General features: G+C 62.0%; 48 protein-coding genes (2 of these 48 only partly in view). 32 read left to right on the top strand and 16 right to left on the bottom strand.

Annotation, left to right across the window (positions count from 1 at the left end):
• The 4 genes from EL255_RS10260 to rnd all read left to right on the top strand — a co-directional run.
• A protein-coding gene (locus EL255_RS10260; protein ID WP_042654810.1) for a Slp family lipoprotein crosses the window boundary here: on the top strand, window positions 1-120 show its end. Its footprint begins 396 nt before the window's first position; the window shows 120 of its 516 coding nt (coding positions 397-516); the start codon falls outside the window, past its left edge; it ends in the stop codon at window positions 118-120.
• Window positions 121-122: 2 nt separating this feature from the next.
• On the top strand, window positions 123-965 hold the full coding sequence (locus EL255_RS10265; protein ID WP_042654809.1) for an alpha/beta fold hydrolase: 843 nt from the start codon (window positions 123-125) through the stop codon (window positions 963-965).
• A gap of 198 nt (window positions 966-1,163) precedes the next feature.
• Window positions 1,164-2,840 carry a long-chain-fatty-acid--CoA ligase FadD gene (fadD, locus tag EL255_RS10270; RefSeq protein WP_126623320.1) on the top strand — a complete coding sequence of 559 codons (1,677 nt, stop codon included), beginning with the start codon at window positions 1,164-1,166 and terminating at the stop codon, window positions 2,838-2,840.
• Window positions 2,841-2,924: 84 nt separating this feature from the next.
• Window positions 2,925-4,037 (top strand): ribonuclease D, encoded by a 1,113-nt coding sequence (gene rnd, locus EL255_RS10275; RefSeq protein WP_042654807.1) that lies wholly within the window; start codon window positions 2,925-2,927, stop codon window positions 4,035-4,037.
• Between the two features lie 140 nt (window positions 4,038-4,177).
• Here the strand turns inward: rnd and EL255_RS10280 are convergent, their stop codons facing one another.
• Both EL255_RS10280 and EL255_RS10285 read right to left on the bottom strand, forming a co-directional pair.
• Window positions 4,178-7,684, bottom strand: a complete 3,507-nt coding sequence (locus EL255_RS10280; RefSeq protein WP_048823228.1) for a beta strand repeat-containing protein — start codon at window positions 7,682-7,684, stop codon at window positions 4,178-4,180.
• Between the two features lie 80 nt (window positions 7,685-7,764).
• The gene (locus EL255_RS10285) at window positions 7,765-8,004 is read right to left on the bottom strand and encodes a PilZ domain-containing protein (protein WP_042654806.1); all 240 of its coding nucleotides are present in this window, start codon (window positions 8,002-8,004) and stop codon (window positions 7,765-7,767) included.
• A 242-nt stretch (window positions 8,005-8,246) separates the two neighbouring features.
• Between EL255_RS10285 and EL255_RS10290 the strand changes: the two genes are divergently transcribed.
• Window positions 8,247-8,903 (top strand): response regulator transcription factor, encoded by a 657-nt coding sequence (locus tag EL255_RS10290; RefSeq protein ID WP_042654805.1) that lies wholly within the window; start codon window positions 8,247-8,249, stop codon window positions 8,901-8,903.
• Window positions 8,904-9,178: 275 nt separating this feature from the next.
• Here EL255_RS10290 and EL255_RS10295 read toward each other — a convergent pair whose 3' ends face one another.
• Window positions 9,179-9,547 carry a TraR/DksA family transcriptional regulator gene (locus tag EL255_RS10295; RefSeq protein ID WP_042654804.1) on the bottom strand — a complete coding sequence of 123 codons (369 nt, stop codon included), beginning with the start codon at window positions 9,545-9,547 and terminating at the stop codon, window positions 9,179-9,181.
• Between the two features lie 96 nt (window positions 9,548-9,643).
• On the bottom strand, window positions 9,644-10,588 hold the full coding sequence (gene dusC, locus EL255_RS10300) for a tRNA dihydrouridine(16) synthase DusC (RefSeq protein WP_042654803.1): 945 nt from the start codon (window positions 10,586-10,588) through the stop codon (window positions 9,644-9,646).
• Between the two features lie 233 nt (window positions 10,589-10,821).
• On the opposite strand from dusC, the gene EL255_RS10305 reads away from it, so the two are divergent.
• The 4 genes from EL255_RS10305 (at window position 10,822) to EL255_RS10320 (ending at window position 15,105) form a co-directional block, all read left to right on the top strand.
• Complete coding sequence (locus EL255_RS10305; RefSeq protein ID WP_042654802.1) at window positions 10,822-11,199, top strand: YbaN family protein; 378 nt, start codon at window positions 10,822-10,824, stop codon at window positions 11,197-11,199.
• 132 nt (window positions 11,200-11,331) lie between these two features.
• Complete coding sequence (gene apt, locus EL255_RS10310; RefSeq protein WP_042654801.1) at window positions 11,332-11,877, top strand: adenine phosphoribosyltransferase; 546 nt, start codon at window positions 11,332-11,334, stop codon at window positions 11,875-11,877.
• Between the two features lie 182 nt (window positions 11,878-12,059).
• On the top strand, window positions 12,060-14,660 hold the full coding sequence (gene dnaX, locus EL255_RS10315; protein ID WP_042654800.1) for a DNA polymerase III subunit gamma/tau: 2,601 nt from the start codon (window positions 12,060-12,062) through the stop codon (window positions 14,658-14,660).
• 115 nt (window positions 14,661-14,775) lie between these two features.
• The gene (locus tag EL255_RS10320; protein ID WP_042654799.1) at window positions 14,776-15,105 is read left to right on the top strand and encodes a YbaB/EbfC family nucleoid-associated protein; all 330 of its coding nucleotides are present in this window, start codon (window positions 14,776-14,778) and stop codon (window positions 15,103-15,105) included.
• 119 nt (window positions 15,106-15,224) lie between these two features.
• Here EL255_RS10320 and EL255_RS10325 read toward each other — a convergent pair whose 3' ends face one another.
• Both EL255_RS10325 and EL255_RS10330 read right to left on the bottom strand, forming a co-directional pair.
• A complete protein-coding gene (locus EL255_RS10325; RefSeq protein ID WP_170176005.1) occupies window positions 15,225-16,442 on the bottom strand; it encodes a S1 family peptidase in 1,218 nt (405 codons plus the stop codon).
• Between the two features lie 431 nt (window positions 16,443-16,873).
• Window positions 16,874-17,782 carry a LysR family transcriptional regulator gene (locus EL255_RS10330; RefSeq protein WP_042654797.1) on the bottom strand — a complete coding sequence of 303 codons (909 nt, stop codon included), beginning with the start codon at window positions 17,780-17,782 and terminating at the stop codon, window positions 16,874-16,876.
• 118 nt (window positions 17,783-17,900) lie between these two features.
• Here EL255_RS10330 and EL255_RS10335 point away from each other — a divergent pair, with 118 nt between their 5' ends.
• On the top strand, window positions 17,901-18,767 hold the full coding sequence (locus tag EL255_RS10335; RefSeq protein ID WP_042654796.1) for a pirin family protein: 867 nt from the start codon (window positions 17,901-17,903) through the stop codon (window positions 18,765-18,767).
• Window positions 18,768-18,855: 88 nt separating this feature from the next.
• Here the strand turns inward: EL255_RS10335 and EL255_RS10340 are convergent, their stop codons facing one another.
• Window positions 18,856-20,178 carry a YjiH family protein gene (locus EL255_RS10340; RefSeq protein ID WP_042654795.1) on the bottom strand — a complete coding sequence of 441 codons (1,323 nt, stop codon included), beginning with the start codon at window positions 20,176-20,178 and terminating at the stop codon, window positions 18,856-18,858.
• Between the two features lie 448 nt (window positions 20,179-20,626).
• Here EL255_RS10340 and EL255_RS10345 point away from each other — a divergent pair, with 448 nt between their 5' ends.
• The 5 genes from EL255_RS10345 (at window position 20,627) to rplY (ending at window position 27,644) form a co-directional block, all read left to right on the top strand.
• The gene (locus tag EL255_RS10345) at window positions 20,627-21,697 is read left to right on the top strand and encodes a helix-turn-helix transcriptional regulator (RefSeq protein WP_042654794.1); all 1,071 of its coding nucleotides are present in this window, start codon (window positions 20,627-20,629) and stop codon (window positions 21,695-21,697) included.
• A gap of 83 nt (window positions 21,698-21,780) precedes the next feature.
• Window positions 21,781-22,203: a CBS domain-containing protein gene (locus tag EL255_RS10350; protein WP_042654793.1), complete on the top strand. Its 423-nt coding sequence runs from the start codon at window positions 21,781-21,783 to the stop codon at window positions 22,201-22,203.
• 176 nt (window positions 22,204-22,379) lie between these two features.
• Window positions 22,380-26,267 carry an ATP-dependent RNA helicase HrpA gene (hrpA, locus tag EL255_RS10355; RefSeq protein WP_042654792.1) on the top strand — a complete coding sequence of 1,296 codons (3,888 nt, stop codon included), beginning with the start codon at window positions 22,380-22,382 and terminating at the stop codon, window positions 26,265-26,267.
• A gap of 73 nt (window positions 26,268-26,340) precedes the next feature.
• Window positions 26,341-27,183: a hypothetical protein gene (locus tag EL255_RS10360; protein WP_042654791.1), complete on the top strand. Its 843-nt coding sequence runs from the start codon at window positions 26,341-26,343 to the stop codon at window positions 27,181-27,183.
• Between the two features lie 173 nt (window positions 27,184-27,356).
• Window positions 27,357-27,644, top strand: a complete 288-nt coding sequence (rplY, locus tag EL255_RS10365; protein ID WP_042654790.1) for a 50S ribosomal protein L25 — start codon at window positions 27,357-27,359, stop codon at window positions 27,642-27,644.
• 117 nt (window positions 27,645-27,761) lie between these two features.
• On the opposite strand, the gene EL255_RS10370 is transcribed toward rplY, so the two are convergent.
• From EL255_RS10370 to selD, 3 genes are read right to left on the bottom strand one after another with little or no spacing between them, the layout of a single operon-like run.
• Complete coding sequence (locus tag EL255_RS10370) at window positions 27,762-28,406, bottom strand: MBL fold metallo-hydrolase (protein ID WP_042654789.1); 645 nt, start codon at window positions 28,404-28,406, stop codon at window positions 27,762-27,764.
• On the bottom strand, window positions 28,400-29,530 hold the full coding sequence (gene mnmH / locus EL255_RS10375) for a tRNA 2-selenouridine(34) synthase MnmH (protein WP_042654788.1): 1,131 nt from the start codon (window positions 29,528-29,530) through the stop codon (window positions 28,400-28,402). Before mnmH ends, EL255_RS10370 begins: the two co-directional genes overlap by 7 nt.
• Window positions 29,531-29,588: 58 nt before the next feature.
• A complete protein-coding gene (gene selD / locus EL255_RS10380) occupies window positions 29,589-30,626 on the bottom strand; it encodes a selenide, water dikinase SelD (protein WP_042654787.1) in 1,038 nt (345 codons plus the stop codon).
• 345 nt (window positions 30,627-30,971) lie between these two features.
• Between selD and EL255_RS10385 the strand changes: the two genes are divergently transcribed.
• Together EL255_RS10385 and EL255_RS10390 are read left to right on the top strand one after the other, a co-directional pair.
• Entirely contained in the window at window positions 30,972-31,400 is a 429-nt protein-coding gene (locus EL255_RS10385; RefSeq protein WP_042654786.1) for an EamA family transporter, read from the top strand.
• 104 nt (window positions 31,401-31,504) lie between these two features.
• Entirely contained in the window at window positions 31,505-32,149 is a 645-nt protein-coding gene (locus EL255_RS10390; RefSeq protein WP_042654785.1) for a glutathione S-transferase family protein, read from the top strand.
• Window positions 32,150-32,572: 423 nt separating this feature from the next.
• Here the strand turns inward: EL255_RS10390 and EL255_RS10395 are convergent, their stop codons facing one another.
• Window positions 32,573-33,766, bottom strand: coding sequence for a class I SAM-dependent methyltransferase (locus tag EL255_RS10395; protein WP_042654784.1), 1,194 nt, complete (start codon window positions 33,764-33,766; stop codon window positions 32,573-32,575).
• Between the two features lie 332 nt (window positions 33,767-34,098).
• Between EL255_RS10395 and EL255_RS10400 the strand changes: the two genes are divergently transcribed.
• Window positions 34,099-37,311 (top strand): ExeM/NucH family extracellular endonuclease, encoded by a 3,213-nt coding sequence (locus EL255_RS10400; RefSeq protein ID WP_042654783.1) that lies wholly within the window; start codon window positions 34,099-34,101, stop codon window positions 37,309-37,311.
• A gap of 122 nt (window positions 37,312-37,433) precedes the next feature.
• On the opposite strand, the gene EL255_RS10405 is transcribed toward EL255_RS10400, so the two are convergent.
• The gene (locus EL255_RS10405; RefSeq protein WP_042654782.1) at window positions 37,434-38,864 is read right to left on the bottom strand and encodes a methyl-accepting chemotaxis protein; all 1,431 of its coding nucleotides are present in this window, start codon (window positions 38,862-38,864) and stop codon (window positions 37,434-37,436) included.
• Between the two features lie 82 nt (window positions 38,865-38,946).
• Between EL255_RS10405 and EL255_RS10410 the strand changes: the two genes are divergently transcribed.
• A complete protein-coding gene (locus tag EL255_RS10410; protein WP_042654781.1) occupies window positions 38,947-39,219 on the top strand; it encodes an acylphosphatase in 273 nt (90 codons plus the stop codon).
• A gap of 18 nt (window positions 39,220-39,237) precedes the next feature.
• Entirely contained in the window at window positions 39,238-39,993 is a 756-nt protein-coding gene (locus tag EL255_RS10415) for a CHAD domain-containing protein (RefSeq protein WP_042654780.1), read from the top strand.
• Window positions 39,994-40,110: 117 nt separating this feature from the next.
• Here EL255_RS10415 and metG read toward each other — a convergent pair whose 3' ends face one another.
• Window positions 40,111-42,144 (bottom strand): methionine--tRNA ligase, encoded by a 2,034-nt coding sequence (gene metG / locus EL255_RS10420; RefSeq protein WP_042654779.1) that lies wholly within the window; start codon window positions 42,142-42,144, stop codon window positions 40,111-40,113.
• Window positions 42,145-42,329: 185 nt separating this feature from the next.
• Between metG and apbC the strand changes: the two genes are divergently transcribed.
• The 4 genes from apbC to EL255_RS10440 all read left to right on the top strand — a co-directional run bounded on the left by apbC (window position 42,330) and on the right by EL255_RS10440 (window position 46,644).
• Entirely contained in the window at window positions 42,330-43,412 is a 1,083-nt protein-coding gene (gene apbC, locus EL255_RS10425) for an iron-sulfur cluster carrier protein ApbC (protein ID WP_042654778.1), read from the top strand.
• Between the two features lie 108 nt (window positions 43,413-43,520).
• Window positions 43,521-44,165, top strand: a complete 645-nt coding sequence (udk, locus tag EL255_RS10430) for a uridine kinase (RefSeq protein WP_042654777.1) — start codon at window positions 43,521-43,523, stop codon at window positions 44,163-44,165.
• A gap of 63 nt (window positions 44,166-44,228) precedes the next feature.
• Window positions 44,229-44,810 (top strand): dCTP deaminase, encoded by a 582-nt coding sequence (gene dcd / locus EL255_RS10435; protein WP_042654776.1) that lies wholly within the window; start codon window positions 44,229-44,231, stop codon window positions 44,808-44,810.
• 361 nt (window positions 44,811-45,171) lie between these two features.
• The gene (locus tag EL255_RS10440; protein WP_042654775.1) at window positions 45,172-46,644 is read left to right on the top strand and encodes an inorganic phosphate transporter; all 1,473 of its coding nucleotides are present in this window, start codon (window positions 45,172-45,174) and stop codon (window positions 46,642-46,644) included.
• A gap of 736 nt (window positions 46,645-47,380) precedes the next feature.
• Here the strand turns inward: EL255_RS10440 and rne are convergent.
• Window positions 47,381-50,590, bottom strand: a complete 3,210-nt coding sequence (rne, locus tag EL255_RS10445; RefSeq protein ID WP_042654774.1) for a ribonuclease E — start codon at window positions 50,588-50,590, stop codon at window positions 47,381-47,383.
• Between the two features lie 413 nt (window positions 50,591-51,003).
• Here rne and rluC point away from each other — a divergent pair, with 413 nt between their 5' ends.
• The gene (gene rluC / locus EL255_RS10450; RefSeq protein WP_218329247.1) at window positions 51,004-51,948 is read left to right on the top strand and encodes a 23S rRNA pseudouridine(955/2504/2580) synthase RluC; all 945 of its coding nucleotides are present in this window, start codon (window positions 51,004-51,006) and stop codon (window positions 51,946-51,948) included.
• Entirely contained in the window at window positions 51,948-52,595 is a 648-nt protein-coding gene (locus tag EL255_RS10455) for an HAD family hydrolase (RefSeq protein WP_042654772.1), read from the top strand. The genes rluC and EL255_RS10455 overlap by 1 nt, the downstream gene beginning before the upstream one ends.
• 72 nt (window positions 52,596-52,667) lie before the next feature.
• On the opposite strand, the gene EL255_RS10460 is transcribed toward EL255_RS10455, so the two are convergent.
• Window positions 52,668-53,249: a Maf family protein gene (locus tag EL255_RS10460; RefSeq protein WP_042654771.1), complete on the bottom strand. Its 582-nt coding sequence runs from the start codon at window positions 53,247-53,249 to the stop codon at window positions 52,668-52,670.
• A 200-nt stretch (window positions 53,250-53,449) separates the two neighbouring features.
• Here EL255_RS10460 and EL255_RS10465 point away from each other — a divergent pair, with 200 nt between their 5' ends.
• Window positions 53,450-54,106: an START domain-containing protein gene (locus tag EL255_RS10465; RefSeq protein WP_042654770.1), complete on the top strand. Its 657-nt coding sequence runs from the start codon at window positions 53,450-53,452 to the stop codon at window positions 54,104-54,106.
• 25 nt (window positions 54,107-54,131) lie between these two features.
• Here the strand turns inward: EL255_RS10465 and EL255_RS10470 are convergent, their stop codons facing one another.
• Window positions 54,132-54,503: a hypothetical protein gene (locus tag EL255_RS10470; RefSeq protein WP_042654769.1), complete on the bottom strand. Its 372-nt coding sequence runs from the start codon at window positions 54,501-54,503 to the stop codon at window positions 54,132-54,134.
• 339 nt (window positions 54,504-54,842) lie between these two features.
• Here EL255_RS10470 and yceD point away from each other — a divergent pair, with 339 nt between their 5' ends.
• The 5 genes from yceD to fabD form a co-directional block, all read left to right on the top strand.
• Entirely contained in the window at window positions 54,843-55,364 is a 522-nt protein-coding gene (gene yceD / locus EL255_RS10475; protein ID WP_084228411.1) for a 23S rRNA accumulation protein YceD, read from the top strand.
• Window positions 55,365-55,385: 21 nt separating this feature from the next.
• Entirely contained in the window at window positions 55,386-55,553 is a 168-nt protein-coding gene (gene rpmF, locus EL255_RS10480; RefSeq protein WP_081966227.1) for a 50S ribosomal protein L32, read from the top strand.
• A 9-nt stretch (window positions 55,554-55,562) separates the two neighbouring features.
• Window positions 55,563-56,582, top strand: a complete 1,020-nt coding sequence (gene plsX, locus EL255_RS10485; protein ID WP_042654768.1) for a phosphate acyltransferase PlsX — start codon at window positions 55,563-55,565, stop codon at window positions 56,580-56,582.
• A 7-nt stretch (window positions 56,583-56,589) separates the two neighbouring features.
• Window positions 56,590-57,549, top strand: a complete 960-nt coding sequence (locus EL255_RS10490) for a beta-ketoacyl-ACP synthase III (RefSeq protein ID WP_042654767.1) — start codon at window positions 56,590-56,592, stop codon at window positions 57,547-57,549.
• 66 nt (window positions 57,550-57,615) lie between these two features.
• Window positions 57,616-57,671, top strand: the beginning of a protein-coding gene (gene fabD / locus EL255_RS10495) for an ACP S-malonyltransferase (protein WP_042654766.1). 880 nt of this gene lie beyond the right edge of the window; 56 of the gene's 936 nt are visible here — the first part of the coding sequence; its start codon is at window positions 57,616-57,618; its stop codon lies beyond the right edge, outside the window.

Here is a 57,671-nt window from a genome sequence, read left to right on the forward strand (position 1 = left end):
AAGGTGACCGCCAGCAAGCTGTGGCCGCCGGTGAAGGAGGTGGAGATCCGCTACATGGATCCCTATTTCTACGACCCCTTCTACGATCCCTTCTGGCCGCGTCACCGCTTCTACCGCTGATGATGATGCGCGAGCGGTCCATCACCCTCGATGACGGGCGCCACATCGCCCTGCTGGACAATGATCAGAAGGGCAAGCCGCTGCTGATCGCCCTGCACGGCTGGCTCGACAACGGCGCCAGCTTCCTGCCCCTTGCCCCTCATCTCGCCGAGTTCCACCTGATCTGCGTCGATCTGCCGGGGCACGGTCACTCGGATCACAAGTCGACCCCCTATGTCTTCGTCGACTGGCTGGACGATCTTTATCAGTTGAGTCAGGCCGCCGGCTGGTCGCGCTTCATGCTGCTCGGCCATTCCCTCGGGGCGCTCATTGCCAGTGCCTATGCGGGGGTCTTTCCCGAGCAGGTGGCGCGGCTCGTCATGCTGGAGGGGCTGGGGCCCCTCAGCCAGCCCGATGAGGCGGTGCCGGCGCAGTTACGTAAGGCGATCTTGAATCGCAGCCGCACCCGCGAGCGGGCCTCCAATGGTTTTGCCTCCCTCGACGAAGCGGTGGCCGCCCGTTGCAAGGTGGCAGACATTACCCCGAGCGCGGCGCGACTCATCTGCGAGCGGCAGCTGATGGCGCGGGACGGGCGCTGGCATTGGCGCAGCGATCCGCGGCTGCGGGATCTGTCGCCGCTGCGCATGAGCGAGGGCCAGGCCTTGGCGCTGATCCGGGCCATCGTCTGCCCGGTGCTGTTCATCCGGGGAGAGCAGGGCTTTGCGACGCTGCTCGAGCAGTGGCAGCTGCGGGCGGGGGCCTTCGGGCAGATAGAGATGGCGGTGGTGGCAGGAAATCACCATTTCCACATGGAAAATTCAGTCCAAACCGCCGTTTATATCGAAAAATTCTGCCAGAGCCGTTAGAATCAGCGGCTTTACATCATTCCAGGTTTGCTTTCTCCCTCACACTTTCGCCTTGTTAATTTGCTGTTAATCGATGTTGCCTTATGTAACTATGTGCGGCATTAGAGCATGAGCTTAAAACAGCTGATTGAATTGGATGTGAACAGGGACGGAGGCAACACAGTGAGCGCACAGGTGCTAGTTATGCAGGAGAAGTTCGTGGACAAAGTCTGGCTGAAGCGTTATCCGGAAGGGGTTCCCGCCGAGATCAATCCAGACCAATACGGCTCTCTGGTCGAGATGTTTGAAGAGTCGGTGAGCCAGTTTGCCGATCAGCCCGCCTTCGTCAACATGGGGCAGACCATCACCTATCGTCGGCTGGAGGAGCAGTCCCGCGCCTTTGCCGCCTATCTGCAAAACGAGCTCAAGCTCGGCAAGGGCGATCGGGTGGCGGTGATGATGCCGAACCTGTTGCAGTATCCCATCGCCGTGTTCGGCATACTGCGGGCCGGCATGACGGTGGTCAACGTCAACCCGCTCTACACCCCACGCGAGCTGGAGCATCAGCTCAAGGACTCCGGCGCCAAGGCCATCGTCATCGTCTCCAACTTCGCCCATACCCTGGAAAAAGTGGTGCACGACACCCCGGTCAAGCACGTGATCTTGACCCGCATGGGGGACAACCTGGGGCTGGCCAAGGGCTCCCTGGTCAACTTCGTGGTGAAGTACGTCAAGAAGCTGGTGCCCAAATACAACCTGCCGCACGCCAGCACCATGCGCCAGGCGTTGGCCAAGGGGCGCTACCTGCAATACATCAAACCCGAGATCAGCAACCTGGACATCGCCTTCCTGCAATACACCGGCGGCACCACAGGCCTCTCCAAGGGCGCCATGCTGACTCACCGCAACCTGATCGCCAACGTCGAGCAGTGCCTCGGGGTCTATGGCCCCGTGCTGGAGCGGGGCAAGGAGTTCGTGGTGACCGCGCTGCCGCTCTACCACGTGTTCGCGCTGACCGTAAACTGCCTGCTGTTCATGCGCCTGGGGGGCAACAACCTGCTTATCAGCAACCCCCGCGACATCCCGGGCTTCGTCAAAGAGATCAGAAAGTACCCCTTCACCTGCATCACCGGGGTCAACACCCTGTTCAACGCCCTGGTCAACAACGGGGAATTCCAGAGCATGGACTTCTCCGGGCTGAAGCTGACCATAGGCGGCGGCATGGCGGTGCAACGGGCGGTGGCCGAGCAGTGGAAGGGGCTGACCGATACCCCGCTGCTGGAAGGCTATGGCCTGACCGAATGCTCGCCGCTGGTGAGCGTCTGTCCCTACGATCTGGTGGACTATAACGGCTCCATCGGTCTGCCGGTCTGCTCCACCGACATCCGTCTGGTGGACGATGCCGGCCAGGTGATCACCGAGCTCGGCGCCCCTGGCGAGATGCAGGTGCGCGGCCCCCAGGTGATGACTGGCTACTGGCAGCGACCCGAGGCTACCGCCGAGGTGATGCAGGATGGCTGGCTCTGCACCGGTGACATCGCCGTGTGTGACGAGCAGGGCTTCTTCAAGATCGTCGATCGCAAGAAGGACATGATCCTGGTCTCGGGCTTCAACGTCTATCCGAACGAGATAGAAGACGTGGTGGCGCTGCATCCCAAGGTGCTGGAAGTGGCCGCCGTCGGCGTGCCCCACAAGGTTTCCGGCGAGCTGGTGAAGATCTTCGTGGTCAAGAAAGATGCAAAACTGCAGGAAGACGAGATTATTGCCCACTGCCGCAAACATCTGACTGCCTATAAGGTGCCGAAACTGGTAGAATTTCGTGACGAACTTCCCAAGACCAATGTGGGCAAGATCCTGCGCCGCGTGCTGCGCGACGAGGAGATTGCCAAGCAGTAACGGGCAGACAGCCGATGTCATGCAAAACCGTGGGTCATGCCACGGTTTTTTCTTTTTTGGGCCCCGACCAACGTGCAGGCAAAGATGCAATATCAACTCATTTCACAGCAAGCCGAACTGGAACAGTATCTCGCTTCCCTGGCCGACGTTCCCCTGGCCATCGATACCGAATTCGTTCGCACCCGTACCTATTATCCCCAGCTCGGCCTGTTCCAGATCTACGATGGCGAGCGGCTGGCCCTGCTGGATCCGCTGACCCTGGAGCTGTCCGGCCTGTGGCAACGGCTCGGCCGGGCAGGGCAGATCGCCATACTGCACGCATCCGGTGAAGATCTGGAGCTGATCCAGCATCAGGCGGGCCATCTGCCCAACCGGATGCACGACACCCAGCTGGCGACGGCCTTCCTGGGGCACGGCGTCTCGGTGGGCTTCGGCGCCCTGGTCAAGGAGTTCCTCGGGGTGGAGCTGGAGAAGGATCAGGCCCGCACCGACTGGCTGGCCCGCCCGCTCACCGAGCGTCAGCTCGAATACGCGGCGGCGGATGTGTTCTACCTGATGCCACTCTACGAGAAGGTGATGGCCAGACTGCACGAGAGCGGCAAGTTCGCCTGGTTCGAGCAGGAGTGCCAGAACCACTCCGCCCGCAAGACCCAGGGCAGCGATCCCCTGCAGGCTTATCTCGAGATCATCAACGCCTGGCAGCTGGGGCGGCGTGAACTCGCCATCCTGCGCGAGCTGGCCGCCTGGCGCCAGAAAGAGGCGGTGCGCCGGGATCTGGCCCTGAACTTCGTGGTGAAGGAGCTGCACCTGTTCAAGGTGGCCGAGCGTCGCCCGACCTCCCTGCGCGACCTCAACGAGCTGGGGCTGGCCCCCATCGAGATCAAGATCCACGGCAAGCGGATGCTGGATATTGTCGCCGCGGCCCAGCAGAGCGATCCTTCGAGCTGGCCAGAGCCCATTCGCCGGCTGGTGGATTTCCCCCAGTACAAGGCCGAGCTCAAGCGCATCAAGGCCATGGTGGAAGAGAAGGCCAAGGCCAGCAACATCCCGCCTGAGCTGGTGGCCAGCAAGAAGATCATCCACCAGTACTTCACCTGGAGCTGGCGTATGAGCGAGGAGGAGCGCGCCCGCGCCGACAAGCCCATGCTGCTGCAAGGCTGGCGCCATGAGCTGGTGGGTCACCTGCTGGCGCAATAAGCCCCGGTTGCCTGATCGGCGTTGAGTCATGAAGAGAGCCCCAAGTGTGAATGGCACTTGGGGCTCTTTTGTTATCATGCTGGCGGCATGCCATCGGCAAGGGGAAAGGGCGAAGAGCACATGTTCTTCGCCGTGACAGATCAGGCACTCAACTGATGTTCGGCACCCTCAAAGTAGGTGCGTATCAGGTCGGCCCCGCTGGTGCCATAGCCGCTCAGGGTCGCCACGTCGACGAAGTTGGCCCCACCGGCGCTGCCGTTTGTATCCACCTGTACCCTGATGTTGCTGCCGGTTTGCGCCACCTGGACGAAGTCGGAGACCTGGCTACCGCTGACGAAATTGCTGTCGAGCAGCGTCGACAGATCGAGGCTGTCACCCTGGCTGAAGCTGTAGTCGAGTACCGTGTCCAGGTTGAGCGGGTCCGCTTCGGCAAAGGCGAAGCGGTCGGCGCCTGCACCGCCGGTGAGAGAATCGCTGCCAGTGCCACCGATCAGCAGATCGTTGCCGTCGCTGCCGCTCAGAATGTCGTTGCCGCCACCGCCGATCAGCAAGTCGTCGTCGTTCTGCCCGGACAGCGTGTCGTTGCCCGCATTGCCAAACAACAGGTCCCGGCCGCTGGCCCCACCGCCGCCATCGATGGTCTGGTTGCCGGAGGTGCCGGCGACCACATCGTTGCTGCTGCCGTTGCCGGCGTCAAAGCTGCTGCCGGAGAAGATGCTGTAGGTACCGGCCAGTGCATAACCGAAATAGCTCTGTCCGGCGGCGAAGGTAATATTGTCGACCGCATTGCCTGATGCACCGTAATGGTTGAGTACTGTGATGTCCTGGCTGCCGACATCGATCAGCAAGTCGTTACCGGATCGCTCGAAATTCAGCGTGGTCAGCTTGCTGTTGTCCCCGGTGATCCGGATCGCATCGTTGTTACCGCCCGGATCGGTGATCGTATAGACCCCGCTGCCCGTGGCGCTGAAGTCATAATTGTTGTTACCCGTCGTGCCGGTGAGTGCGGTGTTGTCGTTCAGCCCCTGGATGGTCACCTGTACCGACTGCGAATCGCTGCCGTCGAGTGAGTGGGCGACGAAGCTGTCGAGCAGCGATTGCCCGGTGCCCAAGGCCTGGATCACCGCCAGACTGTTGTTCACCGAGTAGGCCCAGTTGCCCGCCGCCGTGAGCGTGAAGGTACCGTAGATTCCGGCCACCGTTGGCTGGGCCAGGAAGCCTGATTGACCGGTATCCGCATCGCTGACAGTCAGTGAACCACTGGTATTCAGCAGCCCGCCGACGACGTTGGTATCTTCCTGAACGTTGCCCGTCGCAACGCCGGCAATCACCGCCGTATCGTTGCTGCCGGTGATGGTGATGTCTATCGTGCTGGTTGAGGTCGCCCCGTGCTCGTCCTGCATTGAATAGCTGAGTGTCACCAACTCTTGCACACCTTGCGCCAGATGGTCGAAAGCTGAGCCCGGATTGAACACCACCTTGTTGTCCAGGATGCTGGCGGTGCCCTTGTCGGATGGTGCATTGACGCTGTTGATCGTGAACGCATGGCCGTCGTCGATGTCGGTATCATTGCCCAATACGTCAATGGTCAGGGTCTGATTTTCGGTACCGGTGGCGGTGTCAACCATGGCCACCGGACCATCGTTGGCGCCGGTGATGGTGATCTTCACTGTACTGGGGGTACCGTCGACGCTGGTGACCTGATAGGTCTCGGAGACGGATTCGTCGACATTCAGTTGATCGAACGCGCCGTTGGCGGTGAAGGTCCAGGCGCCAGCAGCGTCGATGGCGAAGTTGCCTATGGTGCCCAGGGTGGTGCTGGCGTTAAAGGCATTGTCCGGATTGTCGACGTCGTCGCTGGTCAGGGTGCCACTGGTGCTCAGCGCTGCATTGGTCTCGGTTAGCTCCGCTGTGCTGGAGCCGGTGATGATGGCGGCATCGTTGGTGCCGTGCATCGTCACCGTTAACACCTGGCTGGTGCCGTCGGCGGTGGCCACGATGATGGAGTCGGTGTAGTCCTGCCCGGCCGCGAACTCGTCATGGGCGCCGTTCATGGTGTAGGTCCAGGCGCCGCTGGCATCGATGCTGAAGGTGCCATAGTTGTTGCCGCCGGCCACGTTGGTCTGGATGACGAAGGCGGCGGAACTGTCCACGTCGCTGGCGTCGAGGTTGCCACCGGTGCTCTGAGCGGCATTGGCCTCGGTCAGGCTGGCGGTGCTGGAGCCGGTGATGATGGCGGCATCGTTGCTGCCGTGCATCGTCACCGTTAGTACCCGGCTGGTGCCGTCGGCGGTGGCCACGGTGATCGAGTCGGTGTAGTCGACGCCCCCCACGAACTCGTCGTGGGCGCTGCTCATGGTGTAGGTCCAGGCGCCGCTGGCATCGATGCTGAAGGATCCATAATCGTTGCTACCGGCCACGTTGGTCTGTGGCACGAAGTCCGCCGAGCTGTCCACGTCGCTGGCGTAGAGGTTGCCACCGGTACTCTGGGCGGCGTTGGTCTCGGTTAGCTCCGCGGTGATAGAGCCAGTAATAATCGCAGCGTCGTTGGTGCCGTGCATCGTCACCGTCAGTACCCGGCTGGTGCCGTCGGCGGTGGCCACGGTGATCGAGTCGGTGTAGTCGACGCCCCCCACAAACTCGTCGTGGGCACCGTTCATGGTGTAGATCCAGGCGCCGCTGGCATCGATGCTGAAGGTGCCATAACCATTGATGCCAGCCACGTTGGTCTGGACGACAAAGGTGTTGGAGCTGTCCACATCGCTGGCGTCTAGGTTACCACCGGTGCTCTGGGCGGCGTTGGTCTCGGTCAGGCTGGCGGTGCTGGAGCCGGTTATGACCGCCGCATCATTGGTGCCGTGCATCGTCACAGTCAACACCCGGCTGGTGCCGTCGGCGGTGGCCACGGTGATCGAGTCGGTGTAGTCGACGCCCCCCACGAACTCGTCGTGGGCACCGTTCATGGTGTAGCTCCAGGCACCGCTGGCATCGATGCTGAAGGTGCCATAACCATTGATGCCGGCCACGTTGGTCTGGACGACAAAGGCGTTGGAGCTGTCTACGTCGGTGGCGTCGAGGTTGCCGCCGGTGCTCTGGGCTACGTTGATCTCGGTCAGGCTGGCGGTGCTGGAGCCGGTGATGACCGCCGCATCGTTGCTGCCGGCAAAGGAGACCTGTGCGGTGGCCCAGCTCAGGGTGCCATTCCCGAGGCGGATCGAATAGGTGAAGGTGTCGCTCAGCGTCTCTCCTGCCGAGAGCGCCTGCAGGGCGTTTTTGAACGCTACCGACAGCGTGCCGGCATCGTAGCCGACCTTGCCATCCGTGGTGATCCAGATCCTGGCGCCATTCAGGCTGGTGTCATTGCTGACGTCTTCGAATCTGGCGGTGTCCTGGGTGAGGAGATCGGTGGGAGCATAGCTCTTGGTGGCGGTGGACAAACTCTCCGCGTTGTCCAGTGACCAGAGCGTCTTCGCGTTGCCGCCCAGGTCGTTGGCCATGACATCCAGATAGACGACGCCCACGAGATCTTCGGTGATGAGACTCCCGCTCAGCCCGTCGATGAGGCCTGTAGTGAAAGTGTCATCCTTGGCTTGGGGACTGTTAGAGAATGAGGTAACGGTTCCGCTGCTGGTCGTTGTGGTGGCCATGTCTGCTCTCCTTGAACCTATGATAAAAAACAACCTCGTTGGCTATCCGTCCGAACGGCGTGTTTCGACGACTCGAAAACCTAATTCACCAACAGTTGTAGTTCCCTGATCTTTACGGCGACGCCTATCAGGCCGCCGATATGTTCCGTTCGCACCACCTGGCCACGGCACTGCATCTTCATGGTCCTGTGCGCCGCCCCCAGATCGAGCTCGAAGCAGATTTCACCGTCATGAATGTCGGTGTCGTCCACTTCCAGATAGAAGCCGCCGACGCTGATGTCCCTGGTGAAGCCGCTTTGGCCTGCGAGCCGTATTGGCATCACCACCTGGACGCGTTCATATCGACGCGCGTTGCCGTTCGATGTGTTTGTCATGGGGTTTAGCCTAGGCCAGAAGAGGGGGCCGAAAAATGGAAAAATCTGGCCTATTTATCCGGGAAAAAGAGTCGTTCGATTTAGGACAAAAGCAGGACATTTCGACTAGTTTGAGAAGGGGGAAAAAGCAGCCATAACGCGAGGGGATTGCTTGCAACGCCGCCGTCGGCGGTAAGAGGAGCCAGGGTATGGATACCAGAGTCAACGTCATCTTGATCTGCGACTTGCCGATCGTGGCATGGGGCCTGCGAGAGATGATCGCCGCGCAGCCGGATCAGATGGAACTCATCGCCTCGGTGGCGCATGCCTCCGAGGTCGCCCAGTGGATCGACAGTGACAAGAGCTATGTCGCATTGCTCGATCTGGATGGCCGCAATGGCATAGAGCAGATCCCCGCCTTGCTGTCCGGTTCTAACGTACGGGTACTCACCCTCTCCACCCGTGATGAGTTCGAGTTACAGGATAGGGCTGTATTGGCCGGGGCCTGTGGTGCCATCAGCAAGCACGAGCCGATCGAGGTGTTGTGCAAGGCCATCCAGAAGGTGCATGGGGGAGAGTATTGGGTCGATCGCGCCGCGACGGAGCGCATCCTGATGGCTGTCGTCAGGGAGCAGGGCACGAGTCATGCCGAGCAGGAGAAGATCGCACGGCTGACCCGTAAGGAGAAGCAGACCATAGCCGCCATCACCCTGGGATTGGATGCGAGCACTCTGGAGATTGCGGAGCGCCTCAACATCAGCGAACACACCTTGCGCAACCACCTGACCTCCATCTACGCCAAGCTGGGGGTACGTAACCGGGTGGGCTTGTATGCCTACGCGCAGAAGCATGCCCTGACCGGATGACAGAGCCGCCCGGCCCAGGGTGGCGAGTCAGTATCCACAAGCCTCGCCATCGGGCAGCACCGATTTTACCCTTGATTAGCCAGTACCAAGGGCCTCGAGCAAGGCGTAGCCATTACCAGCCCCAGCAGCGCTGTTCGGACAGGCGGGGAGGGGCTGATCCTGGCGTGATGAAGAGGCCGCAGGCGCGGTTTCATCATGCTCGGCAGTCAGGCTGCGGTTAATGGTGGGATATGTTGGTCAATCTGGAAGAGAGGATGCACTGAGGTGCATCCTTATCAGAGTTCGTGGGCGTGGAATCCCTTGCGATAGCGGGTCTCACAACGGGGACAGCGTTGCAGGGTTGGATCCTGCTCGAGCTGGGCAATGGCCAGCGGCTCCTCACAATCGGAGCAGAGGCCATAGAGGCCCAAGTCCATCTGGCACAGCGCCGCGTCGAGCCGCTTGAGGTGCGCCACGCTCTGCTCTACCTTCGGCAAGTCGAGGCGACTGGTCAACTCCACCAGCTGATCATGCTCACAATGATCCACCTTCTCCGCCCATTCATCACGCCGACAGGCCTTGAGCTGACCTATCAGTTCTTCTCTTACATGCGCCCAGTCGGCCTGCAGGCGCTCACGCCATTCGGCCAACTGGGCTTGCGTCATTTCACACACAACAGCCCCCACAGACGAATTATAAAACTCGGTCAGTATAGGGAATCGAGTGGTTTATCAAGATGACATGAGTCAAGTAAAGGTCGGTTAGCTCACAGTTTTCGCGGCTTGCAGCAATGCTTCCCGGATAGGTCCCGTCTCCTTGTGCAGACGAATATCCCGAAACAGCAGGTCGGCCTGGGGGTATTCACGCTTGAGGTAGCTGAACCACTGCTTGATCCGGCTGGGGTAGTAGTCGGCCTTCTCGCTCGCCAGATCCTGCTCGGTATAACCCACCATCAGCTGCAGCACCTCGGCCCAGCTCATGTGGGCACAGCCGGTCTTCATCACGTTGGCCAGATTGGGCAGGGAGATGGCGCCGCGCCCCACCATCAGGGCATCACAGCCGGAGACCCTGGCGCAGGCGAGCGCGTCGGCATGGTGCCAGATCTCGCCATTGGCGGTCACCGGAATGGGCAGGGCGCGGCGGATGGCATCCACGTACTCCCAGTGCGCCGGCGCCTTGTAGCCTTCGCGCTTGGTGCGGGCATGCACCGCCAGCTCGTCGGCCCCTGCCTGATGGACCGCATGGGCATTGTCCAGGTAGAGCTCCTTGTCATCGTAACCGAGGCGGATCTTGGCGCTCACCGGCAGATGGGCAGGCACCGCCTCGCGCACCGCCTTGACGATGCGGTGGATGGTCTCGGGCTCTTTGAGCAAGACGGCGCCGCCCTTGCTCTTGTTCACCGTGGGGGCGGGGCAGCCAAAGTTGAGATCGACCCCGGGGGAGCCGAGCTCGATGGCGCGCACCGCGTTCTCGGCCAACCATTCGGGGTGCTGGCCCAGCAACTGCACCCGCACCGGGGTGCCGGCACGGGTCTTGCCATCCTGGCGCAGCTCGGGGCAGAGACGATAGAACACCTTGGCAGGCAGCAGCTGATCGACGACCCGGATAAATTCGCTGACGCAGAGGTCGTAATTATTGACGGAGGTGAGTACCTCCCGCATCAGGTGATCCAGCACCCCCTGCATGGGGGCCAAAATAACGCGCATAGCTGCTTCCGAAGACAAGGGGAGAAAAAAGAGCGCAGATTGTAGAGGGAATAGGTGAAGCTGTCAGCCTTTTGCCCACGGTGGGGGCAGGGGAGATCGGCCAAAGACAGATGGTATGGGGGCGAGGAGGTAGCGCTCCGTCCAAAACAGGGAGAAGAGAGAAGAAGGAGACGCTGTCGGCGTCTGGGGCAACTCTGCTAGGCTAGGCGAAGATGCACTGAAAAGGAGTACGAATGAAGCGTTGGTGTCTGATGGCCCTTGGCTGGGCAGCATTTGCCACGGGCATAGTCGGAATCGTCTTGCCCCTGCTGCCGACCACGCCGTTCATGTTGCTGGCGGCGGCGCTGTTTGCCCGCTCGTCCCCCCGTTTCCATCGCTGGCTGCTGGCCCATCCCTGGTTCGGGCCGCCCATCGTCGACTGGCAGCAGTATCGCGGCATTCGTCGTCATGCCCGGCGCCGGGCCATCATCTTCATTCTGCTCTCCTTCTCGGTGTCGCTGCTGGTGGTACCCATGCCCTGGGTACGCCTGCTGCTGGTTGCCATAATGGTGATCCTGCTCACCTGGTTAATGCGCCTGCCGGTGCTGGAGCCAGTTGCAATGGAGAAGTGAAATCCCTAAGCTATTGCGGCAATAATGCTATGGAGTCGGCCTGTCATTTTTTGCATGACGGGCCTTTTTATTGCCCACTGGCGGCATCGCAAGAGACGCCACATCAGGGCTCAAAAAATAAGCGGTCAAATAATGAATCCGGATACCCTGAAATTTATCGAAGCGAGCATCAAGACCATTCCCGACTATCCGAAGCCGGGCATCCTGTTTCGCGACATCACCAGCCTGATCGAGAACGCCGAGGCCTTCAAGGCCACCATCGATCTGCTGGCTGCGCATTATCGTGATCAAGGGATCACCAAAATCGTCGGCACCGAGGCCCGCGGCTTCATCTTCGGTGCGCCTGTCGCCTTCGCCATGGGCCTGGGCTTTGTGCCGGTGCGCAAGCCGGGCAAGCTGCCCCGCGCCGTGATCGAGGAGTCCTATGCCCTCGAATACGGTACCGACACCCTGCAACTGCACACCGACGCCATAGTGCCCGGTGACAAGGTGCTGGTGGTCGACGATCTGCTGGCCACCGGCGGCACCGTCGATGCGACCGTCAAGCTCATCCGCCGTGCCGGTGGTGAGGTAGCCGATGCGGCCTTCATCATCTCCCTGCCGTCCCTGGGGGGCGATGCCCGCCTGACGGCGGCCGGCATCAAGGTGGTTTCGCTGGTCGAACTGGCCGGCGAGTAAGGCTCCCGCCAGCGCGGCGTGCAGGCTTCGTCCGTCTGCCGTTCGCCCCCAAACCGGTGCCCCAGCGGCACCGGTTTGAAAATCAAGCGATCCCTCCCCAAGCGGCCGATAGCCGATACAGCCCGCCCCGCATTTGTGTTAGCATCCTGCCTCAATGCCTCGTTTTCCCAGCATCGAGATCTATGAGCTATCAGGTTCTGGCGCGTAAATGGCGCCCCCATACGTTTGAACAAGTGGTTGGCCAGCAACATGTGCTGACCGCCTTGACCAATGCCCTGGATCAGGGACGGCTGCATCACGCCTATCTGCTCAGTGGCACCCGTGGGGTCGGCAAGACCACCATTGCCCGCATTCTGGCCAAGAGCCTCAACTGCGAGCAGGGGATCAGCAGCCACCCATGTGGCGTATGCGATACCTGCCGCGAGATCGATCAGGGCAACTTCGTCGATCTGCTGGAAATCGATGCGGCGTCGCGCACCAAGGTGGAAGACACCCGCGAGCTGCTGGACAACGTGCAGTACCGCCCGGCCCGCGGCCGCTTCAAGGTCTACCTCATCGACGAGGTGCACATGCTGTCCCGGCACAGCTTCAATGCGCTGCTGAAGACCCTGGAAGAGCCGCCCCCCTATGTGAAGTTCCTGCTGGCCACCACGGATCCGCAGAAGCTGCCCATCACCATCCTCTCCCGCTGCCTGCAGTTCCATCTGAAGAGTCTGGATCAGAGCCAGATCGCCAAACAGCTGGAGTGGGTGCTGGATCAGGAGGGCCAGCCGTTCGAGCCGCGGGCCCTGCTGGCCCTGGCCAAGGCGGCCGATGGCAGCATGCGCGATGCCTTGAGCCTGACCGATCAGGCGCTGGCTCATGGCAACGGCAGCGTGCGTCTGGACAGCGTGCTGACCATGCTGGGCACGCTCGACCACCATCATCTGCACCAGCTGCTGGAGGCCATCCTGCGCCAGGATGCCCCGGCCACCATGGCCAAGATCACCGAGATCGCCACCCTGGGACCGGATTTCGACCAGCTCCACGCCGAATTGGAGGCCCTGCTCCATCGCGTCGCCATGGCGCAGCTGTTGCCTGCCAGCGTGCAGGAGCAGGGGGCGGATGCCGATGCCCTGCTGCAGCTGGCGGGCGCCATGAGCCCGGAAGAGGTGCAGCTCTGCTACCAGATAGTGCTGGGGGGACGCAAGGATCTGCCCTGGGCGCCGGATGGCCGCACCGCCCTCGAGATGACCTGTTTGCGGATGCTGGCGTTCTCGCCGCGCCGCGAGCCGCTGCACCCCGCCAACCTGACGGCCTTGCCCCCGTCCATGGCGGGACTCCCTGTGGCCATGCCAGCCGCAGGGAGGGAGGCCGCACCGGCCCCCTTGGGAAAGCCTCACGGGGCTGAGCCAGCCCCGAACCAGGCCGTCGCCACGCCGGTCCGACCGGCTGCGCCGACTAGCGCCCCGGTCGCCGTAGCGGCGCAGGCCGCGGCCATGGAAGAAACACCCGCCGTCACGGCCGCCGCGGTCGATGCCAGCGAGCAGGACAGCCTCGACGATGAGCCGAGTGCGCAACTGTTTGCCGAGCAGGACGAGCTGCTGCACGAGGCGCAGCGGATGGGGTATGAGGTGCCAGCGGCCAGGCCCGAGTCACTCGAGCAGACTCGCGCCTTGGTGGAAACCTATGAGGCGGCGCCGACTGAGCCGTCTCAGGCCGGGCCCTCGTACCATGAGCCTCTGCCGGCGATCGCCCCGGAGCCCCTGGCCGTCACTCCGGCGCTGGAGGCTGCCCCGTCGGCTGCCTCCAGCATGCAGAGCCTGCTGGGCAAGCGCAACCTGCTGCGCAGCCGGCTGCGGGCTGAGCCCGGGGCGACGGCCACAGCCTCCCCTCGGGTGGCACCGACCAAGCCGGTGGCGCCCCAGCGCCCTGAGGTGCAACCGGCGACTCCGGCCGCCGCTGCCAGGCAGCCTGCGGCTCCAGTGCCTGCCTATGCTGCGGCCCAGATGGACTATGATGAGCTGCCGCCGCTCGATGCCTATGAGGACGGCGGCAACGATTACGAAGAGTACCTGAGCCAGGGCTTTGGTGACGGCGTTGCCACTGCCCCCACGATAGCGCCGGTGGCCCCTCCACCAATGGCTCGAGCGGCCCCCAGCCAGCAGCAGACTGCCCCGCAAAGGGCGCGTCCCAACCCGGACGATCTGCCCCCCTGGGATCTGGATGGGGTGCCCGCTGCGAAAATCGACACGCCCACCTCTGTCGCGCCGATACCGGTGCCCGCCGCCGAGCAAAGCGAGTCGCAGTCAGCGGCCCCCCTGATGGAGACCATCGACTGGGATGAGCTGGAGAGCGAAGCCCAGCCGGAGGAGGGGGAGGAGGTCGCGAGGCTTATTCCGTCCTCCCTGCTGGTCAACTGCGGCGATCCCTGGGCCGAGCTCATCGCCCGCACCGGGGTCGGTGGCCGGCTGCGCCAGCTGGCGATCAACTCGGTGATGACCCGGCAGGGGGCGCTGGTGTCGCTTATCCTCAAGCCCGAGCAGCGCCATCTGGTCAGCGATCGGGCCCTTGCCGATCTGGCCGAGATCATAGGCCCAGAGCTTGGAGAGTCGGTGCGAGTCGAGGTGACGCTGGGCACGGATCCGGCGCGGGAGACCCCGCTCGAGATCGAGCACCGCCTCTATCTGGGGGTGCGTGAGCAGGTGAGCCGGGATCTGGCCGAGGATCCCAACGTACAATTTCTACAACAGCGATTCGGGGCCGTGCTCCACCCAGAGAGCATAGAGCCGCTGAGTCGCTAAATCCCATGCCGGGAGCCCGCTCCCGGTTGAAACGCAGCGTGGCTGTCCCCATATTCAGGACAGACAAACCCACAGCCCGGCGCTGGATGCCGGATTTCAAGACGAGAGACGACCTATGTTTGGTAAAGGTGGAATGGGTAACCTGATGAAACAGGCCCAACAGATGCAAGAGCGCATGCAGAAGATGCAAGAGCAGCTTGCCCAGATGGAAGTAGTCGGTGAAGCCGGTGCTGGCATGGTCAAGGTCACCATGGCCGGCAGCCACAGCGTGCGCCGCATCGAGATCGATCCGAGTCTGATGGAAGATGACAAGGAGATGATCGAGGATCTGGTCGCCGCCGCCGTGAACGATGCCGTTCGCCGGGTGGAAGAGCAGAACAAGAGCAAGATGGGCGAGCTGACCGGTGGCATGCAACTGCCCCCGGGCTTCAAGATGCCGTTCTAAGCCAGTGGGTTCACCCTTGCGACCGCGCTATCTTGCGGCTCGAGGGGAACCAGAATGAAAAAGGCCAGAGCCATGCTCTGGCCTTTTTATTGATCAGCGTTTGGTAACTGTGGGGGAACTCAGGTTCTGCGGCGCCATGCCAGCGGCAACAACAGGAGGCCGAGCAGCCCTATGCTGCCGCCACCGGAGGAGGTGGTCGCCGCGTTGTACGACTCAGTGCCGGACGAGGAACCGCCGGCGATGGCCGCATCGGTCTCGCGTCGCGGGGTGGTGACGGCGATGAGGCTTGCATCGAGACGCTGGCTGGCCCCATTGGGTTGGGTGGCGTTGAGTCTCAACCGGTAGAGCTGATAGGTGTCCGGCGTGAAGTTCGCATCGAAGCGCAGCTTGATGCGGCATTGCTCGCCTGCCGCCAGCACGGACGGGCACTCGTTTCGCATGGCCGGGGCGTCGGTGGTGGCGCCGTTCAGGGTGATCGCTTCGGCCGATCCGTTGAGCACCGTATAGCTGACCCAGCTGTGCTGGCCGGCGGGCAGGGCAACCAGTTGATGGCTGGTGAGGCTGACGGCGTTCATCTTCTCGGCCAGCCAGTCTCTGAACAGGGGTGCGAAGGTATAGCCCCCTGGCTGTCCCAGGCCGCAGCGTTGACTGCCATAGCTGGTAATGCCGATGAGGCCGCTCTGGTCGGTGAGGGGGCCGCCACTGTCGCCCCGGCAGGTATCCTGGCCGACTATATTCCCGGCGAAGATATGAGTCTGGGTATTGTCATACATCCAGCGATCCCTGAACCCCTGAAATGCCAGCTCGACTCTCAGTAATTGCGGGCTGGTGAGGCTGGTGTTGGGATTAATTCCGCCATATCCCCAGGCCGAAAAACGAGAGCCGTTATTATAATCTGCGGGCGTCTCCTTGGCGGAGATGGGCAGGGTATTATTTTTGCTGGCGGTATTCAGGTGCAGCAGCGCAATATCCGAGTCGGCCTCCATATGGCCGGTACCGATATTTCTGATGAAGCCGCTGAGATAAGTGTCATGCATGATGATCTGATCGACCCTGATGCGCGCATGAGGCTTGCTGAGATCGCTCACCCCGATGGCCACCTGCATGCCGTCGAGCTTGGCCTCTTCCAGACAGTGGGCGGCGGTGAGCACCCAGTCCTTGGCAATCAGGGTGCCGCCACAGTAATTGCGCCACTGACCGTCGCTGTCGTTGCCGATGGCCACCATCCAGCTGGGCGCCGGGGTGGTGGTCCCGCCGAGAATACGCGGCACAGCGGCTTGTTGCCCATGGGCGACGGATGCAAATAATGACAACATGGTCAGCGATAATGTCTTCATGCTGGTATCGAGCATATTACTGTCTCTTTTGTTATTAATAATGAATCTGCGAATGTATTAAATGATACAGCGGTGAGTCATTTGAATATCGTGATCGGCGCGGTGGTTTTAAATATTTATTTGTTTATTCATTTAATGATAACATCATCGATGGTGTATAAAACGACCTTAAAATGATGCTTATATATTGCATGGTAAATTCAGCCAGCAACGAATATCGGTCACCCTGGCTAGCCGCTTATTATTCTGCTTGATATCAATTCGCCATGTGGGTGGGTGCTGCCCGCGCCGGGCAAAGATCGCCATATAAGGGCGAGCGCCGGCGTGGCGGTGAGGGAGTGAGGTAAGGGTGGCCAGCCACCCAATTCCCAGTCTCTCCTGGCGAGGGCCGCGCTGGCCCAGATAGAGAAGGGTGGGCATTTATCCTGGGCTTACTCTTCCTCCAGCGGCCTGAAGCAGTCAACCAGATGGTCGATCAGGGCGCGAACTGAGGGCAGCAGTCCCCGGCGCGAGGGGAAGACGGCGTGGATGACTTCCCGGCGAGGGGCCCAGTCCGGCAGCAGCCGGATGAGCCGGCCGTCCGCCAGGGGCTCCCGCACCATCATGGCGGGCAACTGCACCACTCCCACGCCGTCGATCGCCCCCTGGCGCAGGGTCTGCATGTCGGTCGCCACAAAACGGGGGCTGTGATGCTGCTTCACCTGTGCCCCTTCCGGCCCCTGCAGCGTCCAGTGATGACCCTCTATACTGGGCCCGTGCCCCAGGCTGGGCCAGGACAGCAGATCGGCGGGGGCCCGTGGCACCCCATGCCGCTCGAGCAGGATTGGGCTGGCGACCAGGTACTGGTTCGCATGGCCCAGCACCCGCATGGCCAGATCGCTGTCTTCCAGCGGCAGCGGCCGCACCCTTATCGCCATGTCCAACCCCTCGGCCACCACGTCGACCGCCCGGTTCACCCCGATCAGTTGCACGCTGACGCTGGGATACTGCAGGGCGAACGCCACCAGCATGCTGCCGACATGGGCATGCTGCAGGTCGAGCGGACAGGAGAGCCGCACCAGGCCGCAAGGAGCCTGATGAGTGGATTCAATTACGGCCTGGGCCGCCTCGGCCTCGACCAGCACGGCGCGGCAGCGGGCATAATATGCCTGGCCCAGCTCGGTGACCGTGAAGCTGCGGGTCGAGCGCTGGATGAGCCGCACCCCCAGCCGCTCCTCCAGCATGGCGATGCGGCGACTGAGCTTGGATTTGGGCATACCGAGCGCCCTGCCGGCCTGGGCAAAGCCGCCGTGATCCACCACCTGGACGTAGTAATAGAGATCGTTGAGGTCTTGTTGCATCGCTTATCGTTCACAAAATAGGACTCTGACGTCAAATAATACGCCTACCGCGAATATCGTTCTATATGCAGACTGTATCCAACGCCACCATCTCGGAGCGGCAACCTTGGAGAGCATCATGAAAAAAGTTATCGGTATCTACAGTGCACCTCGCCAACACTGGGTTGGCGACGGTTTCCCGGTGCGTTCGTTGTTCTCGTACCACAGCCACGGCAAGGCGCTCAGCCCCTTCCTGTTGCTGGACAGGGCCGGGCCGGCGGAATTCGAGCCCGGCGACCATGCCCGTGGCGTGGGTCAGCATCCGCACCGCGGCTTCGAGACGGTCACCATCGTCTATGAGGGGGAGGTCGCCCACCGCGATTCGACCGGCCAGGGCGGCGTGATCGGCCCAGGCGACGTGCAGTGGATGAGCGCCGCCGCCGGCATCATGCACGAGGAATTCCACTCGGAGGCCTTCACCCGTGCGGGCGGTACCCTTGACATGGTGCAGCTCTGGGTCAACTTGCCCGCCAGGGACAAGATGTCGGCGCCGGGCTATCAGGCCATCCGCAGCGACAGCATCCCCGAGGTCGCCTTGCCCGACGGGGCGGGTAGCGTGCGCCTCATCGCGGGCGACTACGCCGGTCGGCAGGGGCCCGCCCGCACCTTCTCGCCCATGAACGTCTGGGATCTGCGGCTCAAGGGCGGGGCCAGCCTGCTGCTCCCCGCGGTCGATGGCTGGAACACGGCCATAGTGGTGCTCAAGGGATCGGTGCGCATCAATGGTCAGGAGGAGGCGGGCGAGGCACAGCTGGTGCTGCTGGATCCCCGCGGCAGTGACGTCCAGTTTGAGACCCGCGAGGGGGCCGTGCTGTTGCTGATCAGCGGTGAACCCATCGATGAGCCGATCGTGGGCTATGGCCCCTTCGTCATGAACTCGCAGGAGGAGATCACTCAGGCGATCGATGACTTCAACAGCGGACGCTTCGCCAATATCGCCCATTGATCCTCAGCGGCGTGCTTGATGTCGTCGGATAAAACAAACAAAGCGCCCGATGGCGCTTTGTTTGTTTCTGACGGGTGGTAACGGGGGACTAGCTCAGCCAGCCCAGCGCCATTGCCAGCCGGCCACAGAGCGCGGCCAGTATGATGCCGAGCAGGGTGCGCAGCAGCCAGATCATCACCAGCTGGCCCACGCTCACCGGGATCTTGGTGGCCAGGACGCAGGGGATGGAGGCGGAGAAGAACAGCACCGAGCTCACCGACACCACGGCCGCGACATAGCGCACCAGCAGATCGGCGTCCTTGAGCAGGATGGCGGGCAGGAACATCTCCGCCAGCCCCGCCGCGAGCGCCCTGGCCGTGACCAGCGGCTCGCCCAGATCCAGCAGCCAGGTCAGGGGCCACAGCAACCAGCCAAGCAGATCGAACAGCGGCGTGTGTTGCGCCAGCAACAGCCCGAGCAGGCCGACCGACAGGATGGTGGGCACCACGGCGGCCGCCATGTAGAGCCCATCCTTGAGGTTGTCCTTGAGCTGGCGCAGCACGGGATCCGCCTGGTTGGCCTGGGTCAGCCCCGAATCCAGCGCGGCTTGCCAGCGGCTCTTGCCGGCGGGCAGGGGCTCATCGGTCTCGCCGTGGTGCGCCATGCCGGAGATGGGGGGCACCCGCGCCAGGATGGCGGTGATGACGAAGGTGATCACCAGAGTGGACCAGAAGTAGAAGTTCCAGTGCTCCATCAGGTTGAGGGTCTTGGCCACGATGATCATGAAGGCGGCCGACACCGTGGAGAAGCCGGTCGCGATGATGACCGCCTCCCGCACCGTGTACTTGCCCGCCAGGAAGACCCGGTTGGTGATGAGCAGGCCGACCGAATAGCTGCCGACGAAGGAGGCGACCGCATCGATGGCGGAGTGGCCTGGGGTACGCCAGAGTGGCCGCATCACGGGTTGCATCAGCACCCCGATAAACTCGAGCAGGCCGAAGCCGAGCAGGAAGGTGAGGGCCATGGCGCCGATGGGGACGATGAGGCCCACCGACATGGCCAGCTTGTCGAACAGGAAGGGCAGCCGATCCTGGGTCATCAGCCAGGCCGGCCCCACGCCGGCCACATACATAACGGCCAGCCCCAGCCCGAGCAGCTTGAACAGGCTCAACAGCCGGTCGATGGGGCGGGCCCGCCAGCGGCCATCCAGCAGGGGGGTGATGGCGCCATAGGCGATCAGCAGCAGGATCAGCCCCAGGGCCAGCGGACGCTGCGCCATCAGGAATCCGGCCAGGTGATCCACCAGTATGGTGCTGCGTCCCGCCAGCTCAAAGGGCACGAAAAAGATGGCGATGCCCAACACACTGGTCAGCAGCAGCTTGATGCCTACCCCCGGTTTGACGGGAGCGGCGAGTACCTGTTCAGGTTCCATTCTTCCTCCTTGTGATCCCCATGGGGCAACTCCTTTTGTGGTGTGAAATTGTATATACAATATCCATCCAAGGCCGAAAGGAAAGCAATAAATAAACAAATGCGCAACATTCGGTTAATTTGGGTCTCGTATGAGGTTTGATTGTTGTTGGCAGGGGGAGGCAGGGGTGGAGACCCAGGGGGCAGCAGGAGGAGAAAAAATGGCTGCCGAGGGGAAGGTAAAGCGCAGTGCCTGGAAAAGTGTGCGGGACAAACCTGTGGTATAACGACAAAAGCAATATGAAACATTAGCTTGGATTTAAAAATTCCCTGCCCCTTCATTCATAGAGACTTTTCTCATTACTATTTATGGATTGGTCATAAAACCTTTGTTCATTTGACTACTTTTCGAGTTTCCCATTGCAGAGTAAGATGCCACTTCAATAAAAATAAGAATTGGGAGTTCGGGTGTGAAGGCATTAGAAAAAGAAAGGATATCGCCGTATATCAGCCAGTTATACGAGTGCGGTATTAATGACTCTGACATTAAGTTGGTGGTGGACCAATTTCGCTCCGACCTGTCCGGCAGCTCGTCCCTGTTCTTATTGCGGGATGATGACAAGAGCGACGGTATCAAGCTCTTCTCCAGCGGCCTGAGCGAGGCACAGCAGCAGTTCTATGTGCAGCACCATCGCCAGGATGTGTGGTTCAACCATTACCTGGACAAGGGCTGCCAGGGCATCGTGAGCGCCAACGCCATCTCCAACTCCGCCGGCCTGCTGGCCAGTTTTGGCGCCCAGTTCGCGGCGGGCGGCGTCTGCCGGGTGAAGGGACGCGGTCTCAGCAGCCTGTGCAGTTATCGCGGCGCCGCCCAGGATGACTTCAGTGCCCAGGATCTCACTTCCCTGACCGAAATTTATTCCGGCCTGGCTGCCTGGAGTCAGCATTATTGGAACCTGCTGGCCCTGGAAACTCAGAACTATCAGCTACAACAGTTGGTGAAAAACCATAATAAGCCCAGTGCCATCATCGATGACAAAGGCCATATTCATTATTCCAATGTGGCGTTTAACCGGATCTCCGATGAAAATGTGGAGTTGCGGGCGATAAATGGTATTTTCTCGCTGCAAAATAAGGAGCAGCAACGCCAGCTCAAGGAGATATTGAATGGCTTTGCCTATCTGCTACCGGGGGCGAGCGCTTATATGTCCATTCCCCGTCAGGCCAATTTAAGGCCGCTGCTGATCCAGTGCACCCTGATGAGTGGGCTCAGCCGCTTCGAGCGTTATGTCGAGGTGGTGCTGCGCGATCCCGAGCACTCCTTCAACCCGGATATCGAGGCGCTGGCCAGCCTCTATCCCCTCACCATAGGCGAGAAGGAGCTGCTGGTGCTGATGAGCAAGGGCTACAGCAGCAACGACATCGCCGAGCTGCGGGGAGTCAAGGTCGAGACCGTCCGCTCCACCCTGAAGGGGGTGTTCAAGAAGACCGACTGCCACAGCCAGAACGAGCTTCTGCTGCTGCTGCAATCCATCTCCTGAGGTGCCGCCAGCTATGCTTGGAGTGAGCCGGACATAGTGCCCGGCTTGCGCCTCCCGCCCGGGAGGCCTGTGGGGGAAGCGTCATGGAATCACTCAAGGCGAAGGATTATATGCAGACCAGGCCCATCACGTTCGGCGCGGACATGATGGTGCAGACGGCGGTCGCCAAGTTTCTCAACAGCCACCAGCTCGGCGGCCCTGTGGTGGATGCCAAGGGCCATCTGATCGGCTGGGTGTCAGAGCAGGACTGCATCGCCGTCATGTTGAAAGAGGCCTATCACTGCGAGCAGGTGGCCCAGGTCAAGGATGTGATGCGCAAGGAGGTGCTGGCGGTCGGACCCGACACCAGCATCCTGGAGCTGGCGGAGATGATGATGGGCCAGAAACCCAAGATCTATCCGGTGGTGGAGGAGGGGCGCCTGCTCGGGGTGATCAGCCGCCACAACGTGATGCAGGCAATCCATGCCCAGTTGGGCACCTGCTTCGTGCATCAGGCCAGGGGCTGACGCCCGGCTCGACATTCGTCATCAGGAGCAGGCCGGGTGCCTGCTCTTTTCATCCGCACCATTGCGCTTATCCGGACTCGGCACGCTTTAAGGCTTGCACCGCTCCCGCCCGCTCTTTAGGATCTCCCCAGCTATCGATATGGCCCCCCGCGGGCTTTCTATAAGGAATCTGTACCTTGTCTCTCTCTATCGAGGCGCTGCGCCGCCGTCTCTCTGCCTGCATGAATCTTGATGCCCGTCGCCTTTCCAGTCGCCTGCACGGGGTCAAGAAATTGCCTGAGGGCAAACAGACCGCCGTGCTGGAGACCCTGGCCGCCGAGCTGGACAGCGCCGAGGCGCGCTATCGCTCCCGCCTGGCGGGGGTGCCCAAGGTCACCTACCCGGCCAACCTGCCGGTCAGCCAGAAGCAGGCCGAGATCGCCAAGGCGATCAGTGAGCATCAGGTGGTGATCATCGCCGGCGAAACCGGCTCGGGCAAGACCACCCAGATCCCCAAGATCTGCCTGGCGCTCGGGCGCGGGGTGAAAGGCTACATAGGCCACACCCAGCCGCGCCGGCTGGCGGCCCGTACCGTGGCGGCCCGCATCGCCGAGGAGATGCAGTCCGAGCTCGGCCAGTACGTGGGCTACAAGGTGCGCTTCACCGATCAGGTGAGCGAGCAGACCCACATCAAGCTGATGACCGACGGCATCCTGCTGGCGGAGATCCAGCACGATCGGATGCTGACCCAGTACGACACCATCATCATCGATGAGGCCCACGAGCGCAGCCTCAACATCGACTTCATCCTGGGCTACCTCAAGCAGCTGCTGCCGAGGCGGCCGGATCTCAAGGTGATCATCACCTCGGCCACCATAGATCCCCAGCGCTTCTCCAATCACTTCAACCAGGCGCCGGTGATAGAAGTGTCCGGTCGCACCTACCCGGTGGAGGTGCGCTATCGCCCGCTGCTGGAGGGTGAGGGGGATCGCGACGAACTGCAGGGCATCTTCGATGCGGTCGAGGAGCTGGCGCGCGAAGGACTGGGGGACATCCTCATCTTCATGAACGGCGAGCGGGAGATCCGCGACACCACCGACGCCCTGCGCAAGCTCAACCTGCGCGATACCGAGGTGCTGCCGCTCTACGCGCGCCTCTCCAACAGCGAACAGAACAAGGTGTTCCAGCAGCACGCGGGGCGGCGCATCGTGCTCGCCACCAACGTGGCGGAGACCTCGCTGACGGTGCCGGGCATCCGCTATGTGATCGATCCGGGTACCGCCCGCATAAGCCGCTACTCCTGGCGCACCAAGGTGCAGCGTCTGCCCATAGAGCCGGTCTCCCAGGCCAGCGCCAACCAGCGCATGGGGCGCTGCGGTCGGGTCGCGGACGGTATCTGCATCCGCCTCTACAGCGAGGAAGATTTCAACAACAGACCCGCCTTCACCGATCCCGAGATCCTGCGCACCAACCTGGCCTCGGTCATCCTGCAGATGCTGGCGCTGGGCCTTGGCAACATGGAGGCCTTCCCCTTCGTCGAGCCGCCGGAGTCGCGCCACATCAAGGACGGTCTCTCCCTGCTCAAGGAGCTGGAGGCGGTGCGCGAGCTGCCCGCCAGCCGCGAGCAGGAGCCCAAGCTGCAGCTGACCGAGAGTGGCCGCCAGCTGTCGCGTATCCCGCTTGATCCCAGGCTCGCCAAGATGGTGATCACGGCGGCGCAGACCGGCTGCCTGAGCGAGGTGATGGTGATCACCGCTGGCTTGAGCATCCAGGATCCGCGCGAGCGGCCCATGGAGAAGAAGCAGGCCGCCGACGAGCAGCACCGCCGCTTCGAGGATAAGGAGTCCGACTTCCTCGCCTTCGTCAACCTGTGGAACTACCTGAAAGAGCAGCAAGACCTGCTGGGCAGCAACCCGTTCCGCCGCCTGTGTCAGAAGGAGTTTCTCTCCTACCTGCGGGTGCGCGAGTGGCAGGATATCCACTTCCAACTGCGCCAGACGGTGAAAGAGCTGGGCTTCAAGAGCAACTCGGAGCCCGCTGACTTCAAGACGGTGCACTGCGCCCTGCTGACCGGCCTGCTCAGCCACATCGGCAACAAGGATCTGGAGAAACCGGAGTTTCTGGGGGCCCGCAACGGTCGCTTCCACCTCTTCCCGGCCTCCGGCCTGTTCAAGAAGCCGCCCAAGTGGGTGATGGCCGCCGAGCTGGTGGAGACCTCCCGCCTCTATGCCCGCATCAACGGCCGCATCGAGCCCGAGTGGGTGGAGCCGCTGGCCGGTCACCTCATCAAGCTGCATCACAGCGACCCCCACTGGTCGAAGAAGAACGGCGCCGTCATGGCCAAGGAGAAGGTGACCCTCTATGGCCTGACCCTGGTCAACGAGCGGCTCATCAACTTCAGCACCCTGGATCCCGTCCTGTGCCGTGAGCTGTTCATCCGCCGCGCCCTGGTGGAGGGGGACTTCGAGACCCGCCATCGCTTCTTCGGCGAGAACCGCAAGCTGCTGGCCGAGGTGGAGGCGCTGGAGCACAAGTCGCGCCGCCGCGACATCCTGGTGGATGACGAGGACCTGTTCCGCTTCTACGACGCCCGCTTGCCCCAGGAGGTGATCTCCAGCCGTCACTTCGACAAGTGGTGGAAGGAGGCGCAGAAGCAGGATCCCGAACTGCTCAACTTCGAGCGGGAGATGCTGATGAAGGGGGATGCGGCCCACATCAGCGATCTCGACTACCCGAACTTCTGGCAGCAGGGGCGGCTCAAGCTCAAGCTGAGCTACCAGTTCGAGCCTGGGGAGGCGGCCGACGGCGTCACCCTGCACATCCCGCTGCCGCTGCTCAACCAGGTGGAGGTGAAAGGCTTCGAGTGGCTGATCCCCGGCCTGCGTCACGAGCTGCTGGTGGCGCTGATCAAGTCGATGCCAAAGCCGATGCGCAAGAACTTCGTGCCGGCCCCCAACTATGCCGATGCGCTGCTCGCCAGCATCAACCCCGAGCAGGGGCCGCTGCTGGACGAGATGGAGCGCCAGCTGCGGCGCATGACAGGGGTGACGGTGCCGCGCGAGGCCTGGGATTGGTCGGCGGTGCCCGATCACCTGAAACTCACCTTCCGGGTGCTGGATGACAAGCACAAGCCCATCGCGGAGGGCAAGGATCTGGAGGCGCTCAAGGAATCCTTGCGTGGCAAGGTGCAGGAGACCCTGTCCCAGGTGGCGGATGACGACATAGAGCAGTCCGGCCTCACCCTGTGGAGCTTTGGCGAGCTGCCGAAGGAGTACAGCCAGAAGCGCGGCGGCTTCGAGGTGAAGGCCTATCCGGCTTTGGTCGATCAGAAAGACTCGGTCGCGATCCAGTTGGTGGAGAGCTCGGTGGCCCAGCAGCAGCTGATGTGGAGCGGTCAGCGTCGGCTGATCCTGCTGGGGGTGCCATCCCCCATCAAGTACCTGCAGGAGAAGCTGCCGAACAAGGCCAAGCTCGGCCTCTACTTCAACCCCTTCGGCAAGGTGGCGGAGCTGATCGATGACTGCATCGCCTGCGGCTGCGACAAGCTGATCGAGCGCCACGGCGGCCTGGCCTGGGATGAAGCGGGCTTCGAGGCGCTCAAGGAGTTCGTGCGCGCCGAGCTCAACGATGCCGTGGTGGAGGTCGCGAGTCAGGTGGAAACCGTGCTGACCCTGTCCCACGAGATCAAGAAACGGCTCAAGGGCAAGATGCAGCTCGATACCGCCTTCGCCATGTCCGACATCCAGTTGCAGCTCGACAAGCTCATCCACAAGGGCTTCGTGACCGAGACCGGCTGGCAGCGGCTGCCGGACCTGCTGCGCTACCTGCGCGCCATCGAGCGGCGGATGGAGAAGCTGGCCATCGATCCGAACCGCGACCGGGTCTACATGCTCAAGGTGCAGAGCGTCGAGGCCGACTACAAGGCGCTGCTCGCCAAGATCCCTAAATCCCAGCCGATCCCGGCCGAGGTGGCCAACATCCGCTGGATGATCGAGGAGCTGCGGGTCTCCTTCTTCGCCCAGCAGCTGGGGACCCCTTATCCGGTCTCCGACAAGCGGGTCTTGAATGCGATAGCCCAATGCTAAGTTGCTATGTGGCTGTTTTTCTGCGCCATAATGTGACGAAATGCTTGGGCGAAGAGAGCGAGGGGAGGTGGTGATGCTGGGGATCTGGTTAGGAGTGGCGCTGGTCAACATCAGCGGCTATCAACCCATTGCGGAGCAAACCTGGGTGCAGCTCAATCCGGAATACTATCCGCTGCACCGCGCCGTGCCCCCCATCTTCGTGGCCTGGCGGGGCAACCAGTTCCCGCCGCTGGAACAGAAGAAGAAGAACGGCCATTGGCAAGTCCTGTTCCCCGCCCGGCTGGTGCCCCCTTTCGATCTATTCGAGGGGGAGGCCCAGCTCTCCAAGGCGTATCTGGCGCGCCTCAAGCGCATCGACGAGATGGCCTATGGCATGGCGCCCCATCAAGCGGTCAGTCAACTCGCCAGTGCGCCCTCGTCATGGGATGAGGGGAGCAGTGCCCCCTTTATCGCCGAGTTCTCGCTGCCGGGGATGAGCGCGGCAAAGGGAAGGACGACGGAGACGGAACCCCTGCTGGCCAGCCTGATGCGTCATGGCGCCCTGGGCGCGCAGGCGTCCCAGCGGGCCACTGCAGTGCAGATCGCGGCCGTCAGCCAGCTGGTCGAGGCGACCACCCTGACCCTGTCTGCGCCGGCGGCGGGAGGCGAGTCGCGGCTCTGCCATCAGGTGGTGGCGGGGGAGACCCTCTGGCGCATCGCGAGCCAGCTGGTGGGGCAGGGAGCCCAGGCCGGGGCCGATACCTACAGCTATCTGCTGGCGCTGGTGGCGGAGAACCGGACCAGCATGGGCAAGGGGATCCAGGTGCGGGCCGGCCAGAGCCTCTATTGCCCGCGGGCCGAGACCCTGGCCCAGTTCGATGCCATGAGCCCGGCCCAGCGCCAGCAACAGTTTGCCCGGCTGGAGCAGGGGCACTGATCGCCGAGGGCCCGCAGCCGCGACAGTTTGTCTGACGGGAAGGCGCGGGGCGGATCCCGCACGGTTCGCGGCTTGTATCCGCTATGACCCCATGCTAGTATTCGCGCTCGTTTTGCGAGGTGCTGACCGGTCGCAGTCAACACCATAAATTCATCTTAAAAGAGATAACCACTATGTCTTTCGTATTCCAAGCTGAAGTCCGTTCTGACCTGGGGAAAGGTGCGAGCCGCCGCCTGCGTCACGCTGACCAAGTTCCTGCCATCATCTACGGTGCAGGCAAAGAAGCTCTGTCCATCACCCTGGACCACAAAAAAGTAGTACTGGCCCAAGAAAAGCCGGAATTCTACGAGTCCGTACTGACCATGGTCATCAACGGCGAAGAAGTTAACGTAAAAGTGAAGGCTATCCAGCGTCACCCGGTACGTTACAAGCTGGTTCACCTGGACTTCGTTCGCGTCTAATCGCGTCGATCCGGTTGAATAAAGAAGCCACTCTTCGGAGTGGCTTTTTGCATTCTGGCACGCTTGCTGCGGCCATGAAAAAGGGCGACCCGCGGGTCGCCCTTGTCGTCTGCCTCTCTACCAGACCGGCTGGGTGAGGTAGGGATTGCTGACCCGCTCGCGACCGAAGGTGGAGCTGGGACCGTGGCCCGGCACGAAGACGATGTCATCGCCAAGGGGCAGCAGGGTCTCGGTGATCGAGCGAATGAGGGTGGCGTGATCGCCACGGGGAAAGTCGGTGCGGCCGATGCCACCGGCGAACAGCACATCGCCGACCCAGGCGAGCCGCTCGGCCTGGCTGAGCAACACCACATGGCCCGGGGTGTGGCCGGGGCAGAAATAGACCTCCAGCTCGCAGTTGCCGACAGTCACCTTGTCGCCCTGCGCCAGCCAGCCGTCCGGGCTGAAGGCGGGGGTGTGGGCAAAGCCAAACATCTGGCTCTGCTGGGGCAGCATGTCGAGCCAGAAGGCGTCTTCCTTATGGGGACCGATGATCTTGACCCCGCTCTGCTCGCGCAGTTGGTCGGCGCCCCCCACGTGATCCAGATGACCGTGGGTCAGGATGATCTTCTCCAATACCAGATCGTGCCGGGCGATGGCCGCCAGCAGCTTGTCTGTCTCACCACCGGGATCGATCAGCGCCGCCTGGCGGGTCTCGTCGCACCAGATGAGGGAGCAGTTCTGGGCGAAAGGGGTGACCGGGATCACCTCGTATTTCAACATGCTGGGGTCTCCTGATTGGCCTCTGCGGCCTGCTGCTCGGCGAAGAAGGCGAGGCAGGCCTGCTTGTCGCCCCGAAAGCGGATCCGCTCCCGTTTGTTGTTGAGCTGATAGAGATACATGGGATCGTAGTAGCGGGTCAGCAACAGGCGGATCCAGGCTAGGTGCAGCTCGGTGTGACCGCTGCCGGCCTGCTCGCAGAGGGCCGCTTGCATCAGCTGATCCAGTTCGCGATGATCCCTGTCCCCGAGCCGCTTCTTGAGGCGCGCCAGGGCATCGGTCAGGTAGCCGGCAAACAGCGGCCAGCCCTCATCGGCGCCATACATCTCCTGGTAGCGTTGCCAGAGATCCTGTACGTAATCGACCCGGATCTGCTCGGCCCGCTCCTCTTGCGGCACATCCACCACCACCAGCGGTGCCTGGCACATGGCCTCATAGAGGCTATGGGGCAGGGCGCAGCGGCCGATGAGACGGCTCTCGTCCTCCACCACGAAGGCGTGCTCGCCCCGGTGACGGCGCTTGAGCAGCTCGATGGCGATATTGTTCTCGAAGTTGATGTTGCTGGGCTGGCCGCCCGGCAGCTGGCCGAAGGAGGAGCCCCTGTGATGGGCGTGCCCCTCCAGATCCACCGCCTGGGCAACCTGGCCCAGCATATGGGTCTTGCCGGAGCCGGTCATACCGGTCAGCACGGTCCAGTGGCACTCGGTCGCGGCCCTGTCCTGGGTGTCGATCAAGAAGCGGCGCAGCTCCTTGTAGCCCCCGGCCACCCGCGGACGGGTGACGCCGGCCTCGTGCAGCCACTGCTGCACCGTCTGCGAGCGCAGGCCGCCACGGAAACAGTAGAGCAGGGCATCGGGCTGCTGGCGCAACTGGGCCAGCCAGCCCTCGAGGCGCTCGGCGCGCACCGCGCCGCCCACCAGCTTGTGGCCGAGCGCGATGGCGGCGGCCTGGCCCTGCTGCTTGAAACAGGTGCCCACCTTGGCGCGCTCCTCGTCCGTCATCAGCGGCAGGCTGACGGCAGTGGGGAAGGCGCCCTCCTTGAATTCGATGGGGGCGCGCAGGTCGATGAGCGGCACATCCTGCAAGAAGATCCCGGCCAGGTCCGTGGCGAGTGGCAGTTCACTCATCGTGCATCACCCCGCAAGGCCTGGGCCAGATCGATGTCGGCGGCAAACCGCGATGAACTCATTGGATGACCTCGATAAAGCGTTCGCCATCCAGCGCCTTCATCACGCCGATGGGGGAGAGGCTGAGGCCGGCATCGGCGGCGATGCTCAGCAGCTCGGCTTCGCTCTCCTTGCCGACGGCCACCAGCAGGCCGCCGCTGGTCTGGGGATCGCACATGATGTTGCGGGTGCGATCGTCCATGGCATCGAGCTTGTGACCATAGGAGTCGTGGTTGCGCAGGGTGCCACCGGGCACGCAGCCCTCGGCCAGGTAGTAATCCACCTCGTCCAGCAGCGGCAGCGCCCCGAACTCGAGGCGGGCGCACAGCTTGGAGCCTTCGCACATCTCCAGCAGGTGGCCGGCCAGACCGAAGCCGGTCACGTCTGTCATGGCGTGCACGCCCGGCAGGGCTGCGAACTGTTGGCCGATCTTGTTGAGGGTGCACATGGCGTCGGGGGCCAGCTGCTCGTGCTCGGGCTTGAGCTTGCCCTTCTTCTGGGCCGTGGTGAGGATGCCGATGCCGAGCGGTTTGGTCAGATAGAGCACATCGCCCGCCTTGGCGGTGTCGTTCTGCTTGATGGCATCGAGCGGCACTATGCCGGTCACCGCCAGGCCGAAGATGGGCTCGGGGGCGTCGATGCTGTGGCCGCCGGCCAGGGAGATCCCCGCCTCGTGACACACCTGGCGGCCGCCGTCGATCACCTGCTGGGCCACTTCCGGGGCCAAGGTGTTGATGGGCCAGCCGAGGATGGCGATGGCGACGATGGGCTTGCCACCCATGGCATAGATGTCGCTGATGGCGTTGGTGGCGGCGATGCGGCCGAAGGTGAAGGGGTCATCGACGATGGGCATGAAGAAGTCGGTGGTGGAGACGATGCCCTGACCGTTGCCGATGTCCACCACGGCGGCGTCATCCTTGCTGCTGTTGCCCACCACCAGGGTCGGATCGTCGAACCCCGGGATCTGGCTCTTGAGAATGGTGTCGAGCACCTTGGGGGAGATTTTACAGCCGCAGCCAGCGCCGTGGCTGTATTGGGTCAGACGAATGGAAGACATACTTACCCCTCTTGGTTCAAGCTCGTTCAGGCTGGTGCGACGCTGCTCGAGAACGGCGCGGCCATCACGGTACGGATAGATCGCAGAAAACGGGTGACCTTGGCTGGCATAGCGGGCGGACCGCTGAATGGGCCGTCGAGTCGGACGGGGCGCCGGGGGCAGGGACCCCACAGCAGCGCCACCAAGGGCCACGGGACGGGGCATTATGCCACAAAGCGAGTGCGGGATCCGAACCGCAATTGAGATGAATGCACGCGGACGAGGCGTGTGGGCACCGCCGTGGCCCTGATGGCCGGGAGTGGCTCTGCTACAACTTAGGCATCCCTTTCTCGCAAGGTCATCACCATGAGCCTGAGCTGGTTCTCCTGGGCCCTGTTATCGGCCATCTTCGCCGCCCTGACTGCCATCTTTGCCAAGCTGGGGGTGCAGCATATCAACTCGGATCTGGCGACCCTGATCCGCACCGCTATGATCTTGCTGGTGCTCGGCTGTTACATTGGGCTCAGCCACCAGTGGAGCAACCCGCTGCAGCTGTCTGGCCACAGCTGGCTGTTCCTCGGCCTGTCGGCGCTGGCGACCGGGGCCTCCTGGCTCTGCTACTTTAGAGCTTTGCAGCTGGGGGAGGCCTCCCAGGTCGCACCGATCGACAAGTTCAGCCTGGTGCTGGTGGTGCTCTTCGCCTGCCTCTTCCTCGGCGAGCGGCCCGCGCCGCGGGAGTGGCTGGGCATCGGCCTGATTGCGGTTGGGGTACTGGTGCTCGCCATCAGGCGCTAGGGGCGCGACGGCTGGTTCGGCACACCTGGCAAGTCTGCGGGCGGCAGGCGCCGAAGGATGGGGATAGACTGGGTTGTCACCCACCGAAGCGGAGCAGCCTTGTCATGAAACTCTATGCCCACCCTTTCTCGTCCTACTGCCAGAAGGTGCTGATCGCCCTCTACGAGAACGCCCTGCCGTTTGACTATCGCAACCTGGAGGATCCCCAGGCCAACGCCGAGCTGGCGGCCCTCTGGCCCCTCAAGCGCTTCCCCGTCCTGCAGGATGGCAAGCGCACCGTGCTCGAGAGCAGCACCATCATCGAGTATCTCCAGTGTCATTATCCCGGTCCCCAATGCCTGATCCCGGCCGGTGATGCGGGCATCAAGGTGCGGATGCTCGATCGCCTGTTCGACAGCTATGTGATGACCCCGATGCAGAAGGTGGTACTGGACCAGCTGCGGCCAGAGTCTGAGCGCGACAGCCATGGGGTGGCCGAGGCCCGCGAAATATTGGACAAGATCTACCCCTGGCTCGACGAGCGGCTCGAAGGGCGCCGCTGGATCGCCGGTGATGCCTTCACCCTGGCGGACTGCTCTGCCGCCCCCTCGCTCTTCTATGCAGATTGGGCCCATGAGATCCCGCCCGTTCACGCCAGGCTGCGGGCCTACCGTGCCCGTCTGCTGAGTCGACCCTCGGTCGCCCGGGCGGTGGACGAGGCGCGGCCATTTCGCCACTACTTCCCGCTGGGGGCGCCGGATCGTGACTGAACAGGGCGGTGGCAGGCTGTCCTCACAGGCTCAGCGTCTTGTCGAACCAGGCAGCAGCAAGCGCGCAGGGGGGCGACGGCATCAGCAGGGGAAACGCAATGCTTTATGCATGTAAATGGGTTTTTATGAAAATAGTGTCGATATTTCCCCGGGGAATTTTCAATATCAGTGATTGAATGTGCAGTTTTTTTTGCATAGACAAGAGCGCAACCCTCTCTCCTGCCGTTGAGGTTGAGTTCCCCAAGCCCGACTCGGCAGGTAGGGAAGGGCGGGGGACTGTGGCAAGCCCCTTGGTCAGCGTGACCCTCGTTATCTCTTGCCGTGGAAAGGCGCAAACAAAAGGCCCGCTAGCGATAGCGGGCCTTTTCTGTGACACGGTAGGTCTCCCTTTACTGGCAAAGAGAGCCCTGCGGTCGCTGCGGCTTAGCGGGCGCGCACCGCCAGCCCCTTCAGGTAGAAGCCTTCCGGATAGGCGGTGCCGATGGGGTGATCGGAGGCCTGGGACAGCAGCTCCAGGATCTGGGCATCGCGGCCGGCGTCCAGCGCGGCATCGGCCACTATCTTCTGGAACAGGCTCTGCTCCATCAGGCCGGAGCAGGAGTAGGTCAGCAGTACGCCACCCGGCGCCAACAGCTGGAACGCCAGCATGTTGATGTCCTTGTAGCCACGGCAGGCACCCAGCAACTGGGCCTTGCTCTCGGCAAACTTCGGCGGGTCCAGCACGATGACATCGAACTTCTCGCCCTTCTCGCGGTATTCGCGCAGCAGCTTGAACACATCGTGGCGGACGAACTGGGTGTTGGAGACATCCAGCCCGTTCAGCTCGGCGTTCTGGCGGGCCATGTCCAGCGCATTCTGAGAGAGATCCACGTTGACCACCTCACGGGCGCCGCCCTTGAGGGCGTAGATGCCGAAGCCACCGGTGTAGCAGAAGCAGTTAAGCACCCGCTTGCCTTCGGCGTACTTGGCCACCGCCTGGCGGTTGTCGCGCTGATCCAGATAGAAGCCGGTCTTGTGACCGTTGCGGATGTCCACCAGGATCTTGACGCCGTCGTTCTCTTCGATCATCACCGGCTCGGTCGGGGCCTCGCCATGGATGACGCCGGTGCGCTCCTGCAGGCCCTCTTTCTTGCGTACCGCCACGTCGGAGCGCTCATAGATGTTGCACTCGGGGTAGAGGGTACGCAGCGCCTGGGTGATCAGCTCGCGCTGGAACTCGGCCCCGGCGGAGAGGATCTGGCACACCAGGAAGTTGGCGTAGCGATCTATGGTCAGGCCCGGCAGGCCGTCCGACTCGGCGGCGCACAGGCGATAGCCGGTGAGACCCTGACGCTTGATCAGCGGATCCCGGGATTCCTGGGCATATTTGAGGCGGCGGATAAAGAAGTCCAGATCGATGGTCTCTTCTTTATCGAAGGTCCAGACCCTGGCCCGGATCTGGGAGCTGCCGGACCAGGCGCCACGGGCGAGCCACTTGCCATCGTTGCTGTAGATCTCGACGGTGTCGCCATCGATGGGGTTGCCTTGCACCTTGTCGATCCCCTTGGAGAAGATCCAGGGATGACGGCGCAGCAGGGATTTTTCGCGGCCTTTGACGAGATAGATGTATGTGCTCATGGGTGTTTGCCGATGCCAGGAAGAGGAGGGGGCACATTCTAGTGTTAAAGGAGGCCTTAAGCCAGCCTTGCCCCGCGGCTTTCGTGGGCCCGCCCTGCGCCTCGCCGGTCCTGACGCGCCGCCAATGTTAAACAACTCGATAAACCTGAACCTTATCTGTCACTTGTCGGCAACAAACTTCTGCAATTGTTAGCCAGCTCGCGGTGTGAGCCGGGAAAAGCGGGCACAGTATGTGCGCCGTCTGGCTCTTGCCTGCGGCAGCTAACAAGGTGCTGCGGCCTCAGGGTCGCCCAATATCACTGGCAACAATAAACAAGAAAGGAAGGCTTAACATGTCAGGAAGACACTCTCTGCTGGCGCTCTCGATCGGGCTGGCATTGTCTGGACAGGTGCAGGCACAGCTGCTCATCACCGAATATCTGGAAGGATCCGGCAACAACAAGGCGGTGGAGCTGAGCAATCTCGGCGCCAGCGCGGTCGATCTCGGTCAATACCGGCTGGCCCTCTACGCCAACGGCCGCACCCTGGCGGCGGGACCGACCAACAGCCTGGCCCTGCAAGGGACCCTGGCCCCCGGCGCCAGCCTGGTGCTGGCCCACCCCTCGGCGCTGGCCGCCACCCTGGCCAAGGCCAACCAGCTCAGCGGCAACCTGGTGTTCAACGGCGACGATGGGCTGGTGCTCTATCGGGGGGACGAGATAGTCGACAGCCTGGGTCAGATCGGGGTGGATCCGGGCACCGCCTGGGTGTCCGGCGCCGTCTCGACTCTGGACATGACGCTGCGGCGCAAGGCCAGCGTCAACCTGGGGCGCACCGGGGCCGAGGCCGCCTTCGACCCGGCGGCGGAATACCAGGGCTTCGCCCGGGATGAGGTGAGCGGCCTGGGTTGCAGCGGCGAGCAGAGCTGCGATGGCTCGCAGCCGCCGGTCTTCGCCTGTCCGGTGGACGAGCTGATCTCCGTACCGGCCATTCAAGGCAGCGGTGATCGCAGCCCGCTGGTGCCGGCCGGCAAGTTCGAATCCGAGACCGCCCATGCCACCCGCGGGGTGGTGACCCAGGTCGTGAGCGGTCTCTATAAAGGCTTCTTCATCCAGGACGCGCAAGGGGACGGCGATCCCGCCAGCTCCGATGGCCTGTTTGTGCAGAGCAGCCAGACCAGCGGGCTGGTGCCCGGGGCCGAGGTGTGTGTCTCTGGCAAGGTGAAGGAGTACTACAACCAGACCCAGCTCAGCGCCGACGCCCTGACGGTGACCCAGCCCATGGTGGGCTTGGTGCCGGCTGTGGATCTGGTAGCGACGGCGGGCGAGAGCCTGACCACCCTGCTGGAGCGCCACGAGGGGATGCGGGTGCGGCTGGTGCCCGAGTCCAGCCTGGTGGTCACCCGCAACTTCAGCTTCGACTACGATGGCAAGCGCAACAACCTGGTGCTGGCCTACGGCGCGCCGCTCATCAAGTCGACCCAGAAATTCCCGGCCATGAGCGAGCAGGCGAGCCAGTGGGCCGAGCGCAATCGGCTGAATCAGCTGGTGGTCGAGACCGATGCCAAGGCGCCGGATGGCGTCCTGCCCTGGTATCCCGCCTTCGATGCCGAGCAGGGCTATCTGCGCATCGGCGATCGGTTGAGCAACCTGGAAGGGGCCATCGGCTACTCCTATGACTTCTACCGGCTGCTGGCGGACAACCGCATCACCCCGGCGGACGTGGATCACCGCGGCTGGGATAGGGTGCAGACCCCGGAGCTGGCCGGCGCGGGGGATCTGCGGGTGGCCAGCTTCAACGTGCTCAACTTCTTCACCACAGTGGTGGGGGGCGATGCCAACCCGACCGGCAGCAACCGAGGCGCCCTGACGGTGGCCGAGTTCGAGTTGCAGCGCACCAAGATCGTCAGCGCCATCACCCGGCTCAATGCCGATGTGGTCGGGCTGATGGAGATAGAGAACAACGGCTATGGGGAGAACTCCGCCATCGCCAATCTGGTGGGGGCCCTCAACGCCGCCCTGCCGGACGAGCAGGATCACTACGCCTGGGTGGCCTCGCCGGATGGCCAGCCCATGGGCACGGACGCCATCACGGTGGGGCTCATCTACCGGCCCGCCAAGGTGAACCTGGAGGGCGGCTCTCAGCTGATCCCGCTGCCGGTGCAGCTGGCCGAGGCCGTCGACGGCGCGGGCAAGCCGGTCAGCATCCGGCAGGGCATGCGCGACTCCCTGATGCAGCGCTTCCGCTCACCCAAGGGGGATGCGCCGCTGACCCTGGTGGTCAACCACCTCAAGTCCAAGGGCTCGGCCTGCTACGAGGACTATCCCGACTATGCCAGCGCCGATCCCCTGGATGGGCAGGGGCACTGCAACGCGCTGCGGGTCTCCGCCGCGAAAGTGCTGGGGGAGCGACTCAAGCAGGAGGCGGGGGATCTGCTGGTGATCGGGGATCTCAACGCCTACGGGATGGAGGATCCGGTGCGGGTGCTGACCGACTATGATCCGGCCGCCCAGAGCCGCCAGATCATGAGTGCCGGCTTCACCCAGCTGGCGGGGCAACCCTATGAGGAGCAGCCGGGCGCGGTGGGCAAGGGGGCCGGGCTGGTCAACCTCAACACCCAGTTCCACGGCACCGACACCTACTCCTACAGCTATGAGGGGGAGCTGGGCAATCTGGATCACGCCCTGGCGAGCCAGAGCCTGGTGAGCAAGGTGATCGGCATCGAGGATTGGCACATCAACTCGGCCGAGAGCAACTTCTTCGAGTACGGCAGTAAGTTTTCGGGTCAGCTGGCCAAGTCCGAGGGGCCGTTCAGCGCCTCGGATCACGATCCCGTGCTGGTGGCCATCCAGTACCCACTGCCGCCGACCGGGGAGCTGAGTCTGAGCCAGAGCGCGGCCAGTGTGGAGGAGGGCAACACCCTCAGCCTGGCGGTGCAACGGCTGGCCGGCAGCCATGGCGCCGCCAGCGTCAGCTGGCGCGTGCAGCACGGCAGCGCCGACGGCCAGGATGTGGCGCAGCTCGGCGGGGTGCTGAACTGGGCCGACGGGGACAAGGAGGAGAAGACCCTGCAGATCCCCATCCTGAGCGACACCCGCAACGAAGGGGATGAGACCTTCAGCCTGGTGCTGCACGATGCCAGCGGTGCCACTCTGGGGGAGCAGCATCAGACCCTGGTGACCATCAAGGACAAGTTGGCCCCCTCCACCATCGCGCTGCAGAGTCCCGTCATCAAGGTGAGTGAGGGTGACTGGCTGGTCGAGATCCCGCTGGTGCGCAGCGGCGACCTGCGTCAGCCCGCCCGTGCCCAGCTGGCACTCGATGGCCTGAGCGCCCGCTGGGGGCTGGACTTTCTGCCCTGGTTTGGCCAATCCGTGAGCTGGGCCGCCGGTGAGGGCGGCGTCAAGTCCATCAAGGTGCTGGTCATCGACGACTGGTTTGTCGAGCCCACCGAGCAGTTCAGGGTCAGCCTGCAGCGGCTGCAAGGGGCGCAGGCCGGTGATCAGCAGGAGACCCGGGTCGATATCCAGGACAACGACAAGTCCTGGTGGCCCTTCGGGCGCTGAGTCGGCAGGCAGAAAGGGACCCGAGGGTCCCTTTTTTCATCCGGCGTTTTATAGGACGATAAAATGTGTGCCAATAAAAAAGGCCATCCGTTGGATGGCCTTGTCGTTTGTGGTGGCGAGCCTCAGATCCGCAGACCCGTCATCGCCTGACTCAGCTCGGTGGCGGTGGCCTTGAGGCCTGAGGTGCCGGCGACCGAGGCGCTGGCCGACTCTTCCACCCGACCGGCCTCGTTGCGCACCTGATCCAGGTTGCGGGTGATCTCCTCGGCGACCGAGCTCTGCTCCTCGCTGGAGGTGGCGATCTGGGTGCTCATCTCCAGCACCGCGTCGCTGTGGCTGCTCAGCTTGTCGATGTCCTGTCCCACCTCGGTGATGAGCGCCTGGCTGCTGGCGGCGCGGCCGACGGTCTTCTCCATGATGTCGTTGAGCGCGCCTGTGCCGGCCTGCAGCTCCTCGATCATCTGCTGGATCTCCACCGTGGCCTGCTGGGTGCGGCTGGCGAGGGTGCGCACCTCATCGGCCACCACCGCAAAACCGCGACCCTGCTCGCCGGCCCGGGCGGCCTCGATGGCGGCATTGAGCGCCAGCAGGTTGGTCTGCTGGGAGATGGCGTTGATGACGCTGACCACCTCGTTGATGCGATTGGCGTTGTGGGTCAAGCGCTCGACGGCGCCCGAGGCGTTGCCAATCTCATCGGCCAGGGTACGGATCGCCGTGATGGTGCGGGCCACCCGCTCGGCGCCGTTGGCGGCCTCCTCGCTGGACTGGCGGGTCTGCAGCAGGGTGTCGTTGGCGTTGCGGGCGACTTCCCTGATCGCGGCGGACATCTGCTCCATGGCGGCGGCGAGAGAGTCCATGTGCTGGCGCTGGGCACGGGCCAGGGTTTCCCCGTCGCTGGCGTGCTCGCGGAACTCGTCGGCGGCCATGGCCAGCGCCTCGGCGGACTCATCCACGAGGCGCACTATCTTGTGCTGGCGATCGGTGAATCTGTCTATGCTGCCGGCCAGGATGGAGAACTCGTCCCGCACCGGGAAGAAGTTGAGGCGGAAGGTGAGATCCCCGTCTGCCACCGTCTGCAGCGCCTTGTTGGTGGAGTAGAGCGCCCCCGCCACGAAGGTCATCAGATAGTGGGTGATGAGGGCCAGCAGGGCGGCCAGCACGGCGATGATGGTGAGAGTCTTGCCTTGCCCGTCCCACGGGGAGTAGTGGCTGGTATCCAGGGTGCCGGTGACATAACCGGCCTGACCCGCGCTCGCGCTGAAGCTGTAGTGATCCCCTTGCTGGCTCAGGCCGCCGCTGGCGGTCTGGCTCAGGGTGAGCTCGGCCGGCAGGCGGAGGGTCGGTTGCTGGCTCACCAGTTGCGCCGTGGTCTCGACCCGTTGCTGCAACTGATCCAGCCGCAGCTGCATCTGCCGATCATGACCGTCGGCCAGCAGATACCAGGTGAGGAAGGCGATGAACAGCAGGGGGCACCAGAAGGTGATGAGAAATTTTTCGCTGATTGTGAGGTGAATGAGATAACGGTCAACCCACCGAAACTTTACTTCTTTCATAATGATATTGCGTCCTGCAAGGGAAGAGTGTCGCACTCATTATCGCCTTGGAGGGAAATTTCTTAAGGGAAAGGTGCCGAAAATGGGAGAGCAATCGTTTGTCGTCCGGGTCTGGGGCCAGGTGCAGGGCGTGGGATTTCGCTACTTCACCCGGGAGCGGGCTCTGCAGCTGGGGCTGCGGGGTCATGCCTACAATCTGGAGGATGGCTCGGTCGAGATCCTGATCGCCGGCCCCGAGCAGAGGGTGCAGATGATGCTGGGCTGGCTGGAGCACGGCCCCAGGACGGCGACTGTGACCCGAATGGAGTGTGCCAAGGCAGCGCCGCCCACGGGTAGCGGCTTTCATACCAACTAGCAGAAGGGAGGCAAGAGCATGGAGAGGATGCCACAGACGGCATGGCTGGAGCAGGCACACGGGCTCATCGATCAGTATTGGGCGGCCACCCTGGCCCTGCGCCAGAGGGCGGATGTGGCCGAGGTGCACGCCTACCGGATCGCGGCCCGCCGGCTGCTGGCGCTGCTCGCCCTGTGGCGCCCCCTGATCCACCAACCCGGGCTGGAGCGGCGCCTGCACCGCGCGACCTGTCGACTCTCCGCCCTGCGGGATGCCCAGGTGTATGGGGAGCGCTTCGGCGGCAAGGCCGTCCCCATGCCGCCAGTCCGGGTGCCCATGTTGACGGTGCGCCTGGAGCGCTGGATCAGCCGCCTGGCCCAGGTGCCCACCGACTTCAATCCCTTGCCGCTGTTTCAACTGCAGCTGGTGCTGCGGCTGGCCGACGGGCTGGCGGCGCCGTTGGATGCCACCGCCGCCAGTGAGCGGCGCCAGTTGCGCCATTGGCATCGGTTGCGGCTGATCCTCAAGCAGACCCGCTACGGGGTGGAGCTGCTGGTCGGGCAGGGGGTCGGCGATCCGGCCTGGCTGGCCATGCTGATCGAGTGGCAGGAGCGGCTCGGTCAGCTGCAGGATGGTCGGCAATGGCTCAGACGGCTGCGCCGCAAGCGGGTCAGCGACAAGCGCAAGCGTCAGCTACGTCGGTTGGAAGAGGCGATGCACTGCCAGTTGCAGCAGCTCGATTGTCAGCAGGCGGAGCTGGTCGGGCTCAGGATGGCGATGCTGCGCCCGGCCTGACGATGGATCCCGGCCCTGCCGCGGTGATGAAGAGCGAGAAAGGAAGAGATAAAAAAAGAGAGGCCAATGGCCTCTCTTCTTGATCGCAGCGTGTTGATTACAGCGTGCGGGTCGCGCTTACTTGACGCGCATGCCGGGCTGGGCGCCTGCCTGCGGCTCCAGGATCCAGAGATCCTTGCCGCCCGGGCCTGCGGCCAGCACCATGCCCTCGGACATGCCGAAGCGCATCTTGCGCGGCGCCAGATTGGCCACCATCACGGTCAGCTTGCCTTCCAGATCTTCCGGGTTGTAGGCGGACTTGATGCCGGCGAACACCTGACGGGTCTCGCCACCCAGATCCAGCTGCAGCTTGAGCAGCTTGTCGGCCTCCGGCACGGCTTCGGCCTTCTTGATCAGCGCCACGCGCAGGTCCAGCTTGGCAAAGTCCTCGTAGGATATGGTCGGGCTGATGGGGTCATCCGCCAGCGGACCGGCCACCTTGGGTGCCTGCTCCTTGGCCAGATCTTCCTTGGAGGCTTCGATCATGGCCTCAACCTTGGCGGGCTCGATGCGGGAGAACAGCGCCTTGAACGGGGCCAGCTGGTGGTTGCACAGCGGCTTGGCGACTCCTTCCCAGCTGAGGGTCTCACCCAGGAAGGCTTCGGTGCGCTCGGCCAGCAGCGGCATGACGGGTTTGAGGTAAGCCATCAGCACCCGGAACAGGTTGATGCCGACGGAGCAGACGTCCTGCAGCTGCGCATCCGCGCCTTCCTGCTTGGCGATGACCCAGGGGGCCTTGTCGTCCACGTAGCGGTTGGCCTTGTCGGCCAGCGCCATGATCTCGCGAATGGCGCGGCTGAACTCGCGGGCCTCGTAGGCGTCGGCAATAGCCGCACTGGCGTTGGCAAACTCGGCGTAGAGCTCGGGTTCGCTGCAGTTGTCAGCCAGCTTGCCGTCGAAGCGCTTGGTAATGAAGCCGGCGTTGCGGGAGGCCAGGTTGACCAGCTTGTTGACCACATCGGCATTGACGCGGGAGACGAAGTCTTCCAGGTTCAGATCCAGATCGTCGATGCGGCTGTTGAGCTTGGCGGCGTAGTAGTAACGCAGGCACTCCGGATCCAGGTGCTTGAGATAGGTGCTCGCCTTGATGAAGGTGCCCTTGGACTTGGACATCTTGGCGCCGTTGACGGTCACATAGCCGTGCACGTTGACCTTGGTCGGCTGGCGGAAACCCGCCCCTTCCAGCATGGCCGGCCAGAACAGGCAGTGGAAGTAGGCGATGTCCTTGCCGATGAAGTGATAGAGCTCGGCGGTGGAGTCTTTCTTCCAGTAGCTGTCGAAATCGATGTCGCCGCGCTTGTTGCACAGGTTCTTGAACGACGCCATGTAGCCGATGGGGGCATCCAGCCAGACGTAGAAGTACTTGCCAGGGGCGCCCGGGATCTCGAAGCCGAAGTAAGGGGCATCACGGGTGATGTCCCACTGCTGCAGGCCGCTCTCGAACCACTCCTGCATCTTGTTGGCCATCTCTTCCTGGATGGCGCCGGAGCCGCGCACCCAGCCGGCGAGCCAGGTTTCGAACTGGGGCAGGTCGAAGAAGAAGTGCTCTGAGTCCTTCATCACCGGGGTCGCACCTGAGACGGCGGATTTCGGATCGATGAGCTCGGTCGGGCTGTAGGTGGCACCGCAAGCGTCGCAGTTGTCACCGTATTGCTCGGGGGACTTGCACTTGGGGCAGGTGCCCTTGACGAAGCGGTCCGGCAGGAACATGGACTTTTCCGGATCGAACAGCTGGGTGATGGTACGGCCCTTGATGAAGTCGCCCTCTTTCAGGCGCCCGTAGATCAGCCCCGCCAGCTCGCGGTTCTCGTCGCTGTGGGTGGAGTGATAGTTGTCAAAGCTGATGTTGAAGCCGGCGAAATCCGTCTGATGTTCTTCGGACACGGCCGCGATCATCGCTTCCGGGGTGATCCCGAGCTGCTGCGCCTTGAGCATGATGGGGGTGCCGTGCGCATCGTCGGCACAGACGAAATGCACCTGATGGCCACGCATTCGCTGATAACGAACCCAGATATCGGCCTGGATGTGTTCCAGCATGTGACCGAGATGGATGGAGCCATTGGCATAGGGGAGGGCGCAGGTTACCAGCATTGTACGAGGATCAGTTGCCATAATACGTTCTTTATGTGCCTGTTGGGATGATACAGTGCCGTGCATGTTACCCGAATTGGGGGCGGCCTGCCTAGGGTTGTGGCCTTGCCTGGCGCGGCAGAGGGCATCCCGGATCCGCAGTCAAGCCACTGATTTGTGTGCGGTAACCGTTCACCTCAGCATAACGACAACATAATGGGGAGTTAATGGTGATTGATTCAGTAAAACAGATCCTTGCCGAATTTAAGCTGGCAGGGTGGGGCAAAGATCTGGTGGCGGCCGGTTTCGTGCGTGCCATCGAGCATCATGAGCAGCGCCTGACCATCAAGCTGGTGCTGCCGTTTGCCGGGCGCTCCCTGTTTGAGCAGATTAAGCAAGACTTCGATTCCCGCCTGTGCATCGCAACGGGAACCGCCGGCATCGACTGGCAATGCGACATCGAGGTGGCGAGCATGCCCCGTGCCCAGCAGCTGGCGGCGGTGCAGGGTATTCGCAACATCCTGGTGGTGGCCTCCGGCAAGGGCGGGGTGGGCAAGTCCACCACCGCCGTCAACCTGGCGCTGGCGCTGAGCAGGGAGGGGGCGCGGGTCGCTATCCTGGATGCGGACATCTATGGCCCCTCCATTCCGACCATGATGGGCACCCTCAAGGAGCGCCCCGGCAGCCGCGACGGCAAGACCATGGAGCCGGTGATGGCCTGTGGCCTCAAGAGCAACAGCATCGGTTACCTGGTGGCCGAGCAGGATGCCACCATCTGGCGCGGTCCCATGGCGAGCAAGGCGCTGGCGCAGATCCTGCACGAGACCCGTTGGGGCGAGGTGGATTACCTGGTGGTGGACATGCCACCCGGCACAGGGGACATCCAGCTCACCCTGGCCCAGCAGGTGCCGACCACGGCGGCGCTGATCATCACCACCCCGCAGGATGTGGCGCTGGCGGATGCACGCAAGGGCATCGCCATGTTCAACAAGGTGCATGTGCCTGTGCTCGGCATCATAGAGAACATGAGTTATCACGTCTGCAGCGCCTGCGGTCATCACGAGGCGCTGTTCGGGACCGGTGGCGGCCAGAAGATGGCAGAGCAGTATCAAGTGGCACTGCTTGGTCAGCTGCCGCTGCACATCGACATCCGTCAGCACATGGACAATGGGACTCCCACCGTGTTCGGTGCGCCGGAAGGGGAGTTGGCTGAGGCTTACCTCAAGCTGGCCCGCCGGGTCAGTGCCGAGCTCTATTTCAGCGGTAAACCGATTGCGACCCCGCTCTACACGGTAGCGCTGGACGAATAATCGGCTGTTGGCCGATTGCAATGGATTTGGGGTGGGCATGGCTCACCCTTTTTTATATAATGGATCGGTTTAAACAATCCCCAGTGCTCTTCTCCTTAGGTATTTTCAATGTCTGATACTCAACATTCGTGTGTGATCATCGGTATTGCTGGTGCATCCGCATCCGGCAAGAGTCTTATCGCTCAAACCATTTATGAAGAGCTGGTGGCCGAACTGGGCGCAGGTCAGATTGGTGTGATCACCGAAGATTGCTACTACCGTGATCAGACCCACCTGACCATGGAAGAGCGGGTCAAAACCAACTATGACCATCCGAATGCCCTGGATCATGATCTGCTGGTGCAGCATCTGAGCCAGCTGGTACGCGGAGAAGCCGTCGATATTCCCCAGTACTCCTATACCGAACACACCCGCCTGGCGGAGGTGACCGCCTTTGCCCCCCGTCGGGTCATCATCCTGGAAGGGATACTGCTGCTGACCGACAGTCGGCTGCGGGAGCTGATGGATGCCTCCATCTTCATGGATACCCCGCTGGACATCTGCCTGTTGCGCCGGCTGGTGCGCGATGTGCAAGAGCGCGGCCGGACCATGGACTCGGTACTCAAGCAGTATCAGAAGACGGTGCGCCCGATGTTCATGCAGTTCATCGACCCGTCCAAGCAGTATGCCGATGTGATAGTGCCCCGCGGTGGCAAGAATCGCATCGCCATCGACATGCTCAAGGCGCGCATTCGCCACATGTTGATCGGATAAGATGCTACAAGCCGGGCGATGCCCGGCTTTTTTAAATGAATCATTTAGCAGGAGAGTCGCCCAATGCGTCTTTGTGATACCGATATCGAACGCCATCTGGATGAAGGCAAGATCGTCATTGAGCCGAGGCCCGGTGTTGAGCGGATCAGTGGCGTCAGCGTCGATGTGCTGCTCGGCAACGAGTTCCGGGTGTTCCGCGATCACACCGCCCCCTATATCGACCTGAGCGGCCCGAGCAGCGAGATGGCCGATGCCATCGATCGGGTGATGAGCGACGAGATCCACATTGCGGACGGTGAGGCCTTCTATCTGCATCCGGGTCAGCTGGCCCTGGCGGTGACCTACGAATCCGTCACCCTGCCGGCCGATATCGTCGGCTGGCTGGATGGTCGCTCCTCCCTGGCCAGACTGGGGCTGATGGTGCACGTGACCGCGCACCGCATCGATCCGGGCTGGTCCGGTCGCATCGTGCTGGAGTTCTACAACGGCGGCAAGCTGCCGCTGGCGTTGCGTCCCAAGATGAAGATAGGCGCGCTCAACTTCGAGATGCTCTCAGGTACGGCCGCCCGTCCTTACAACAAGCGGGAAAATGCCAAGTACAAGAGCCAGCAGGGGGCGGTGGCCAGTCGGATGAATCAGGACTGATTGAGCCTCGTATACTGCTAGCTTGTAGAGGGTACCCAGGTACCCTTTTTTCATTTTCTGGTGAGATGCCATGATGCCTGGCGTCGGGGTCTCAGCCGTCGGCACAGGGCAAAACCGCAAAATCGGTTGCGGGGAAAGAGCGAAAAAATGGGTTCTCATAGATGAATTGGGGTTGATTGAAACCCATCCAGAAGGGAGAGGAGGGGTTTAATTAATCTCTGACAAGGCGCATTCCCACAGGCCCTAAGACATTTTCTGACGGAATGCCCGTTTTTTTTCTTACTGAAATATTTCAACAACGGGTATGGCGCATCGAGCCTTCTGGCATAATCCGCCGCAACTCATAAACAGGTTCGTTTTTATGTTTGAAATGTTTAGTGGTTTGGGTTTGTGGTGGTCAATCGGTTTGGTATTGGCCGTTTTTTTTGTGCTGGCTTATGAATTCATCAACGGCTTTCACGATACCGCCAACGCGGTAGCAACGGTTATCTATACCAAGGCGATGCCCGCTCATACGGCGGTAGTGGCTTCTGGTCTGTTCAACTTTGCCGGGGTCATGATGGGCGGATTGGGGGTGGCATACGCCATAGTCCATCTGTTGCCCATCGATCTGCTGCTCGGCATGGATTCCACCCAGGGTTTGATCATGGTGTTCTCCCTGCTGTTCTCTGCCATCGTCTGGAACCTGGGTACCTGGTTCTTCGGCATCCCGGCATCCAGCTCGCACACCTTGATCGGTTCCATTCTGGGGGTAGGTGGTGCCTATGCCTGGCTCAATCACCAACCTCTTACGCAGGGGATCAACGTCGGTAAAGCCATCGACATCATGCTCTCCCTGATCATCTCTCCCACCGTGGGGTTCATCATCGCCGCCTTGTTGCTGTTTGCCATGAAGCGCGTCTGGCAGGGCAGCAAGATCCATAAAACCCCGGAAGAGCGTCTGCTTGTGGACGGCAAGAAGCATCCACCATTCTGGGCCCGTGTGACCTTGATTTGTTCCGCCATGGGCGTGAGCTTCGTACATGGCTCCAACGATGGCCAGAAGGGCATAGGTCTGGTGATGCTGGTGCTGATCTGCATGGCACCTGCCTACTTCGCGCTGGATATGAGCAGCCGCTCCTACGAGCTGGATCGGACCCAGGACGCCAACCAGCGCATCCTGGAGATCTACCAGCGCAACCATGAGCAGGTGTCCCAGGTCGTGAACTTCAGCGTGCCGGCGCATGCCCAGCAAGAGCTGATGACACACTGCTCCGCCGGTGAGGCACTCGAGGCGATGGCCACGCTGGATAACCGTCTCGGTCAGGTGCGTACCTATGAAGAGATGGACTTGACCGACCGCCGCGAAGTGCGTCGTCTGCTGCTCTGCATCGACGACACCGCCCGCAAGGTCTCCAAGTTGCCGCTGCCGGCCAAGGAGCTGACCGATCTGGCCAAATGGCGCAAGGATCTGACCGCGACGGCCGAATATGCACCGACCTGGGTCATCGTCTCCATCGCCCTGGCGCTGGGTTGCGGTACCATGGTGGGCTGGCGCCGTATCGTCTACACGGTCGGTGAGAAGATTGGCTCTTCCGGCATGACTTACAGCCAGGGGATTGCCGCCCAGATCACGGCCGCGGCCTCCATCGGGGTAGCCAGCCTGACCGGCATGCCCGTATCCACCACCCATATCCTCTCCTCCGCGGTGGCGGGGACCATGGTGGCCAACAAGTCAGGGCTGCAGAGCCAGACCATCAAGACCATACTGCTGGCCTGGGTGCTGACCCTGCCGCTGACCATGTTGCTCTCCGGTGGCCTGTTCCTTATCAGCAACAGCCTGTTTGGCAACTGATAGCAGATAACCTGATTGAATGACGAAGGGCCTACGGGCCCTTTTTTCATGCCAGCTTATCAGCAATGGTGTGCGCTACTTAGTGATCGAATCAGGCTATATGCCATCAAACTAGATTTGTGATATACAGATAAACACCCCCGACCTTACCTCCATCAACACCCTCAGCAAAACCCTGCCACCAAGCCAGGGGATCACCTCCCAACGAGAGCTTGAAAAGGCAGGAGCACTCAGTGCTGGCTCCTCTTGCGCTATGGTGCTTGAGCGTTGAGATATGGTGATGATGGATGGGCGTCAGCCTCGTTTCCAGATAAGACCGTGCTGTTGCCTGGAAGAGGCATCTCGGTTCAATGGGGCGTACCGCACCTTATCACCCGACCAGAGAGACGAACGTTATGTGTCAGCACCTGTGGGCAGGCTAAATGAAAGAACAGGGAGTGAGATATGGAGCTAATCCTGCGGTGGCGCCAATGTGGGGAGAGGCTGTGTGCCGGATACCTCGCGGGAAGACGCGCGTGAGCAGAGCAGGCCGCAACGACTGTATGACCGGGGCTGATGTGCATCCCGATTGCAGGCAAGACACCATTCAGCTGTGACGCCAGAGCAGAGTGAGACTTGGAGGGGAAGAGAGAAGATAGGGGGAGATGGATCTACTGAGGGGAATACCCTCGGCAGCAAGGCAAAAAAAGAGCCACACAGGGTGTGGCTCTTTTTATCAGACTAGCGAACTAGCAGATCAGGGACGACCCGCCGGGCTGGTTGCCACGTTGACCGCAGCAGTGCTGCCAGCGTGACGGCCAGAGCTGGCGACTTCGTTGCGAACCAACGGTGCCTGCTCGACCGGCAGCTCAGACTCAGGCTGAGCAGGGGCCGCAGCCGGTGTCGCCATAGGCGCAGAGGCTTTGCGAGCTCGCGCCAGAACACCTGCACCCTGATCGACCGGTTTGGTCGGGGCAGCCACGGCGGCCTTGGCAACGGTCTCGACCTGAGACGCGACTACTGGTGCGGGCTCAGCGACGGGGGCGGCTGCAACTTCCTCAACCGGCAATGCGGCTTCGGTGCTGACCACAGGTGCCACTTCCACGGCAACAGGAGCAGGAGCAGGAGCAACCTCGGCGATGGGGGCCTCAACCACAGGCGCCTCTTCGACGACCACGGCAGCAGCGACTTCCGCCACAACCGGCTCGGCAACGGGTGCTACCTCTGCAACGGGCTCGGCGACGGCTTGGACAACCACTGGCTCAACGACGGGCTCAACCACAGTCGCAGCGGCCTGTTCACGGGCTTCTTCCGCCACGGCTTCCGCGACCACGTGCTCGGTCAGGGCGGCAGAGGCTTGCAGCGCGGCAGCAACGGCTTCGGCGCTCGGGATGGTGATGACGGGTACCGCAGGCTCTTCCACTTTCACCTGAGCAGCATCCGCCTGAGCGGCCGCAGTCAGTTGAACGTCAGCCTGGGGCTCATCATCACGCTGGCCACGAGCATCTTCGTTGATGCGCTTGCGACGCTGACCTTCGATACGCTGGCTGCGCGGGGTACGACGAGAGCGGCGCTGACCGTCGGTCTGCTCCTCTTGCTCACCGGCCACAGCCTGCGTCTCGACGACGTCATCCGCCTGCTCGTCCACCGGCAGGGCAGGGGTGTCGGCAGCAACGACATCGACGCGAACCTGCTTGCGCAGTTGACGACGTTCGCGGCGCTCGGCCACCTTCTGCTCTTTCTCCTGCTGCGGCTCGTCATTGACGATGGCAGCATCAAGCTGAACGGCTTCTACCGCTTCAACGACCACCTCGGCACGAGGTTCACGCGGAGCACGGGGTTCGCGAGCCGGGCGCGGGGCGCGGGGTTCACGTTCCTGACGCGGCTCACGAGGTTCGCGATCCACACGCGGTTCGTTGCGTGCTTCGTTGCGTGCTTCGCCACGGGGCTCGCGCTCCTGACGGGGTTCACGATCCATGCGCTGTTCGCTGCGGGCTTCACCACGGACTTCACGTTCCTGGCGCGGCTCGCGCTCTTTGCGCGGACGACGGTTGCGGCTCTCGCCACCCTCGCGGTTGGCGGTACCTTCACGCTTCTCACCCGCTTCCGCAGTGTTGCGGTTGCTGCGGTTGTCGTCGCGACGGGGACGCTGACCACGGGCACGGTTCTCATCGCGCTGATGACGGTGACCGTCATCCTTGCGATCTTCCCGTTGCACGGCCGGCTTCTCGGCAGCAGGGGCCTTGACATCGCTAGGGGCGGCGTCGGAACCGAACAGACCGGAGATGGCCTTGCACAGTTTGCCGAACAGACCCGTTTCGGCGACAACCGGTGCCGGCGCGGCGACGGGAGCCGGAGCGACAGGCGCGGGTTGGGGAGCCTGCACGAAGCCTTGCAGCAACGGTTGCTCGCGCTCGATCACCTGAGCCTGCTTCGGCTGGTAGACCGGCTTGGCAATCTCGGTTTTCAGCTCGTAGCTGGCCGCTTCCGGGACTTCATTCTGACGAATACGGGTCACTTCGTAGTGCGGGGTTTCCAGATGCTGGTTCGGAATGATGTACAGACGCACTTCATTACGCTGTTCCAGACTGGCGATGGCGGTACGCTTCTCGTTGAGCAGATAGGCGGCGACGTCGACCGGCACCTGAGCATGAACCTGCTCGGTGTTGTCCTTCATGGCCTCTTCTTCGATGAGACGCAGGATGGACAAGGCCAGTGATTCGTTGTCACGGATCACACCCTGACCCTGGCAGCGAGGGCAGATGTGGCTGCTGGACTCGTTGAGGGAGGGGCGCAGACGCTGACGGGACATCTCCAGCAGACCGAAACGGGAGATCCGTCCCAGCTGGATGCGGGCTCTGTCCTGGTGCACGGCTTCACGCAGACGGTTTTCCACTTCGCGTTGATGGCGAACCGGCGTCATGTCGATGAAGTCGATGACGATCAGGCCACCCAGATCGCGCAGACGCAATTGACGGGCAATTTCGTCGGCCGCTTCCAGGTTGGTCTGCAGCGCCGTCTCTTCGATATCGCCGCCCTTGGTGGCGCGGGAGGAGTTGATATCGATGGAGGTGAGCGCTTCGGTCGGATCGATGACGATGCTGCCGCCGGAGGGCAGACGCACTTCACGCTGGAAGGCCGACTCGATCTGGCTCTCGATCTGGAAGTGATTGAACAGAGCAACTTCGCCCTTGTACAGCTTCACACGGTTGAGAAAATCGGGACGGACCAGCTCGATGTGAGACTTGGCACGCTCGAAGATGACCGGATTGTCGATCAGGATCTCGCCCACATCGCGACGCAGGTAATCACGGATGGCGCGCACGATCACGTTGCTTTCCTGATGGATAAGCACCGGAGCGGAGCGGTTCTGTGACGCCTTGTGGATGGAATCCCAGTGGTTGAGCAGAACGTTCAAGTCCCATTCCAGCTCTTCCGGGGATTTACCCACACCGGCGGTGCGCACGATGAGGCCCATGCCGTCCGGCACGGTCAGGCCACTCAGGGCTTCTTTCAGTTCTGTCCTTTCATCACCCTCGATGCGACGGGAGATACCACCGGCACGGGGGTTGTTCGGCATCAGCACCAGGTAGCTGCCGGCCAGGCTGATAAAGGTAGTGAGGGCCGCACCCTTGGTGCCACGCTCTTCCTTATCAATCTGGACGATCACTTCCTGACCTTCGCGGATCACTTCTTTGATGTTGGGACGACCCTGATAGGAGTAACCGGAGGGGAAGTAATTGCGGGCGATTTCCTTTAATGGCAGGAAACCGTGGCGCTCGGCGCCATAGTCGACAAAAGCAGCTTCGAGACTGGGTTCTACGCGGGTGATTTTACCCTTGTAAATGTTCGCTTTCTTCTGCTCGTGTCCCGGACTTTCAATATCCAAATCGTAGAGCTGTTGTCCGTCAACCAGCGCTACGCGCAACTCCTCTTCCTGAGTCGCGTTGATTAGCATTCTTTTCATTGAGTTCTCATTATTTTGTCATTTTGATTCCTCCACAGGGTCCTGCCGGTGCCGGCCTCGGGTCTTCAGCATGCTTGGGCAACCTCCCGGTTGGGGCATGCATGAGGCGCAAACTAAGGGCACTCTGGTTCTGCCTTCTCGAGAAGGCGTGAATTAAGGATACCGATGTGGAGACAATTAAACCGGTTCTGTTTGCGTTCTCCATGCGTTGTACCTCGCACCCGGGAACCGTCATGTTCTTGTATACACGGTGTTTCGGGATTGGGTGGCATAATTTTTGGCCACTTAGTACAAGGCTTGAACACAATGACAAAACCTTGTTTATTATCCCATTTAAACCACTTTTATAGCAAGGTGCCATTTTTTAACAAAGCATGCAGCCAAGGGGCACCGGCAGTGTTAAAATCCGCGCCATGACACAGATACATCAACAAGTGCAGCTGCTCACCATCGAAGCTGAGCATGAAGGGCAGCGCATCGACAATTTTCTCAAGACTCAGTTAAAGGGCGTCCCCAAGAGCCTGATCTATCGCATCCTTCGAAAAGGAGAGGTGCGCGTCAACAAGAAACGCATCAAACCCGAATACAAACTCTGCCCAGGTGACGAGGTGCGGGTTCCGCCCGTGCGCGTTGCCGAGAAGAACGAATTGCCCTCTGCCAACCTCGGCAGCATCCAGCGTCTGGAGAGCCAGATCCTGTTTGAAGACGAGGCCATGATAGTGCTCAACAAGCCGTCCGGCATGGCCGTGCACGGTGGCAGCGGCCTGAGCTTCGGGGTCATCGAGGGGCTGCGAGCCCTGCGCCCGGAAGCTCGCTTCCTGGAGCTGGTGCACCGCCTCGACCGCGACACCTCAGGCGTACTGCTGGTTGCCAAGAAGCGCAGTGCCCTGCGCAGCCTGCACGAGCAGCTGCGGGTCAAGACCATGCGCAAGCAATATCTGGCGCTGGTGCGTGGCCAATGGCAGTCCCACGTCAAGGTGGTCAATGCGCCGCTGCGCAAGAACGATCTGCAATCCGGCGAGCGTGTGGTGCGAGTCAACAGTGACGGCAAGCCATCCGAAACCCGTTTCCGGATCGCCCGCCAATTTGCCGAGGCGACCCTGGTTGAATGCAGCCCCATCACCGGCCGCACCCACCAGATCCGGGTCCATACCCAGCATGCCGGCCATCCCATCGCCTGCGATGACAAGTATGGCGAAGCCGCCTTCGACGAGAAGATGCGTGCCCAGGGCTTGAAACGGCTGTTCTTGCACGCCTGGAAGCTCAGCTTCACCCATCCGGCCGATGGCCGCGAGATGCAGGTGGAGGCGCCACTCGCTCCCGAGCTCGACAACTTCCTGAACAAGCTGGCGCGCTGATGAAGGCTATCCGGCTCGCCATCTTCGACTGGGACGGTACCCTGATGGATTCGGTGGGCCGGATCGTCGCCTGTGTGCAGGGGGCTGCACGGGATTGTGGCGAACCCGTGCCGACGGCGCAGGAGACGCACCAGATCATCGGGCTCAGCCTCGAGGTCGGCATGCCTCGGCTGTTCAACCTGCCCCAGGGCGGCGAGCGGGCTCAGGCCCTGATCGCCCGTTATCGCCACCACTACCTGCATGATGACACACCGAGCCCGCTGTTTGCCGGGGCCAGCGACTTGTTGCATAACTGGCATGAGCAGGGTATTGCGTTGGCGGTGGCCACGGGCAAGTCCCGCCGTGGCCTGGACAGGGTACTGGACGAGACGGGGCTGCGCCCCTTGTTTGCCGCCACCCGTGGCGCGGACGAGGCGAACTCCAAGCCCGATCCCCTGATGCTGGTGCAGATCCTGGATGAACTGGGGCTGGCCCCTCATCAGGCGCTGATGATAGGGGATTCCGTCCACGACATGGCGATGGCGGAGGCGTTGCAGATGCCGCGCCTCGGCGTGACCTGGGGCGTGCACGACAGGGCCCGGTTGGCCGAGCATCATCCCGTTGCCATCGTCGATACCATGGAGGCGCTGAGGCAACAGCTGAGTTGATCGGCCTGCTTATCTACTCATCGTAAAACGGGAGCCTTGGCTCCCGTTGTTGATCTCGGCGCATGCCGTGGCTTAGGGCAGGGCCAGACCATGCAGACCCAGCAGCTCGATCAGGCCGATGAGGGGGAGGCCGATCAGCGCATTGGGATCCCGCCCCTCCAGCCCCCTGAACAACACTATGCCCAGCCCCTCGCACTTGAAGCTGCCGGCGCAATCGAGCGGCAGCTCAGCCTCCACATAACGGCGGACCGCAGCCTCATCGAGGGAGCGAAAGTGCACGGTGAAGGGTTCGACCAGCTGCTCAACCTGACCGCTTGCGGCATCCAGCACGCACAAGCCGGTATAGAAGGTGACGCTCCTGCCCTGTGCCGCCATCAGCTGCGCCACCGCCTTCTCCACCGTGCCCGGCTTGCCGAGAATGCGGCCGTCACACACGCACACCTGATCCGAGCCGATGATCAGCCCCTGCTTATGCTGGCTGGCAATGGCGCTCGCCTTGGCATGAGCCAGCCGGGCGACCAGCACCTCGGCCGACTCCCCGGGCAGAGGGGTTTCATCGACGGCGGGGGAGGCGCATTGAAACGGCAGGCCGAGTTTTTCCAGCAGTGCCTTGCGATAGCGGGAAGTGGAGGAGAGGATCAGGGGAGTGCGCATATTTTGGTGATATCCATCTATAAATCAATTGGTTGATTCTACCGATGTGGGGCGAACAGCACAAATAGACCGGAAGGTCACAGCCAGGGGGGCCGGTGCTGACTGCCCACGCCGCTGCCAAGCGGAGGCTTGGCTGAGGTCGCCCCACAGACCACCGGAAAAACGGCTATAAGCATAGGGTAATGAGGCGGGAGAGACCGATGACTAGATACGGAGTACTGGCCCTGATGCTGATCTCCCTGGCGAGCTGGGGGCAGGGGTGGCAACGCCAGCAGAGTGAGGCGGGGGTGATGCTCTGGACCCAGCCCCGTCCCCCGTCCCCCTTCCTGGCCCTGCGCCTGGAGATGAGAGTCATGGCGGATCCCGCTGCGCTGCTGGCCGTGCTGCGGGACACCGCGCGTCATCGGGAGTGGTTGCCCCAGAGTCGCGAGGTACGGCTGCTGGCAAGGTCCGGCCCCGATGACGATCTGGTCTATACCCGACTGGAATCCCCCTGGCCAGTACAGGACAGAGAGCTTATCACCCGTTCTCATCTGAGCAGACGGGCCGACTGCGGGCTGGAACTCAAGGTGTGGGCCGAGCCGGATGCCTTGGCTGCGCGTCCTGGTCTGGTGCGGATCCGGGCCAGTGCCGGGCGGTGGGAAGCGTTGCCACAACAGGATGGCTCTACCCTGATCAGGCTGGAGACCTATACCAACCCAGGCGACAACCTGCCGGGCTGGCTGGTCAATCCGATGGCTGTCAAGGCGGCGCTAGCCAGCTTTCAGGCCATCCGGCGATTAATGGAGGCGCAACCCCGATCAAAGTCTCAAAAGAAGCTGCTGGGTGGCAGTAAACATTGTCCTGCCACTCCCTGAGGGGGAAAGGAAGGTGCGGTTGCGATCAGTCACCCATAACCAGCACGGGGCAGGTGGCGGGGCTGTCAGGAGTGCTCGCGATCACGGACTCGATGCGATAGAGGCCGTCGTAATCTGCCGCGGCCCCCTCGCTGTCGGCGTTATCTTCGAAATGACCGGTTACCTCGACATAGATCGGCTGATGGTCGCCCAGTTTACTGACCTTGTCCCGCAAGGGTTGCAGCACGCTTTTCTCGCCCAGCACCCAGAACGCGTTGTCCGAGCCGCAGGGAATGAAGGATTCGACCTCGCGCTCCCAGTAATAGTGGCCGGTGGCCTTCTCTTCGGCGAATGCGGGTAGCAGTAAGCTGCCAACTGACAGCAACAGGGCGAACGACCAGGGGATCAGGCCTTTCATGGGCACACTCCAGATGATGTCCTTATAAGATCCACCCTTATCCTAAGACAGAGCATAAGACGCTGTAAGGGTGTTTTTTGACCAGTGCGTCAGGTTCAGTCGAGGGGGAGGGCCGCGCGGTCGTCCGCATCAGCCTGGATCTGCTCGCTCAGCATGCCCCTGCTAGTGCGTTGCCACTGGATCGTGCAGGATCCTGTGTGGGATCCCGAGGTTTGTGGCATAATCAGCCACCGATGAACACAAGTTCCTGTATTCAGGGGACCTGTGCGGTTAAAATCATCGGCGGTAAGGACTTTTTCCTTTGACTATCCCTTGTTGGACCTATAATATTCGCGCCCTATGCAAAAGGTGAAGTTGCCCGTTAAGGTTGATCCAGTCCGTAATGCCTTGAAGCTACTCGACTATGTCGGGATAGTGGAAAAGTCGCAGATGCCCAGATTGGAAGCGTCAACCGAAGGCTTGCGAAGTGATGTGGATGTCACTGTGCAATTTGGTAAAGATATCCAGCATTTGACCGTTATGAAAGGCACTGCCCATGCCAAGGTCAATCTGGTTTGCCAACGTTGTGGAGAGGCATTCGAACACCTTTGTGAAGCTGATTTTATCTACACTCCGCTGTTTGAAAAAACAAACGAGGAAGAACTGCCGGAAGCTTATGAGCCCATTGAGTTGGATGAAAACGGCGAGATAGATCTTCATCAAATCCTGGAGGATGAACTCATCCTCTCGTTGCCTCAGGTAGCAATGCATCCAATGGATGTTTGCCCGCGAGGGAACATGGAGATGACTTGGGGTGATATCGAACCTGCTGATGAGCGGCCGAATCCCTTTGCAGTTCTTGAAGAGCTCAAACGTAAGTGAATTTTTAGGAGTTAGCCTACCATGGCCGTACAACAGAACCGTAAAACCCGCGCCAAGCGTGGCATGCGTCGTTCCCACGATGCACTGACCGCAGCAGCACTGACTGTTGATCAGACCAGTGGTGAAATCCATCGTCGTCACCACGTGACTGCCGATGGTTTCTACCGCGGTAAAAAGGTAATCGCTTAAGGATTGCCTTTGTCTACGCAAACTGTCGCGCTAGACATAATGGGGGGAGATATTGGCCCCTCGGAAACAGTGCCTGCCGCCGTGCAGGCACTGTCTCTTCTGCCTCAGCTCAAACTTATTCTGGTCGGTGACCAACACCAGACCGCCTCCCTGTTACAGCAACATGGCTTGCTGACTCATCCCCGCGTTCGTATCGTGCATGCTTCACAGGTGGTGAGCATGGGCGAAAAACCGATCGTGGCGCTGCGTACCCTGAAAGACTCCTCCATGCGTGTGGTCCTGGATCTGGTCAAGGCCGGTGAGGCCGATGCCTGCGTCAGCGCCGGCAATACCGGCGCCCTGATGGCCATGGCCAAGTGTGTGCTCAAATCCCTGCCCGGTGTCGATCGGCCTGCGCTGATCAAGGCGCTGCCAACCCTGGGTGGCAAACGCACCGTGATGCTGGATCTGGGGGCGAACGTGAGCTGCGATGCCGACACCTTGCTGCAATTTGCGGTGATGGGGTCTGTGGTGGCGGAGCGGGTCGAGGGGATCGCCTCACCCCGGGTGGCGCTGCTCAACGTGGGGGAGGAGGAGATCAAAGGCAACGATCTGGTGCGCCACAGCGCCGAGCTGCTACGGCAGTGCAGCGCGCTCAATTTTGTCGGTTTCATCGAGGGAGACAGGATCTTCAGCGGTGAATGTGACGTCATCGTCTGCGATGGCTTCGTCGGCAACGTGGCGCTCAAGACGGCCGAGGGGGTGGTGCGAATGATGGCCCAACTGGCCGGATATCCCCGCAAGAAACGCAGTTTTCTTGGCCGGATCGCCGGATTTATGTTCAAACGGCGTTTTTCTTACCTGAACCCCGACCAGTATAATGGCGCAAGTCTGTTAGGATTGCGCGGCATTGTGGTAAAAAGCCATGGGCGGGCCGAACGGCGCGCTCTGTGTAATGCGATCCTGCTGGCCGCACAAGAGGCCAAGCATCAGCTTCCATTGCAAATAGCAGATCGCCTTGAATCTGTCTTTTCCGACAGGGACCTATAAGAACTCTATGCATAGCAAAATTCTGGGTACTGGCAGTTACCTGCCGAGCTCGGTGCGTACCAACGCCGATCTTGAACAGATGGTTGAGACCAGTGACGAATGGATCGTGGAACGTACCGGGATCCGTGAACGCCGCATCGCAGGGGCCGACGAGACCGTCGCCACCTTGTCTCATCAGGCTGCCTTGCGGGCACTGGACGCGGCGGGCCTGACGGCGGCCGATCTGGACATGATAGTACTGGCCACCACCAGTGCCGAAAATGCCTTCCCTGCCGCCGCCTGTGAACTGCAGGGGCTGCTCGGGGTGCCGGGGATCCCGGCCTTTGACGTGGCCGCCGCCTGCGCCGGTTTCACTTACGCCCTCGCCATCGCCGATCAGTTCGTCAAGTCCGGCGCGGCCCGCCATGTGCTGGTCGTGGGGGCCGATGTGCTCTCCCGTATGTGCGATCCGAAAGATCGCGGCACCATCATCCTGTTCGGGGATGGGGCAGGGGCCGTGATCGTGAGCGCCAGCGAGACGCCGGGGATCCTGTCGACCCACTTGCACGCCGACGGCCGTTATGGCGATCTGCTGAAGCTGCCGCAGCCCCGTCGCGGCATGCCGGGCGCTGAACTCGAAGCCTACATGTATATGAAGGGCAACGACGTGTTCAAGGTGGCGGTTACCCGTCTGAGCGAGATCGTGACCGAGACCCTGGCCGCTGCCGGCATCGATCCGAGCGAGCTCGACTGGCTGGTGCCACATCAGGCCAATTTCCGCATCATCAACGCCACCGCCAGAAAGCTTGGCATGGGGTTGGACAAGGTGATCCTGACCCTGGATCGCCATGGCAACACCTCCGCCGCCTCCGTACCCATCGCCTTCGATGAAGGGGTACGGGATGGCCGTATCAAACCGGGTCAGCTGGTGCTGCTGGAAGCCTTCGGCGGTGGTTTTGCCTGGGGTTCGGCGCTGGTGCGTCTCTGATACCACGCGGCGCCCGGATGTCGGGTGCCCGCATAGCGATTTCGTCTTACCTTAAAGGAATCAATGATGACCCGATTTGCCATTGCCTTCCCTGGACAAGGCTCCCAGAGCGTCGGCATGCT

The sequence above is a fragment of the Aeromonas encheleia genome (genome assembly GCF_900637545.1).
Taxonomy (GTDB): domain Bacteria; phylum Pseudomonadota; class Gammaproteobacteria; order Enterobacterales; family Aeromonadaceae; genus Aeromonas; species Aeromonas encheleia.

Excerpts from the sequence above, each read along its gene's own strand:
- EL255_RS10265 (WP_042654809.1), top strand. The coding sequence starts at position 123 with ATGATGCGCGAGCGGTCCATCACCCTCGATGACGGGCGCCACATCGCC.
- rnd (WP_042654807.1), top strand. The coding sequence starts at position 2,925 with ATGCAATATCAACTCATTTCACAGCAAGCCGAACTGGAACAGTATCTC.
- EL255_RS10280 (WP_048823228.1), bottom strand. The coding sequence starts at position 7,684 with ATGGCCACCACAACGACCAGCAGCGGAACCGTTACCTCATTCTCTAAC.
- EL255_RS10285 (WP_042654806.1), bottom strand. The coding sequence starts at position 8,004 with ATGCCAATACGGCTCGCAGGCCAAAGCGGCTTCACCAGGGACATCAGC.
- EL255_RS10290 (WP_042654805.1), top strand. The coding sequence starts at position 8,247 with ATGGATACCAGAGTCAACGTCATCTTGATCTGCGACTTGCCGATCGTG.
- EL255_RS10295 (WP_042654804.1), bottom strand. The coding sequence starts at position 9,547 with ATGACGCAAGCCCAGTTGGCCGAATGGCGTGAGCGCCTGCAGGCCGAC.
- dusC (WP_042654803.1), bottom strand. The coding sequence starts at position 10,588 with ATGCGCGTTATTTTGGCCCCCATGCAGGGGGTGCTGGATCACCTGATG.
- EL255_RS10305 (WP_042654802.1), top strand. The coding sequence starts at position 10,822 with ATGAAGCGTTGGTGTCTGATGGCCCTTGGCTGGGCAGCATTTGCCACG.
- apt (WP_042654801.1), top strand. The coding sequence starts at position 11,332 with ATGAATCCGGATACCCTGAAATTTATCGAAGCGAGCATCAAGACCATT.
- dnaX (WP_042654800.1), top strand. The coding sequence starts at position 12,060 with ATGAGCTATCAGGTTCTGGCGCGTAAATGGCGCCCCCATACGTTTGAA.
- EL255_RS10320 (WP_042654799.1), top strand. The coding sequence starts at position 14,776 with ATGTTTGGTAAAGGTGGAATGGGTAACCTGATGAAACAGGCCCAACAG.
- EL255_RS10325 (WP_170176005.1), bottom strand. The coding sequence starts at position 16,442 with ATGAAGACATTATCGCTGACCATGTTGTCATTATTTGCATCCGTCGCC.
- EL255_RS10330 (WP_042654797.1), bottom strand. The coding sequence starts at position 17,782 with ATGCAACAAGACCTCAACGATCTCTATTACTACGTCCAGGTGGTGGAT.
- EL255_RS10335 (WP_042654796.1), top strand. The coding sequence starts at position 17,901 with ATGAAAAAAGTTATCGGTATCTACAGTGCACCTCGCCAACACTGGGTT.
- EL255_RS10340 (WP_042654795.1), bottom strand. The coding sequence starts at position 20,178 with ATGGAACCTGAACAGGTACTCGCCGCTCCCGTCAAACCGGGGGTAGGC.
- EL255_RS10350 (WP_042654793.1), top strand. The coding sequence starts at position 21,781 with ATGGAATCACTCAAGGCGAAGGATTATATGCAGACCAGGCCCATCACG.
- EL255_RS10360 (WP_042654791.1), top strand. The coding sequence starts at position 26,341 with ATGCTGGGGATCTGGTTAGGAGTGGCGCTGGTCAACATCAGCGGCTAT.
- rplY (WP_042654790.1), top strand. The coding sequence starts at position 27,357 with ATGTCTTTCGTATTCCAAGCTGAAGTCCGTTCTGACCTGGGGAAAGGT.
- EL255_RS10370 (WP_042654789.1), bottom strand. The coding sequence starts at position 28,406 with ATGTTGAAATACGAGGTGATCCCGGTCACCCCTTTCGCCCAGAACTGC.
- mnmH (WP_042654788.1), bottom strand. The coding sequence starts at position 29,530 with ATGAGTGAACTGCCACTCGCCACGGACCTGGCCGGGATCTTCTTGCAG.
- selD (WP_042654787.1), bottom strand. The coding sequence starts at position 30,626 with ATGTCTTCCATTCGTCTGACCCAATACAGCCACGGCGCTGGCTGCGGC.
- EL255_RS10385 (WP_042654786.1), top strand. The coding sequence starts at position 30,972 with ATGAGCCTGAGCTGGTTCTCCTGGGCCCTGTTATCGGCCATCTTCGCC.
- EL255_RS10390 (WP_042654785.1), top strand. The coding sequence starts at position 31,505 with ATGAAACTCTATGCCCACCCTTTCTCGTCCTACTGCCAGAAGGTGCTG.
- EL255_RS10395 (WP_042654784.1), bottom strand. The coding sequence starts at position 33,766 with ATGAGCACATACATCTATCTCGTCAAAGGCCGCGAAAAATCCCTGCTG.
- EL255_RS10400 (WP_042654783.1), top strand. The coding sequence starts at position 34,099 with ATGTCAGGAAGACACTCTCTGCTGGCGCTCTCGATCGGGCTGGCATTG.
- EL255_RS10405 (WP_042654782.1), bottom strand. The coding sequence starts at position 38,864 with ATGAAAGAAGTAAAGTTTCGGTGGGTTGACCGTTATCTCATTCACCTC.
- EL255_RS10410 (WP_042654781.1), top strand. The coding sequence starts at position 38,947 with ATGGGAGAGCAATCGTTTGTCGTCCGGGTCTGGGGCCAGGTGCAGGGC.
- EL255_RS10415 (WP_042654780.1), top strand. The coding sequence starts at position 39,238 with ATGGAGAGGATGCCACAGACGGCATGGCTGGAGCAGGCACACGGGCTC.
- metG (WP_042654779.1), bottom strand. The coding sequence starts at position 42,144 with ATGGCAACTGATCCTCGTACAATGCTGGTAACCTGCGCCCTCCCCTAT.
- apbC (WP_042654778.1), top strand. The coding sequence starts at position 42,330 with ATGGTGATTGATTCAGTAAAACAGATCCTTGCCGAATTTAAGCTGGCA.
- udk (WP_042654777.1), top strand. The coding sequence starts at position 43,521 with ATGTCTGATACTCAACATTCGTGTGTGATCATCGGTATTGCTGGTGCA.
- dcd (WP_042654776.1), top strand. The coding sequence starts at position 44,229 with ATGCGTCTTTGTGATACCGATATCGAACGCCATCTGGATGAAGGCAAG.
- EL255_RS10440 (WP_042654775.1), top strand. The coding sequence starts at position 45,172 with ATGTTTGAAATGTTTAGTGGTTTGGGTTTGTGGTGGTCAATCGGTTTG.
- rne (WP_042654774.1), bottom strand. The coding sequence starts at position 50,590 with ATGAAAAGAATGCTAATCAACGCGACTCAGGAAGAGGAGTTGCGCGTA.
- rluC (WP_218329247.1), top strand. The coding sequence starts at position 51,004 with ATGACACAGATACATCAACAAGTGCAGCTGCTCACCATCGAAGCTGAG.
- EL255_RS10455 (WP_042654772.1), top strand. The coding sequence starts at position 51,948 with ATGAAGGCTATCCGGCTCGCCATCTTCGACTGGGACGGTACCCTGATG.
- EL255_RS10460 (WP_042654771.1), bottom strand. The coding sequence starts at position 53,249 with ATGCGCACTCCCCTGATCCTCTCCTCCACTTCCCGCTATCGCAAGGCA.
- EL255_RS10465 (WP_042654770.1), top strand. The coding sequence starts at position 53,450 with ATGACTAGATACGGAGTACTGGCCCTGATGCTGATCTCCCTGGCGAGC.
- EL255_RS10470 (WP_042654769.1), bottom strand. The coding sequence starts at position 54,503 with ATGAAAGGCCTGATCCCCTGGTCGTTCGCCCTGTTGCTGTCAGTTGGC.
- yceD (WP_084228411.1), top strand. The coding sequence starts at position 54,843 with ATGCAAAAGGTGAAGTTGCCCGTTAAGGTTGATCCAGTCCGTAATGCC.
- rpmF (WP_081966227.1), top strand. The coding sequence starts at position 55,386 with ATGGCCGTACAACAGAACCGTAAAACCCGCGCCAAGCGTGGCATGCGT.
- EL255_RS10490 (WP_042654767.1), top strand. The coding sequence starts at position 56,590 with ATGCATAGCAAAATTCTGGGTACTGGCAGTTACCTGCCGAGCTCGGTG.